We start from the raw sequence: 57,671 nt of genomic DNA, 5'->3' as shown, positions 1-57,671 counted from the left end.
CGAGCCTTTGTCGCTTTCGCTGCTTTCTTTCAGAAAGCCGCTCTTCAAGTCTTCACTTCGTTTCGAATCGTGATTTTAACATTTGCGTTCATCTGCGTCATCTGCGGATTTCCCAAGGCAGGTAAGGATGCCTGCGGTGCATTACACCTTTGTTTATTTTGCGGCTAAATTTTTCTGAATACGCTCTAAACGTTCAAGCAGCAGCCAATTTTGCGTGTATCCGGCAGCGTTCCGATGAAAGGAATGGCACACCCGCCACACGTTTTCCGCCGGCATGCTCTGAGTCGATGGGCAGTAACGCCAAGATTTTCTTTTCCCGAACCACTGGTAGCGACGGTTGTGCCGGGTGTTGGAGTCCGCATGCAGCCGATGAGTCTACTTCGCAGGCTGTACCGTTTCAGAAATGGCTTGTATCACACGCGTTCTGTTCCATGCCGGTGTTCCTTTCCTTTGTTTTCGGTGAATGAAGAAAGGTTCATTCTGGCATGGAATTTCTCCGCCTCCAACCGGACACTTGGGTTTACAATCTACCGGTTTTTTTTAATTAAAAAAAAGTTTATTTTCCTCTTGACGTACAGGATAAAAAGGACAATATCGTTGGCTTTTCAATAGAGAAATTACGAACGAACCCGTAGGGGTGAACCCTACAGTCCGGAGTGAAAAGGAATACGATAATGAAAACAACACATAGCAGGCATATTCAAAGATTACTGATCGCTGCCGTGCTGACGGCGGGCGGATTCTGTGCACATGCGGAACAGACCGACAACTATCTGTTTTACGCCAAAGAAGGGGTGACGATCGGGTATCACAACATTGAGGGAAATATTATTGTAAACCAGGGTCCGTTGCAGATGCCCCAATGGGCGGAGACGTTTAAATCAGGTACGCTCTATCTGAACGAGGGCGCTTATCTGGCGAATCCTCTGAACTATTATACTGTGGGAAATGGACGGGTGGTTACAAATGCCGGCCTTACGGTGCCTTACACCGAACTGCCGGTGATTCCATTTGCGAATAATTTTGCCACCGTGATTCCTTCGGTTACGCTCGGCTGGCAGTATCAGGCAAATCCGTATCTGATTGATTCAGATACTCATATTCAACAGTTGACCGCATCCTCCAGCACCAGAATGGAGGTACAGGCAGCTCCGGGAACAGTCGTAAAAGTCAGGATTGATACATTCAGTTTCCAAGAGTTTACAATTAACGTTACCGGCGGCGGCAGTGCCTGGTTTTTCATCACGGATATCACTTCCGGTTCAAGAGGCATCACGATTAACGGGGGTGGAAGCAGTGATCAGGCCGTTGTTTATTTCGGCGAAAGCACCGAGCCGGCGACGATCGTGAATGGCGCTGTTTCCGGAGTGATTTACTCTCCGTCAGCCAGAGCTGTAAAATTAACCGGTTCCCGGATTCTTGGAATCTATGATGGTGAAGAGCTGCAGTATACCGGAACGCTTTATGCCCGCGGCAATGTCACATTAGAAACACACGGGATTTTCCTCGGCGGAATTTGTGCTCCCGAGTCCCCGGTGTCTTTCGCCGGCGGCGGGCTGGATTTCAGAGGAAGAGTTTTTGCGCGTACAATCAATGTCACTGCCTTAGGATCCGGCAAATTCGCTGATGTGGCCGGGTTCGGTACCGGCGGTCTGTTCCCGGAAAATCCGGAACTTGACCTGCCGGCCGAGTATGAATGGTACACCAATGCGCTGGATCAGATTGTCATTACAAAATATCTCGGCACCAATACGTCTGTCTCCGTTCCGGATGAAATTAACGGACTGCCGGTGTGTGCGATAGACAGCGGGGCATTTGCCGGCGGAAATATTTCCGCGGCGGTGACGGATGTTCATCTGCCGAGCGGCCTGCTTTCGATTGGAACCGGTGTGTTCAGCAATCTGACAACACTGACGGCCGTAACATTTGCAGAGCCCGTTGAACTCGAATCAATCGGAGATTATGCGTTCTACGGCAGCACGGGGCTGCAGAATTTTGCAATTCCGGACGGCGTCCAGAGCATCGGACAGTCCGCATTTGAAAACAGCGGATTAAGCGGCCGCCTGACGCTCCCGGCAAGTGTTACCGAAATCGGCGCCGATGCATTTTTAAACAACAATGATATTACCTACGTGTTGTTCAGAGGCAATGCGCCTGCCGGCATCGGAGAGGTTATGGATAGCTGTAAAACCATCTATTACCTGCCGGGAGCATCCGGCTGGGATGATTTTGTGGATACTCAGCGTCATCCGGAAGCTATGACAGTTCTGCTGACGGCAAAAATTATCCCCGACAGTCTCGGAGGCGCCGGCGACGGCACGTTCTACTTTGATGTGACCGGATCAGACGTCACCACCTCTCCGTCTGGACGACCGGGACTGATGGCGTGCGATGATGAGTTCCCCGATTTCAGGGCGGTTGTCAGCTACAAGGAAACGCTAAACGACACGGAATGGACGTTGCTGCAGACTGTGGATGTTCTCTACTCCTTCGGCTACGGCGAGTTCGACGATCCGGATGCTGTCGCGAAACCGCACCGGTTCTATAAAGTCGAATATCTTGAGCTGCTGTAAGCAGGCACGGATATTTTGAATCGAAGGACAGCGGGCAGCCGCTGTCCTTTTTTTATGGTTTTTTCGATAGCAGCGCCCGGATTTTTTGCACCGGTTGACTTATAATTTATGCTGCCGGTGCAACAAAACTGAAATCGGAAATTTACCGGTGATACCGGTTGCATGAACTGGAATGTTTATCTTTATCGTTCTGATGGATCTTGCGCCTGAGCAGAAAATTCAGCGCGGCCAAACTGCCGGATTGCTAGAGCATTTTAAATTCATGTATAGCCGCAAAAACGCGCAAAAATCACCAAATAATTATGGACCGAACTGATTGATAAACCGCAGAGCGCACTGAGAATTTTTCAACTCTCAACTGTACACAGAAAACCCTGAACACGGAACGCGGCGAGGGCGCCGCGTCTACTACTCTGCCGCTCTGCTAATCCCTCTTCTGCAAAACTTCCGTGTGTTTTGTGTATCCCGTGGTTTAAACATCTGCGCTTATCTGCGTCATCTGCGGATCAATTTTTATTTTTTGTGTTTTTTGTGGCTATAATTTTTCTGAATACGCTCTAAAAGCGTAATCTGTTCCATTGCAAGTTATTTGAGCCGGCTAAAACAGCCCTTTATCCTGCTTCTGTTTTCAGAATTTTTCCCGTTTATTTCTTTGTCTATTTCTATAAATAACAGTTTCTTTTTTTAATACGGTGTGGCAGTGTCCCCGTTGCGTTCGCCGAAAAAGGCGTTGTATCGGTTCATAAACCCGGTGTCGTGGGTTGGAATTGGTTGTTTAGATTATGACACAGTAAGAAGGAAATGACGGATGGATATCTATGTAGGAAATCTGCCGTATGCCGCGACAGACCCTGATCTTCAGGAACTGTTTGAGCAGCATGGCAAGGTCGCTTCGGCGCGTGTGATTCTCGACCGTATGTCGGGACGCTCCAAAGGATTCGGTTTTGTTGAAATGCCGGAACAGAGCGAAGGCAAGGCCGCAATCGATGCATTGAACGGCGCTGATTTTATGGGCCGTTCGATTCGCGTAAATGAATCGCAACCAAAACCGCAGGGCGAACGCCGCAGCGGTGGCGGAGGGCGCGGCTTCGGCGGCGGCGGACGTGACCGCGGTGAACGCAGCGAACGCTGGTAAACACCGGCAGCTCTCGCACAAGCGGAAACGGCGCACTTCGGTGCGCCGTTTTTGTTTACCGCAAGTGGTGCGGATAAACAAAACTGAGCGCTTTTGAAAGCGGCGGAATGATAAACCGGAACGGCGAATAAAACAGTCGCAGCCGTCCAAGTGCAAGCAGCATCTCGATGGAGGAATGTACAACACGGATTTTTGACCCGGCAATATCATGCCATTCCGTCGGAATTTCACAGATTCGCGCACCGGCGCGTTTCGCCTGAAACAGCATGTCCACATCAAACGCCCAGCTTGTCACGCCGAGCTGATCGATCGTTAAAAAAATAATCTCGCGCCGGAAAAGTTTTGCACCGCACTGCGTATCGTGAAGTTTGAGTCCAAATAAAATGCGTACCGTAAAATTAAAACAGCGCGACGCAAACCGGCGCGACAGCGGTTGTTGCGGACTGACGACCGATCCTTTCATCCAGCGCGAAGCAATCACGCAGTCGCATGATTCAATGTGGTTTACCAGGTCGTCAAAAGCCGCCGGCGGCGTGGCGCCGTCGGCGTCAACAAATCCGATGAATTCCCCGACGGCGGCACGCGAGCCAAGCATCACCGCTCCGCCTTTGCCGATACGCTCTTTTTCGTCGATTACGCGGATGACTGGAAACCGCACTGCAAATTCACGCGCGATATCCGCCGTGCGGTCGGAAGAAAAATTAGACACTACGATCAGCTCTGCATCACCGGGATATTTTTCAGAAAAATATTGTCCATAGGCCTCCAGCATCGGCGGCAGCCGCTGTTCTTCATTGTGTGCCGGTATAACGATGGATAATTTCATTTTTTATTTAACCGCCCGCGAATATCACGAATTTTTACGAATAAGAAAGGGCTGGGTTCGTGATATTCGTGGGAAAAATTTTGATGATTTTCATTTTCTCTCATAAATTTTGAGCGTGGTATGCGCCTGTCCGAAATTTTCAATTTCTTCAACCGTGTCGTAATTCACTTCCAGTGCGACCTGCAGTGTGCGCCGGATTTCCGGCGGCAGTTCGGCAATTTCCGGCGATGCAATGGAGAGTCCGTAACCGCTGAACGCAGCAACCGGCGCGGCGGCTTCGAGCAGAATTTCTATCAGCATTTCAGTGTTGAGCAGGTTCAGCTTTTCGGCGCGCCGGCGCGGCAGCTCCGGATAGTAACAGAACGGTCCCATTTCCATGCCATGCGGAACCGTTGCACCGGTTTCAACCGCGAGATAGATGTCCTGCGTTAACAGCAGTTGAGTCCCGGCGAGCTTTTCACGGAGTTGATTTCCGGCGCGCCGCAGTGTTATTAAATCCGGCGTCTCTTTAAACTTCCACCAGATGCGATCGCGGCCGCTGACCAGCCACTCCTGATTTACCGGCGACGAACATGCCGCGGCGGCATTCACCAGCAGAAGCAGCGCCAGCGTACGCAGCAGATATTTTTCGGGGCAGAACGGCAGCAGAGTTGCGGCCAGCGCGGCAGCGAGCAGCGGAAAAATGATCACCTGATAATCGTCATACGGGAACGGCGCCGCGAAATGAACCAATGTAACCGCCGCGCCGGAAATCCAGAGCAGCGAAATAAAACTGTGCGTGAACGGAGTTTCTTTCTGATAGGCCTGCTTGATCATATCCGTTACACGCGGCATTTGATTTGCGCCGAGCTTTTCAAGCTCGCGCCGGCGCGGCGACTGGTTCTGAAAAAAGAAGGTCAGCATGACGCCGCCGGCAAAAACAAAATAGGCCTGCACGAAACGTGAAATGAATCCGGCCTTTAGTGCAAGCAGCGGCATCAGTCCGCCGGGCGACCGGCCGGCGTGATAACCGAACAGCGCAAAGTGCGTATTTTCCGGCGCGAGCAGAAAAAATATTCCCAGCCCGGCGAGCAGCATCAGTCCGCCGCCGCTGCCGAACGCAGCCCACGATCCTGCAGCGATTTTCCGGCGGTTTAAAATCAGCCAGATTCCGGCGACCGGCAGCAATATTCCGGCGGAGAGCCGTGTACACGCTGCCAGTGCCAGCAGGATGCCGGAGAAAAATGCCGCCACAATCCCGCGCCGCGCTGCCGCATAGCTCAGCACCGCAAAACCGGCGGTAATAAAAAACGCGCAGAGCGCATACGTTTTAACAATTGTCGAAAAATAACTCTGATATACATTCACACCGGTGAGTATAAACGCACACAGCGCCGCCGCGTGCCGGCGGGTTGAAACGGCACGCGCTGCCAGCCACGCGGCACAGCCGGCGGCGGCAAGCCCGAACAGCGCTGTGATCAAACGTCCGCCGGCAACGCCAAGCAGATGAATGACCGGTGTGAAAATTCCGTACACCGCCGGCAGTGCCGGACCCTGTGTGAACATAAAATCGCGGTACAGCACCCGGCCTTCACTCACCAATCGTGCGGCATACAGATACCAGCCCTCGTCCTGATTCAGATTGCCAAGAAAAAGATTTGCCGCGCTCAGCAGCAGACTCAGCACCACCGCCATAATCGTCAAAGAAATCCACCAGCCCCTCTTCATATCTGACGAATATAATTGGAAACCGGGAAGATTGAAATAATGGAATGATAGAAAATTAGGTGCGCTGTCCTCATCGCGTCTCATACAAATAAATCGTTTGCAGCAGAAAAGAAAAACACCGGCGCAGACGCTTTGCCCCGGAACGCACCGGAAAAATACAATGCGGCCGGCGGCGCATTTTGAACGTGCGCGGAGCGCCCGTTCCACCATTTGTTAGAGCATTTTCTGTTTAATTTGCCGCACCGGAACCGCGGTCAACGCCCGCGGCTACAATTTGTTTGCAGGCGCGGCCGACCTATCCGCCGAAATTTTAATGAAAATGGATGGGTGTGAAAAACCCTGCACGCAGAGACGCGAAGAAAAAAGAGGTTTTACCGTCAGGACGCCAAAGAAAATTTTTCGGCGGGAATGAACTCATGCAAGCTGTTCTCATTATCCTGTTCAGCAATTTTGATTTTCTTTCCCCGTGAAAAAGAGGATAACAGCGGTATGAAAATTATTGTCTGGCTAACCATTCTGGTTTCATTGCTGTGCGCCGGTTGCGCAACAACGACGTATGATGACGGCATGCCGCGCGAACACTCCGATATGCCGTGGAATACACCTGCCGGCTGGGAAGGCAGTATCGGTGTTCCGGGATTCAGCGATTACCGTTAAAACATACCGGCAGTTTCATCTGCCGGTATCACAGCTACATAACAGATATTCCAGCATCATTTTTTGCGGTTCAACGGAAAACGGGATCGCCGGTGATCCATCGTCGACCTATTTTTTCAACGAAATAAACAAAACATCACGCGCCGGCAATACGCCTCTGAAAGGCTGTTCGATGCTGCTGTTGCCGGCTCTTTTTGTAACGGCATTGCGATCCGGCCGCGCGCCCGCCGGAGTCCTTCCTCTTCATACGGGATCTCGTTCGGTGGGCGCCGGAATGTTCCTTGTTAACCTACCCGGGTTATGCCTTTTGCGCGCCGCCATAAAAACAGTCCGGCAATACCGGAAATCAGCAGAAATACACTCGCCGGTTCAGGAACAGCGAGGCCGGTGGTTGATGCAATCCAACCCCATTCGTTGTTAAGTGCCACACCGCCGCCGATGTCACCAAACCGGCCGCCGTAGCCTTCCGTGAAGGTATTCACCCCGACCAGCGCATTTCCGGCCAGCAGTGAGCCGCCTGAATCTCCGGGACCGATGATGGTTTCCAGATCATTACCCAGTCCATCACCTGTATCCGGATCATCAAAATCATAACGGAACAGGATGCCGGAGCCGGATATTTCAAAAGAATCAATCACATTGAATCCGAAACGCCGGTCGGTCAGCAAGGCGCCGGTAGTGTAACCGTAGCTGCCGTAGCCCGAACGTCCGTACCCAACCAGTGTCGCGGTCGTATTCAGTGTCAGTGAGTTGCCGAGGATTGGAAAAAGCAGTTCCGGCAGCGGATCGGCGAAATAAAGCAGACAAAGATCGTGCTGGATGGAGGGATTGGAAAAACCGGTGAAATCCGGATGAATAAAAAAACTGCTGACCGCATAACTGCCGAAACCCGGCAGATAAAAATTCACCGCCAGTCCGTCATCCACCTGTCCATCATCGTTAAAATCCGCATTGTGCGCGGCGGTCAGCACCCAGTTCGGAGACAAAGCTGTACCGGAACCGTGATAACTGTACCCGTCCGCAAAAATCTCCAATGCGCCGGTGAAGCTGTACAGCCCGTTAGCGTCCAGCCGGCTGGAAGGGCTGTCGGCGGGCAGATTGAACTCTCCGCCGGCAAGAATCGCATGCGCTGTGAACCGGCACCCGGAGACCAGTGCGAAAATTAAAAACTTTTGTAAAAAATTCAGATTCATGGCGCAACTAAATCTGTTTTTCAGCCAGTTCGCCAAACTTAGTTGCTGAAAAAATCCGGAGATCTCTCCTCTTTTTTCTCTTCGGAATACCGGTGGGTCCGGGTCACTCTGCGCGACGAATACACCGGAAGCCAATATTTGAATAACCATATCTCGCATAGGGCGTCCATTCGCGGCAGGAAACACGACAGTCATACGCAAAGTAGTAGCCTCCGCGGACTGCAGGTTCTGTGCCGCTGCTACGCGGATCAACCACAGGGACCACCGTGTACGGATACCTGCTGTTCCTACTGCACTTATCCGTGCACATTTCGCGAACATTGCCGGCCATGTCGTAAAGTCCGTAGCGGTTCGGCGCAAGAAGTCCAACCGGCAGGGTTGGCGGTTCTGAACCGACAGCGGAAGGGTGATTTCCCCCCGAAGGGCTCACATCGTACGGGTATGAATTGGCACCATTCCAGTGGTTTGTCACGACATAATAACACGCCTGACTGTGACTGATGGTATTCCCGTTGGGAAAGCGCCGGCCATTCAATCCCCCTCTGGCCGCCCGCTCCCACTCCGCCTCGGTGGGCAGGCGATATCCATTCCTGTCGAAATTACAAGTCACAGTCGCTGAACCGGTACGGAAGACCGTGGACGTCCCATAAGCAGTATAACAGGGGTTCAGCCCCTCTTTCTCGCTGCGGGCATTGCACCACTTCACCGCATCATACCAACTGATGAGAGTAACCGGATGGTTGTTTCCATTCCCGCTGCCGTCCGGAAGATCTGTATAATCGCCCCAGGTTGCTCCCCAGGCGCGTATCGAATCCCACAACCCTTTTGTCACTTCATACTTATCACAAAAATAAGCGCGGCTGATGGTCACATCATGCACCGGCAGTTCGTTAAGCTCGCCCTCATTGAAGAAATCTCCCATTTTGAAAGTTCCGGCAGGAATACGCACCATACCGGCCGGTGCCGGACCGGTGCTGCCATCGGCAATAATTCCAAGTGCCGCTGATGCCGAATTGGTGGAGTGTCCGGCTGAGGTGATGCGGACATGATACTCACCATCATGCTGGTCGCACACTTTATTCAGGATTAGCTGTTTTGCCGTTTGTCCGGGAATCGGTATCCCGTTAAAGCACCACTGGTAGGAGGGATTCACTCCGCCTACGGTATCAACTGAAAAAACAACCATGTCTCCAAGTTTGGCATTTTGCGACACAGGGTCCCGGATAATTGAAAGGGGTATGTCTGAAAGCGAATACTTTCCACCCCACTCCTGTGTAAAGAGCCGGAAGGGAGAGAGACTCGGCAGCGTGTCATCTTCAAGACCAATCACTGTAAGTCCGGCATTGATATCGGCGTAAGCTCCCAGCAGCCACTCCGCTTCGGTTAATTCATAATTCACTGCTGTTGCTGAGCCGGAGAGTGTGAGGCGAGGGTCGGTATTGAAATAAATTCCTGCAGCTCCGTATACCATTGCCTGAATCTGCGGTACCAGCGAAACGGTGGATGAGAACTCCCCGTCAACCGTAAAAGTTGGCGGTACTGCATCGAACGGTTCCAATTTAAACCACCTTTCCCAGACAGCGGCCGGTTCGGCAGTTCGCCCATAACGTCCGGCGATGCCCAAATCGGCTTTTTGCCGAAACCCTACTCTCCACTCAGCCGCCGCTTTTAAGTTCAGGTCTGCTTTTGCAGTAATAGTGGATTTGATTTCGACGCCAACCGGCACAACACCCACCGCTGTCCAAACCCACTGACTATGCTGCCACAATTCACGCTCAAAGCTGTTTTTATAGGTACTGGTTGTTTTTGGGACGGCACACAAGAACACTCGATATCTCCCGACAGCTGAGCCTCAAAACGCTGTACGGTCTTGCCTTCAGTATGCAGTGCAATTTTCAGCTTCGGGGTGAACAAAAATTTTCCTTCTGATAGAGTAAGCTTTATCGGACCATCAGAATATAGCGTTGTATTGCTAAAATCAGCGCCGGCTGTCGGGAGCTGCAACGTAGCATCCAGCGCCAAAGCCCTCACCAGATTCCCCTCTGTGTCCATATCAAGCAGCACGGCATCATCAGAAATAGAAAAAGAGCCGGAAACAATCAAATCCGGTAAACCGACATCGGCGGTGTGAAGGGTCAGGTTTTTTTCACCCGGGTCATTGCTTAAAGCGGTGATCCGGCGATAGAAAATCTCACTGACATGTTTGGGCGCAAGGTTGGCCAGCAACTGTCCGGCAGCAAAAGCCGGCGCGCTGTCACCTGTATAGGCTAATACGATGGTGTTAGTGGTAACCGTCGAGATTTCCCATTCCTGACCGGAATTCGACATACGAACCGGGCCGCCGAACCGTGCGGCAAGTACCGAGGCCATCCCGGAAAGCCGCTGACCTGATCGTTGTGCATCGGGGGAGCCGAAAACAAAGATATTCTCCGCCTCCTCGCTCTCCTGTTCCAGTTCAAACTGCCACATGTAGTTGGTGGAATTACCCAGCGTATCGCTGACCGCCAGTGCCACATCTACCGTTTCGCCATATCCGCCCAGCGCTGTATTGCCGCCCAGATCGACTACGAGAGAGTTGGTGCTCCAGTACATTTGAGAGGAATTAACAGAAAATGTTCCATGTGTCCCCAGTGTCAAATTGATGGAGCCGGCGTCAATGGCAGTTGCGTCCTGCAGGGTCACCTTAATAGAGGAAAACCGTCGTACGCCAAACGAGCCGTCGGCGGGAATCCGGGATACAATTTCCGGCGGCTGTTCATCCAAAACCAGAACGCGAAAGAACCCTTTTCTCGAATTCTGCAGTTCAAGCATATGCTGCTGTGCCAGCGAACCGGCGACGGCAGGGAAACCGTCCACTACCGACCAATCAGCCAGATTGGTGGAAAATTGCAGTTCATAGCGGATGCCCGGATCCGTCGACCAAAGCAGTTCCCGCTGAGTCGAACTGGCCTCGCCCGGAAGCAGCAGAAGTCTGGGACGCAACTGGCCTGTCGCCGTAAAACTGAACATTAAACACGGAAGAAACCACCGCAACACCTTTTTCATATATCCCCTTCTTTTTTATACAGCTTTCATAGACCCCATAAGCCCGGGGTAATTATTCCACCTCCTGCTGGAATCAGCCTGAGCTTCACATTCATGACAATCAGGACGGCTCATTCATCCGGCGAAAAATCCCGCAGCATTTTACTGCTACGTCCGGACGATGTTTAGCTAAAAAATATTTAACCGAAATTAGCGGCAGTGTCAATAATTTTTTACAATGCAGCTTAGATAGGAATATAGTTGAGTATGCGCCCTGAAAACAGACTGCCGCCCGCAGCCAATCATCACCGTACCCTGTGCCACGCAAGCGCGGTGGAGTAAAGCCTGAGCGGTGACAATCAGCGCGGTTGCGAAAACATGACCATACTATTCCGCTACACGACTCCGTATTCTCAGGTATATGTTCTTTTCGACCGCAAGGCGTCCGGCGCTTCACCCCGGCTTTCTCTTGACCTCTCACTTATTTTCAGCTAGTTATCTCCGCTGGTATGCAAATTGTGCAGACCACGAACACAATGCACAATATACTTTGTAACGACAAGGAAGGAAAAGAGAGATGAGATCCACGCTTCGCTTTGTTTTGGCAGTTTTATCCATCGCTGCACTCGGTGCGCCGGCAGCTCAGATAATTTCCCTTACAGAGACTGAAGCCGGTAACTACTGGTATATGCGGCAAGTCTGGTTGGGCGGGAGTTATACTGACGACGGGTTTTCCTATGGCGATGCGGGCACCGGGCTCATCCACGCGCAGCGTTATTATGAGTATTATGGAGGCTCTGACCGGATATGGGAAAGCAAATCCATCTACTTCCAGATCGATCTCTCCTCTCTCGCGGGCCAGGCGGTGGACTCAGCCATATTTAACTTCCATGTGGCTGCGTATAACACACCCGCCGAATCCTACCTGCGTCACCTCGAAACTCAGGTGATGCCGGCCGCCGGTGATGCTGGACAACAGTTGTCGGGTGATGTGGACGTGATCGGCACACACTCCTTCACCTTGGGCTGGAACGCTGTGGATCTCACCGCTCAAATCCAATCCGACCTCGCTAAAGGTTACGCCTATACTGTTTTAAGTATCCCTGAATTCTCACAAGTTGAAGGAGAAAACCGGATCCTCTCCATCTATGGCGCATCGACTACCGTAACTGAAGGCGGCGTCCTCCTGCGACCCTACCTCTCCGTTATACCGGAGCCTCATACTTTTGTTCTCCTGACCGCCGGCGCCGTGATGCTGCGCTTCTATCGCCGCAAAAAATAGGTCGTTTACCGGTTGTTGTGCAAACAACAGCCGGATCCCGTACAACAGGGGCAATCTCTTTGTTTCGGGTGCGGCAAACAGGCGCGCTTGGTTTAGGATGCAGCCGAAAAAGAGCAGGGGAGCAGTCGTGTATGATTCATATCTTTCCCAAGACAGCCAGAGCTACCGACGTGTACCGGAGATCAAAGTGGTTTTAATCGTTGCACTCCGGCGAGTCCTGGATGGTGGGCGTTACAGAACTCGAATCTGTGACCTCCTGCGTGTGAAGCAGGCGCTCTAACCAACTGAGCTAAACGCCCGGACTGTTTGGATGCGATTCTTTCTAACAAAAAAACGCGCAGGAGTTCAATCCTGCGCGTGACGTATTTTTCCGGTTCTGTTATTGCACATCAAAGCGCTTGCCAATAATGCATTCAGCCTCAAGCCAATACTCAACGGCTCCTTTTTTATTGCCGTCATTCTGGGCTGCAAAATAGGCCGCCTCGCAGATCATTGTATAGAACTGATCCTGCGATACTGTTCTTTTAGCGGCAGTCTTTTTCGCCGGGGCTTTTTTTGCAATATTTTTTTTAGTAACTGTTTTTTTCGCCGGCACTTTTTTAGCGTCGGCTTTTGATTTCGCTACTGTTTTAGACGCGGATTTTTTTGTTATTTTCTTTTGAACTGCCATGGGATTGCCTCCTTCGTTGTTGCAATCAGTTCAACTTTAATACACTTCGACTTGAACGCAAGTTTTATTCCGGTGCAAAAGGCACTTTAACAGGATTCCAAACTGTGCTTTCATTTCCGGCTCCAAACCTCATGAAAGTCTGGGCTATGAACAGTAAAAATTATTCAATCGAAACGCGACTTTCTGCGTGGTGCGCTGAAACATTCATCGCATGTTTTCCGGATGCTGTACCGCTTGCCGATGCCATCGGCGTCATCCCGGGCCGTAATGAACAGTTTGGCGACTGTCAATGCGAAGCCGCGATGAAGCTGGCGAAAGAACTGAAAGCCAGTCCGCGCGCGATTGCTCAAAAGTTTGTCGACACTGCCGTTCTGCCGGAAGAGGTTGAAAAAATTGAAATCGCCGGTCCGGGCTTTATTAATATTTATCTGAAAACGGATTCTATCGCCGCAGAACTTCAGCGCCTGCAAACCGGCGATGCGCCGGGACTGCCGGATCTTGGTGAAGGCAGAACGGTTATCATCGACTATTCCAGCCCGAACGTCGCAAAACCGATGCACATCGGGCACATCCGTTCCACTGTTATCGGTAACGCGCTCGACCGCCTGTACCGCGCGATCGGTTACAACGTGATTGCTGATAACCACCTCGGCGACTGGGGAACGCAATTCGGACTTATCATTCTTGGCTACCGTGAATTCGCCAATCAGGACGCACTGAAAACTGCGCCGGTGGAAGAACTCGAACGCATCTATGTGCAGAGCTACAACCGTTCAAAAGAGGACGAAACGTGGCGCGAGCGTGCGAAAGCGGAACTCGTCAAATTGCAGCAGGGCGATCCTGAAAATCGCGCACTGTGGGAAAAATTTGTCGAACTTACGCTTGGCGAATTTGATAAAATCTATAAACGGCTCGACATCAAATTTGATCTTTATCGCGGGGAAAGTTTTTATAACGATCAGCTCGCCGGCGTCATTGAAAAGCTCAATGCAAAAAATCTGATCAAAGAAAGCGACGGCGCACTGATTTGCGATCTTGAGGATGAGGGTCTGAATGTTGCTATCGTGCGCAAGAGCGACGGCGGTTATAATTACACCACCACCGACATTGCCACTGTACTTTCGCGCACTGCCGAATTTCAGCCGGCAGAGATCATTTACGTCACGGATGAACGCCAGCAGCTGCACTTTAAACAGTTCTTTGCGCTCTGTAAAAAACTCGGCGTTGAAACCAGACTTACGCACGTCTGGTTCGGACTCATGCGTCTGCCGGAAGCCACCTTTTCAACGCGCGAAGGCAACGTCATTAAACTCGAAGACCTGCTCAACGAAGCTGAAGCGCGCGCGCTGGATGTGGTTAAACGCTCCAGCCCGGAGATGGACGAAGCGCAGCAGCGCGACGTGGCGCGTGCGGTGGGAACCGGCGCCGTCAAATATACCGATCTCAGTCAGAACCCGCAGAGCCTTGTCACCTTCACCTGGGAAAAAGCGCTTGCGATGGACGGCAATTCGGCGCCGTATCTGCAATATGCGTATGCGCGCATTGCCAGCGTGCGCGATAAATATGCCGCCCGGTTCCCCGGGAGAAATCCTGATGATTTTCCGATTCTCATCACCGCAGCGTCCGAACGCCGGCTCGCTTTAAAACTCTGCCGTTTTGCCGCCGCCGTTGTCACCGCCGCCAAACTTAACCGGCCGAGCGTACTCGCCGATTATCTCTATGAACTTTCACAGCTCTACAGTTCGTTTTATCAAAACGTGCCGTTCCTTAAAGCTGAAGAGGGTATCCGCGAGAGCCGCATCCGCCTCTGCTCTCTCACTGCCGCCGTTCTTAAAAACGGACTCGCCCTGCTCGGCATTGAAACCCCGGATCGGATTTGACGTATTAATAAATGGTAACCGTAATGGACTCTAAATCGACAGAAACAACACCTGAGGATGTCGGTATCCCTTCAGAAAAAATCCTGCAGCTATTAGAACAGTTGGAGCGTCAGGGACTGCCGATGCATGCGCTGGCGATCATGCGTTACGGGAAACCGGCGGCTGAGGCGTACTGGGAGCCCTTTAATAAAGACTCTCTTCATCGCGCGTACTCGATATCAAAGAGTTTTGCCAGCGTGGCCATCGGCATACTGGCGGGCGATAGAAAACTGGCGCTGTCTGACTGCGTAATTGATTATTTCCCTGAATATAAAAACTGCGATGTTCATCCCTGCATTGCCCGCACAACAGTTGAAAATCTGCTGGAGATGCGCACGCCTTTTGCCCGGGGCAGCTACATGCATTATGCCGACTGGACAAAGGCATTTTTTACGATGGAAGCAGACCATCCGCCGGGCACATTTTTTCGTTATGACACGCTCGCCTCAGTCATGCTGGGGATGCTGGTTCAGCGTCTGACCGGCATGGAGACAACTGAATTCCTGCGCGAACGGCTGTTTATTCCGGCAGGCATGCGTGAAGACATCCAATGCATTCAAACGCCATGCGGACATGACTGGATGGGATCCGGCATACTGTGTTCCGCCCGCGATCTGCTTCGATTCGGGCAGGTATGCATGCAGTCCGGTATGTTTAACGGCAAACAGCTGATTCCTGGCGATTTTATGCGCCGGGCCGTGAGCGTACGAGTGGATAACCGCGTTGGCGGTGTTTGGCCTGAACACAGTCTGGGATATGGCTATCAATTCTGGCGCACGCCGCACGGATTTGCCTGCCGCGGCATGGGAAGCCAGCTGGTGCTGTGTGTGCCGGAAGCTGATCTCATCGTAGTCACACTGGCAGATACGCAATCCATTTTGCCGGGAGATACACTGATCATGAACGCAGTATGGGATATGCTGCTGCCGGCGCTGTCAGATGAACCGCTGCCGGAAAATCCCGAGGCGACACGCGCTCTGACAGCATATACTGCCGGACTTTCATTGACACCTGTCGCCGGAAACACGACGTCATCTGCGGCGGTACAGGTCGCCGGACGCGAATATGTAATGGCGCAAAACTCGATGGGTATCAAAAAAATGCACTTTGCATTCGAGGCAGAGTCAGGCGAATGGTTCTACGAGAATGCCACCGGCACGCACAGCCTGCGTTTCGGATTCGGTAAACAGATACGCCAGGAATTTCCTGAGACACACTATTTCGGCCGAACGATGATGAAATCCGCAGGCAAAGGATATGATTGTCATGCTTCTGCGGCCTGGGCGGATGATAACACGCTGGTGTTGTGCTGTTATACAACGGATGATTATCTGGGCACGTTAAAAATAAGTTTTTCTTTCCATGAGAATGAACTAACGGTTTACAGCACAAAGTATGCTGAAATGTTTTTCGATGAATACGAAGGAATCGCGACCGGATGCATGACGCCCGGAAAATAATTCCGACGAGATTATGTTTTCAAATCATGAGTTTAAAAATTCATGATTCCCGGCGCTGAACATCACTCACCAATCGCGGAGCGAACCACACCGGCGAGAGTTTCGGCGAGACGACCGGTGATTTCATCGGTTGGACCTTCCACCATGACGCGGCACATGTTCTGTGTGCCGGAATAGCGGATGAGCACGCGGCCTTTGCCGCCGAGTTCTTCTTCAGCTTTTTTGACGGCGGCGGGCAGCCCGGTGATTTCTTCGACGGGCGGTTTTTCTTTGACGTCGATGTTGATCAGCCGCTGCGGGAATACGCTCATTATTTTTGCGAGCCCGGAAAGCGGTTTACCGGTTGCACGCATGATGGCGAGCAGCTGCAGCGCGGCGATCATTCCGTCGCCGGTGGAATGATGCTTATGAAAAATAATGTGCCCGGACGATTCGCCGCCGATGACGGCGCCGCTGGCGAGCATTTTCTCGAGCACATAGCGGTCGCCGACCTGCGTGACGGCGACATCAATGTGCTGCTCCTTCATCGCTGTAAGGAATCCGACATTCGCCATAACGGTTCCGACGACGAGGTTGTTTGCAAGCTGTCCACTCTTTTTCATCTGTGCCGCGCAGATTGCAATAATCTGATCACCGGAAAGCTCGGCGCCGGTCTCGTCAACAGCAATTAACCGGTCGGCGTCGCCGTCAAAGGCCAGTCCGACATCGGCGCCGGTTGCGAGAACTTTGGCGCGCAAGTCCTGCGTATGCTGTGAGCCGCAGCCGGCATTAATATTCATTCCATCCGGTTCCACATGAATCGCCGCAACCTCCGCGCCGAGCTCAGAAAATATAGTCGGCGCAACTTTGTATGATGCGCCGTTGGCGCAATCGAGAACAATTTTCATTCCGTCAAGCGTCAGGTTTTCCGGGAATGTATTTTTGCAGAATACGATGTAACGGCCGGCAGCATCGTCGATGCGTTTGGCTTTGCCAATCTGATCTTCGGTGGAGCGGATGTCGCGCAGCGTTCGGCCTGAAATGAGTTTTTCGATCTCCTCTTCTTCGGCATCAGGAAGCTTATAGCCGGTGCGCGAAAAAATTTTAATGCCGTTATCGTGATAGGGGTTGTGTGATGCGGAAATGACAATGCCGGCATCGGCGCGCATATCCTGCGTAATGAATGCAACACCGGGCGTCGGCAGCGGACCGAGCAGTAAAACGTCGACGCCCATCGAACAGACACCGGCAGTGAGCGCATTTTCGAGCATGTAACCGCTGAGGCGTGTGTCTTTGCCGATGACAATGCGCGGGCGGATGCGGCAGTCGTTATGATATTTTTTGCACACATACGCAACGGCGCGGCCGATTTCGAGCGCCTGCTCCGCTGTCATGTTTCCCATGTTCGCCATACCGCGAACGCCGTCGGTTCCAAAAAGTTTTCCCATAGTTTTGTTGTTCATTGGTGGTTATTCGTTGTTAGAAAAGCTCCAGAGACCGGTGACCTGATCAACAATGGGCTGCAGCCAGCCGGCTGCATCAGCGCGAGCATCAGCAGTCAGATTTGTTATTGCGGCGATGTAGGTGTCTTTACCGGCGGCTTCGATTTCACGCAGCAGCACCGGCCCGGCGGCCGGTGTTTCAAGGGTTTCGATTTTTATGCGCAGCCTGCTCCATGCACCGGAGAACGCCTGCTGCTGTTCAACCAGTGCGGCGAATTCGGCACCGGAATCTTTCAGTTTTTCAATGGAATAGTTCATTTTCCCGGCGAGCTGTTCCAGCCGGTTGAGCCGTTCGCCAAGAATTAAATCCAGATTTTTCAGCGCGCCGGTAATGACGGCACGGTCAAAATCGTCGCGTACAAACAGCATACGGACTCCCTGATACCACGCCATCAGGGCATACATATTTCCGATATAAGTCAAATTGTTGTAAATGAGGCGCCGGATATCCTTGTAGACGCCGTGATTATAGGGTGCACGTTGCGGCGCAAGCGGCTCGGGTACGTACAGCGTATTTTCTTCGAGCACATCTTTCCGGCATACCGTTCCCGCCGGAATTACGGTGCCGTACGCAATCCGTGCCGGACCGGCGAGTCCACCCTGTCCGCCGAGAAAAACAGGCTGCTGGTCCAGCAGCACGCCGCGCGGCACATCGCCGACCAGCGATGCGGTGGCTTTATCCTGATGCGGCGTGAAATTAAAATGAATATAGGATGAACCGACTTCGCTGTGGTTTTTACTGCCCGTGCCGCCCGCCATCAGCACATCACAAAAATTAACCAGACTGCCGAGCTGCACAAAGGGGAAAAGAACCGTCTGTTTAAGTCCAACAGTATGCGCGCCGGCGGAATTTTCTTCCATAATAGTGCCTTCGCGCACATGCGCACCGCTGCCGAGGCTTGTGCCATTGAAAAACACGGATCCGGAACACCAGCCGCCTTTCAGTTTAACCGTGCGGCCAAGCTGACAGTTATTCAATGTGAGCGGTGCTTCTGCGCCAAGAATACAGTCGGGTCCGATGGATGTTTTCTCGCCGTAAATCCGGCAGCCGGGATAAAAGACGGCCGTCGGGGAAATCCGTTTCAGATCAACTTCCGGCGAAATAAAAACATCGTTATCCATTCGAATAAGGCTACAAAAAATCGGCCGGCGGACAAGACATTTCGAAATTCAAAAATTACTGCTGTTAAAGTTTTTTATATCATAAGACAGTGCGGCATTTGATCTGCAGGGTACGGGTTCGGCAGAACATTTGAAGCGTGCAGAAAAAATTTTTCGTTTCCGCTTGAACCGGCGGGGATGAAGTGGCTTACTTTTACGCTCTTTTTATTTAATTTTGTAGAAATGTAACAAAAAAACAGTGAGACAGACGTATGGCCAGATCAGTACCTTTATCTAAAGTGCGTAATATTGGAATTATGGCGCACATCGACGCGGGCAAAACCACCGTGAGCGAACGTATACTTTTTTTTACCGGCCGGTCCCATAAGCTCGGCGAAACGCATGACGGCGCCGCAACGATGGACTGGATGGCCCAGGAGCAGGAACGCGGCATTACAATCACTTCGGCAGCGACTACCTGCATGTGGCGCGATCACCAGATTTCCCTGATTGACACCCCCGGACACGTGGACTTTACGATGGAGGTGGAGCGTTCGCTGCGTATTCTCGACGGAGCGATTGCGCTGTTCTGCGCAGTCGGCGGTGTGCAGCCGCAGTCCGAAACGGTGTGGTACCAGTCTGAACGCTATGAGGTGCCGAAAATTGCATTCATTAATAAGATGGATCGTATCGGCGCGGACTTTTTCTATGTTGTAGAAAACATCCACAAACAGCTCGGTGCGAATGCCGTTCCGGTGGTTATTCCCATCGGTTCATCGGAAAACTTTACGGGAATTGTCGATCTGATTGAAATGGTTGCGGTATATTATGATGAGGTCGGACAGGGTACCAGCTTCCGCGAAGAGCCGATTCCGGAAGAACTGATGGAGACAGCCAAAAAATGGCGCGCGAATCTGGTTGAAAAATGTGCTGAACAGGACGAGGAGGTGCTCGAAAAATTCTTTGAGGAAGGTGATCTCTCAAGAGATGAAATTTTAAAAATCCTGCGCAAAGCCACCTGCGCCCGTCAGGTGGTGCCGGTCTACTGCGGCTCTGCATTTAAGAACAAAGGCATTCAGCGCCTGCTCGACGGCGTCATTAATATTCTGCCGGCGCCGAACGAAATCCGGGGGATTGTTTGCACGCGCCGTCCGGAAAATCAACGCAAAGTGGATGATAATGAAGTGCTGGCCGCATTGGCATTCAAAATTATGTCCGATAAACACATGGGCAAACTGACCTATATCCGCATGTATTCCGGCACACTCGAAAGCGGCTCCACCGTCTGGAACAGTTCTGAGCAGAAAAAGCAGCGTGTCGGCCGTATCCTGCGCATGCATGCCAACCGGCAGGAAACACTGGATCAAGCCGTTGCCGGCGATATCGTTGCAGTGATCGGTCTGACGGAGACTAAAACCGGCAATACGCTGTGCTCACAGGAAGAGGAAATTTTTCTCGAAGCGATGGAGTTCCCTATGCCGGTCATCAGCATTTCAATTAAACCGGTGTCGCAGAGTGACAGTGAAAAACTCAGCGAAGCGCTCCACCGCCTCGCCGAAGAAGATCCGACCTTCACTGTGTCGTTCGATCAGGAAACCAGTGAAACCATTATTTCCGGCATGGGCGAACTGCACCTCGAAATTATTGTCGACCGCCTGAAACGTGAATTCGGCGTTCAGGCGGAAGTCGGACGTCCTGAAGTGGCGTATCGTGAAACGGCAACCTCGCCGTCCAACGGTTCCTACAAACACGCCAAACAATCCGGCGGACGCGGCCAATACGGCCACGTTGTGCTGGAGCTTGAGCCGCTCACTGCGGGCAGCGGATTTGAATTCAATAACAAAATTGTCGGCGGACGCATTCCGCAGGAATACATTCCGTCTGTGGAAAAAGGAATTATTCAGGCGCTCGGAAGCGGCCCGTATGCCGGTTATCCGGTCGTTGATATGCGTGTCAATCTGATTGACGGTTCGTATCATGATGTCGACTCCAGCGATTTCGCATTTCAAATCGCCGGGCGCCAAGGCTTTAAACAGCTCTTTATGAAAGGTCATCCGCACCTGCTCGAACCCGTCATGTCCATCGAAGTCACGATGCCGGAAGAATATATGGGACCGGTCAACGGAACCATCTGTCAGCGCCGTGGACGCATTGAATCCATGGATGAGCGCGGCGGCATGAAACTGGTTAGAGGCCATGTGCCGCTGAGCGAAATGTTCGGTTACTCCAATACATTGCGTTCGCTCACACAGGGACGCGCCACCTTTACAATGACTTTTGAGCATTATGAAGCTGTACCGTTCTCCATTGCCGAAGAAGTTGTGAAGAAGCGCCGGGCGGAAGGCAAAGTCCGCGGCGGCGAAGAATAAAATTCACACCGCAAACAAAAAGCCGCGCTGGAAAGCGCGGTTTTTTATTCAGAGCAAAACCGGCAGGACGGGTTCGGCAGCCCCGTCACGATCAAATTAAAAATGCCTGTCCGGGTCAGTTTGTGCCGTTATCTTTTTCGATCACGCCCTGTATAAACTTCACATAATTTTCAGGGCCGCCGCGCTGGTATCCGGTGCGGACAATTGTCTTGCCGTCCGGTTTTTGGATCAGCACCGTCGGAAAACCCTGGATCTGATAACGCTCCAGCAGTGCGTTGTGCCGCGCCGCAAATTCAGCGGCAGTGGGCTGTCCGTCGCGCCCGAAATCCAGCAGAACACAAATGAGATTGTCTTTGGCGTACGTTATAAAATCCGGCGTTGAAAACACCTCTTCTTCCAGCAGCCGGCACCAGCGGCACCACTGCAGGCCGCTGATGTTGACCAGAATATATTTATTCTCTTCCGTCGCCTGTTTCACCGCCGCGTCATAATCCGTCTGCCAGACCGCCGCTTCCGTCGCGGTTTTCTCGTCGCAGCCGGCCATTGCGAGTGCTGCCAGCAGTACAATTCCAGTAAATCCAAATTTCTTCATAACAGCTCCTTCAGTTTTAAGCAGTGTGTGAGAGAGAAAAAAATTATGCAATTCAAAAGGGCAAAGGTTCGGCGCGGCGCGAGTTCCCCCGATATTCGGCTTTTGACTTTCAGATGGTTTATTCTGTATAAGAGACCCCATGGAATTTATAGCATTCGATCTGGAAACCACCGGAATTCAGCCGCGTACCGACGCCGTCCTCGAAATCGGCGCCGTCCGGTTCAGCGGAACTGATCCCGTCGAAACATTCTGTACGTTCATCAATCCCGGCCGCCCGATTCCGCCGGAAGCCTCCGCCGTCAACGGCATTACCGACGACATGGTTGCCGGCGCGCCGGATATTGCGGCCGCATTAACGCAGCTCGCCGGATTCTGCGGCAGCCTGCCGCTCGTGGCGCACAATGCGCCGTTCGATTTTAAATTCCTGCACAAAGCTGTTGAAGACCATAGAACACCGGCGCCGGCCGGCGTTATCCTCGACAGTTGTGCGCTCGCCCGCATCGTCTTCCCCGGCATGCTCAACTATAAACTCGGCACCCTCGCCGGATATTTCGGCTTCACCGGCGGCACTTTTCATCGCGCCGCAGAAGACAGCATCTACTGCGGACGCCTCTTCGCCCGCATCCTTGAAGCGCTCGAAAAAGCCGGTCAGTCCGCCGGCGTTCACGCACTGCTTGAACTCGCCGGTCAGCCGCTCATGAAATTTCCGCAATACACCGGGCAGCCCGAACAGCTTGGCCTTTTCTAGAGCAGTCTTGGTTTAACTTTCCGTACCGGAACCGCGGTCAACACCCGCACAGCTGCAATGCATGATTCAATATTTGCAGGCGCGTCCGGCAGGCGCGTAATAAATAATATGAAATTATCCTGATTCGTATTGATTTAACCGCGGATTTAAACGGATGGAAACGGATCTTCACAAAGAGGCAGCCAGGAGAACGGAGAATTTTTTGACATGATTAACAGGATTTACTGGATAAAATTCAAATCCCGTTGATCCTGTAAATCCCGGCAAGAATATCTCTTTCATCCGTTTATATCCGTGTCATCCGTGGTAAAAAATACCAGTTAAGTTCATTTGATATAAATGCGGCAAATCAACTCGGGGAAGCCCCTGTCTGTGTATCTTGCACAGTTAATTTCTCAATTTAGATAAAATCTATTCTTGGAATTTTAAAAAACGCATCTTTATATAAAAATTAGAATATGTAGGGTATCGTATTACTTGACTTATAGGCAGATTGGTTTGAGTTTTGAACGGAATGGGTGTTCATGCGCAGAAGAATGCAGCGGTCAATACCGGTGCAGTAGAAAAGAGCAGGAGAAAAAAGTATGAAAAAACGGATGATGATTGCACTGCTGTGCTGTATCGGAACAGCGCAGGCGGATGTATTGGTGAAGTGGGGCAGCGACAACCTGTATTCCAATTTTGTTTTTAAAATTAATGGAGAGACGTATTCTCACGAGAAGATCGGTATCGGAAACCTTCAGATGATCTGCTACTCGGCCCTCGGGCTGAACTGGTCGACGAATGCTATCAGTGTATTTGTGGGCGAAATGCTTGCCGGCAACATATCTCTGGATGAAGCGGTTAATGCGGGTTATTGGAAACGGTGGTATGAGAAAGGCGCTGACGGAGGGGAAATGTCCGCGGATGAAAAAAGCTCGTGTGACGGTCCTGATCCTTTGGCGATAACGTTCGATATCGGGCAGCAATTTGGATTTTGGCTCCAGTTGATCTATCACGGGGACGATCCTGATCTGCAGCAGGGGCTGAACTTAGGCGGCGAGGATGATCCCTATTGGACTTATTACTGCACCGGCGGTAATTTTGAACTGTCCACTGCACAGATTGATACGCTTGATACCGGAACCATTCTTAATTTTGGAAACGGGTTGACCGGGCAGTGGGTTACAGAAGGCAGCGATCAGGTTCTGCGGCTGAATCAGGAGTTTCCAACCACGCTGGAGATGACTCCATTTGTGCCGGCGGCCATTCCCGAACCTGCCGCGGCGCTGCTGCTGCTCTCCGCCGCTGGGATGTTCGGGCTCTACCGCCGTTTTTTCAGCCAAGGCGCATAAGAAAATAAAACCGGAGAAAAATATGAAGAAACGGATGATGATTGCATTGCTGTGCAGTATCGGAACAGCGCAGGCGGATGTATTACTGAAATGGGGCAGCGATACCCCGTATTCCAATTTTATTTTTAAAATTAACGGACAGACATATTCTCCCGCTGCGCTCGGCGGTCTTGAACAGCTGGAGCTGATCTGTTACTCGGAGTTAAGTTTGAACTGGTCAACGAATATTGTCAGTGTATTTTTGGGTGAGGTGCTGGCCGGCAATGTGTCCTGGGCTGCAGCAGACAACGCTGTATACATCAAACGTTGGGATGAGGATTATCCTTATGGAGTCTCTGCGGATGAGGAGGGGGTGTGCCCCGGTGACGATCCATTGGCGATAACATTTGATACTGGACAGCACTGTTGGAATATTTTTTCAGTGGATCTATTTCGGGGATGATCCTGATCTACAGCAGGGGATAACCGTAGGAGACGGGTGGGCCTATTACTGCACCGGCGGTAATTTTGAACTGTCCACTGCACAGATTGATTCGCTTGATACCGGAACCATTCTTAATTTTGGAAACGGGTTGACCGGGCAGTGGGTTACGGAAGGCAGTGATCAGGTTTTGCGGCTGAATCAGGAGTTCCCGACCACGCTGGAGCTGGCTCCTTTTATCCCCGTTCCCGAACCTGCCGCGGCGCTGCTGTTGCTTTCCACTGTTGGAGTGTTCGGACTCTACCGTCGCGTTTTCGGTAAAGGAGAATAAGAGAGTCGAAAGTCTAAAGGTCTCAAAGTCAAAAGTCGGGAACCGGAAACGGTTGCCGGCTTTTTTGTTTCTGAAACGTAGACGCGACGCCCTCGTCGCGTACACGTATGCAGTGAATTTTTAGAGCAGTTCACGAATGAAATGCCGCGCCGGTTTTTGTAGGGCTGGAACGGGCAGTGCCCTTCCAGCCGCGGCGCGAAGGTCTTTTTGACCGTTCGCGCCCTACAATTTGAAACGGTATTTCATTCATTAACTGCTATAATCCGTTTATATCCGTGTTATCCGCAGTCAAATTCTTCATTAAGTTTGTATTTTAAATAACTTTATAAGTCTTGTATAAAAACGGGTTGCCGCTAAACTGCGCGCATGAATCGCCGGAGCATCATGCTGCTTTTTTTCGCCGCGCAATGGTTCAGCGCGCCGGCGCTTGAAACAGAGCTGCAATTCATTGCAGGCTTAACCGAAGCCGGATTTCCGGCGCTGGCCCAAAAAGTATTCGACCGTACGCGCAAAAATTCTTCGGCGGCAGAACACTTTGCGCCGGAATTGCAAATCAGAATACTAATTGCCGGGAAAAAATTTGACGCCGCACAGAATCAAATCCCGGCGCTCGAAAATCCGGCACCGCTCTGGCTTTTTCTGGCCGATACCGCATTGCGCGCCAACCAGAGCGCAATCGCAGAGGGCGCGTACAAAAACTATTTTGCGGCAAAACCGGCGCTGGACGAAAAGTTTTTGCAGGCCGCCCTTCATTATCACCGGCGCGACATCTATGAAACCGCGCTCGACCGCTCAACCGACGATCGCGCGCTGCGTCCCGTCAAGGCCAATCTCGCTGCCCTTTTAATCGAAGACGAAACGCCGGAAAATTTAGAGCGCGCCAAAAAACTGTGCGAAGAGGTTCAGCTCGGCAGTCTCGACCTCTGGTTCGGGCAGTCTGTGGTTACCTGGAACCGTATTATGCAGCGGCGCGGCGAATGGCATGAATCCACCGCAATCCTCGAAACACAGCTCGAACTGCTGTATCAGCTCGAACAAAATCTCGCCCGCCAGAATCAGCCGGTCGAACAGATCAGTCCGCTCGCCGGCGCGCGTTATCTGCTGGGACTTGGTTATGAACACGCCGGAGAACACGTCGCGGCGCTCACGCAGTTTTATAATGTCTACGCCCGGTACGGCGGCAGTGAATGGGGGCCGCCGGCGCAGGAAAAATCGCAACGGCTGATCGCACACTTTGAACGCGCCGGAAAGAGGGTTGAGATCGATCACGGCGTCAGCGCCGGTAAAATTGAAGAGAACGCGTTTCGCATTGCGCGCCGGCTGTTCTGCGAAAAAAATTATGCTGCCGCGCTGACGGAATATTGTACGGCGCTCAATCAATATCCCGAATGCGCCGGCGCTGTTGCCGCGCTGCGCGAACTTCTGATTTGTCAGATTCATACCGCCGATTCCGCCGGCGCAAAAGCAGTTGCCGCCTACACCGCCGAACGGTTTGCAGAAACGTCTGCTGCGCCGGACGCACTGCTCGCCGCCGGTAAAACGGCGCTCGACGGCAATCAAAACGAACTCGCATTCTGGATTTATAAACACTATCTCCTCCGGTTCCCGGCGCACAATCGCGCCGCCGGTGTTCTGTTCAGTTTGGCATCGCTGTTGCGAACCGCCGGCGATTTGAGCGGCGCAGAAAACTGCCTGAAAAAAATTCTGCGCGATTACCGCGATTCGGCCTTTTATATTCCGGCGCTCGGCAGGCTTGCATGGAACGCATTTGAAAAAGAGGAGTGGAATACCGCCGGTAAATTTTTTGCCCCGTACATTTCCGGTGAAACCGATCTGCAGCAAAACACGCGTGCGCGCTTTGCCTTCGCTGAGTGCTGCCGGCAGTCAGGCGAATGGGAAAGAGCGCTTGAACAGTACCGGACGCTCGAAGCGGCGCTCGCCGCAACAGAAAAAAATTATGGCGTAACCGAAGAAACGGTGCGCTTTAATCTGCCGTTTCTAGAAAAATCTATATTTTATCAGGGAATCTGCTGTGCAAAACTCGAAAACTTTTCCGCCGCAGTGTCAGAACTCAACCGCTTCATTGCAAACTTTCCGGTGTCAGAATTTATTTTGCAGGCGCATTTTGCCAAAGGAACGGCGCAACTGAACTTAAAAGAGTATTCCGGCGCACTGACAGCCTTTGCGGTGTTTAATGCCGACAGCGAGCGGCGGTTTTTAGAGCCGGTGCTGTTTTATCGCGCGCAGGCGCATTTCGAAACCGGAGAATTTTTACCGGCGGTTCAGCGTATTGACGAGCTGTTTGCGCGCTGGCCGGAATCGGCTTTTTTCTTCGATGCCGGAATTCTGCAGGGACGCGCATTCACTGCCGTACAACAAACCGGCGATGCCATTCGTATTCTGAGTGAAGTGCTTGGTGTTGCAACGGACGATTTAATTATCCACCGCGCAACCCTTGAGCTTGCGCGGGCGCAAACCGGCGCGGCGGAAAAACTCGCCTCATTGCAGCGCGTCGCACTGCTCGCCGATCCGGCACAGCACGCTGACTTTATAATTCCGGCACTGACTGAAAGCCTGCCGCTGTACCTCGAACTCAACCGCCCGCACGACCTGCTTGCCGATGCCGACCGCCTGCTCACCGAGTTTTCAGACCGCATTAACACCGACGAAATTCAGCGCTGGAAAAACCGGACTGCAGAGATGTTAACCGCAGATATCGCGGATGGAGAGAGATAAAATGGGAGAAAACATATTGTATGAAGAAGTAAGCGGAAAAATCATCGGCGCTGCTATTGCGGTATTAAATGAATTAAAACCCGGCCTGGATGAAAAATTATATGAGCGCGCATTGACCATAGAGCTGCAGGAAACGGGATTAAAAACGGAACAGCAAAAACAATTTCCGGTGAAATATAAAGGACATGATATTGGGAAGCTGATCCCTGACTTAATTGTCGAAGATCTGATTATTGTTGACCCGAAAGTTGTTCAATCGTTCACAGAAACGCACGTTGTTCAAATGATCGGGTACCTCGCTAAAACCGGTTTACGGCTGGCACTTCTCATTAATTTTAAATACTCGAAACTGCAATGGAAACGAGTTGTCAGGAATCAGGAATTTAACCGCGGATTACACAGATGAAAACGAATTATAAACATAAACTCAGTCAGAATCCGTATCTGTTTATATCCGTGTTATCTGCGGTTGCTCTTTTTCCGCTGCCGTATGCGATTCATTCGCTATGAAAACGAGTTGTCAGGAGTCAGAAATTTAACCACGGATTACACAGATGAAAACGGATTATAAAAATAAGCTCAGTCAGAATCCGTATCTGTTTATATCCGTGTTATCCGCGGTTGCGATCTTTCCGCTGCCGTATGCGATTCATTCCGCTATGAAAACGAGTTGTCAGGAGTCAGAAATTTAACTGCGGATTACACCGATGAAAATGAATTATAAACATAAACTCAGTCAGAATCTGTATCCGTTTATATCCGTGTTATCCGCGGTTGCGATCTTTCCGCTGCCGTATGCGATTCATTCCGCTATGAAAACGAGTTGTCAGGAGTCAGAAATTTAACTGCAGAGTACACAGATGAAAACGAATTATAAACATAAACTCAGTCAGAATCTGCATCTGTTTATATCCGTGTTATCCGCGGTTGCTGTCTTCCCGCTTCCGGTCTTTCCGGCGCCGTATGTGATTAATTCCGCGGGAACGAAGATTGAAGGAACGGCAATCAAATCGTCAGCGGATGGCACGGTGCAGTTAACAACTAAAAACGGACAGGTGTTAACATTCCGCGCCGGCGGCTATCAGCAGGCTGCCGCCGATCCGCCGCCGGAGATAGCGCAGGTTGAAGCGTTCGCCAGGGGCGGTCGGCTTGCCGAAGCGGCGGCGCTGTTAAAAAGTGTGAAAAGGGATTATGTCTGGCTCGGCTGGGACCGGCGCGCAAGCCTGATGCTGGCCCGCATTGAACTGGCACGGGAAAATTTTGCCGGCGCGGCGGCAGAATATGAAGAGCTGTTTGCGGTGCAGCCGCAGTTAAAAAAATCGCCGGCGGAGCGCACGCATTATATGCAGGCGCTGCTCGGCGCCGGCAGAATTCCGGAAGTTGCGGCGATGGTCGATGAAGATATCGCGAGCGGTTCGCGCGCAGCGGCGGCACGGGCGCAGATTATCCGCGGCGATATGAAATTTGCCGCCGGTCAGGCGGAAGAGGCCCTGCTCGACTATCTGCGCACCGTCATTCTGTTTCGCGAGCAGACAGCCGTTCAGCCTGAAGCGATTTATAAAACCGGCGTCGCGTTGAAAAAGCTGAACGATCCGCGCGCGCCGGAATTTTTTAACCGGGTGATTAGCGAATTTCCCGCTTCAGAATTTGCAGTCTTAGCCAAAGGAGATGTGAAATGAAAAAAATATCAGTAGAACAAATCATCAATCAATCAACTGGAGGGTCGCCGGCCCCGGCGACCGGACAGCGAGGCCGCTGTCCCTCCGGCCTGTTGTTTGCGGTGTTAATGTCTATTTGCACCGTGACAGCGCGCGCGCAGGAAATTGTCGCGAACGAAAGCGTTCAGGCGGCGGAAGAGCCGGTCGCCGGCACGGGATTTATGGATGTAGTGTTAGACGGCGGATTTCTCGGTGTCGTTCTGTGGCTGTCGCTCGCGGCGCTGTCGGTCGCCGGAACCTATCTGATTGTGGACTCATTTATTAAAATCCGTGTCAGGCGGATTATTCCGGCGGCGCTGGTTCATAATATTCGCGCCGCACTGAATTCCGGCGACCTGCAAACTGCCGGATCGCTTTGCGGCGGAGAACCGGGCGCGCTGTCGAATATTCTGTCGGCCGGTTTTTCAGACGCCGGCGAAGGAATGGAAGCAGTACAGGATGCGGTTTCTGTTGCTGCCGACCTTGAAAGCGAAAAAATAATGCAGCGGATTAATTATCTGAATGTCGTCGGCAATCTCGCGCCGATGCTCGGGCTGCTCGGAACGGTACAGGGAATGATTCTGGCATTCGCCACACTTGGCACCGAAGCCGGCGCCGCCAAAAATGCGATGCTGGCAACCAACATCTCTCAGGCGCTGTATACCACCGCGGCCGGTCTGGTCATCGCAGTGCCGACGCTCGGATTCTTTTCGTTTTTCCGCAATCGCGCCGCAAAAATTATTCTCACCATGGAAGCGCTGACGCTGGAGTTGATGAAAAAGGTGAAAGGAGAGTCGCAGGTCTGAAGGTCAAAGGTCGCAAGTCATTTGATGTGGGCTTTCGACGTTTAGACTTTGGACTTTCGACAATGAATCATGGCACGTTTAAAACAGGCTGATGGCAATATTAACATGACGGCGATGATCGACGTGGTGTTTCAAATGATCATCTTTTTTGTCTGCACCGTTCAGCTCGAAAAAGAAGCGGTCAGCGAATTTCTGCTGCTGCCGGATTCACCGCACGGACCCCTGGTCGCTGAAGAAAAAGATCCGCGCACGATCACCGTCGAGGTGGATGACAAAGGGAGGATTTTTATCGCGCGCACGCCGCTTTCCGGTGAACGGCTGAAACAGATTCTTGCGAAAACGGTGGCAGAGTACGGCGCCGCCGGTCCGTCAATTCCAATCCGTATCCGCGCCGATGCCGCCGCGAAACATTCAGATGTCAAACGTGTTCTCGATGCCTGCACCGGCGCCGGACTTTATAAAATCAGTTTTATCGCGACGAAGGATTCAGCCAAAGGCAGTCAAAGGTCTGAAGGTCGAACGTCTTAAAGGCGCAAGAGGAGAAGAAATATTATGAATAAAGTGGAACGGTTTGAAGATTTACGGATCTGGCAGGATGCGCGCATCCTGGTGCAGCAGATATACGGTGATTTCAGAAAAATCCGGGATTACAGCTTCCGCGATCAGATTCAACGTGCCGGAGTTTCAATGCGGAATTGGAACGTTAGAGAATTATTTGCGCAAATGACTTTCGACTTTTGACCTTCAGACGTTCGACCAAATTATGAAACGAAAAAAACGAGTGCGCGAGGATGTTCCGATCGAAGTGTCGATGACGCCGATGATTGACGTGGTATTTCAACTGCTGATTTATTTTCTGGTAACGTTTTCTACACCGGACGTGCTGGCGCATCTGGATGTTTCACGTCCGGCGCCGGATCCGTCGCAAACGGAACAACGTACGCCGCCGAAAATGATCCGCATTGCTGTATTTACTGAGGGCGGTTTTGAAAACGGCTACAGCCTGAACGGACGTGCGGTTTCGCGCGCGGAGTTAACATCGATTGTAATGCGCCTGGCCGGGTTCAGTAAAAATCAGACGGTACTGATCACCTGCGCCGGCGGCTCGGAACATGCGAAGCTGGTGGGCGTTTTAGATCTGTGTGCGCAAAACGGACTTTCAAAAATTTCGGTGGTAAGCGCGGAGTAAGAGAATGGCCACAAAAAAGCACGAAAATTCACAAAAAGAGGAGGGATATGCATATTCACGAACTTTGTGATGTTGTGCGCGAGACCAGTTTCGCAATACATAAGTATCATCGGAACGGACATTTGGAAAAAATTTATGAGCATGCTTTGTTTCACCGGCTCCAAAAAGCCGGGTTAAAAGTAAAACAACAATACCCGTTAACTGTATATGATGAGGACGGGACAAATTTGGGAGAGTATTTTGCTGATTTGTTTATTGAAGATCGTCTGATTGTTGAGTTGAAGGCGTGCAGAGCGACTACCGAAGAACACATCGCGCAACTTTTAGGTTATTTAAAATCATCACGGATTCGCGATGGATTGTTGATTAATTTCGGTTCCCCAAAACTCTACATTAAAAAATTTATCATGGATTAAAATAAATAATGAAAAGTCATGGTCACAAAAACATCAAAAACACACAATGGTAACACAGCTCCGGTCTTGTGGCTTCTTGTGTTTTTGGTGGCTATAGAAAAATAATATGCTTCAGAAATATATTAGCAAAATTCTAGATCGTTTCGGCGGGCTGGCGGCGGCAATCGCAGTTAATGCGATCGTGCTGATTGTGCTGATTAATCTGGTGATTTTTGAAGCGCTGGACACAGGCCGCGAGGTGCAGGTTCAGGTAATGGAGCACGAAGAGATTCCGGAAATCGAGCAAGCGCTGCAAAAACTGGATGAACTGCCGCCGGACAGTAATTTAATGACTGCGCCGGGCGATGTTCCGGCGCTGCCGGACGTGCCGGTGGAAATGTCGGCACCGGATATGCCGGACCTTGCCGGGCTGGCAATGCATGAAATTCAGAGTCCGCTGGTGATGCAGGGACTGTTTGCAGGGCGCTCCGCCGGCGCGCGCAGTAACCGGCTGCAACAGTTCGCCGGCGGTTACGGCGAGCAGGTTGAAGCGGCGGTGATGCGGAGCCTGGAATGGCTGGCGGCGCAGCAGACGCCGGAAGGATATTGGGGCGCGGTATCGGCGTATAATCAAAGCTGGCATCAGCGCGAGTGGATTGCATCGATGATGAATGAGCAGCGCGCGACGCGGTTGACGGCGCTGGCGCTGCTGGCATTTCTGGCGCACGGCGAAACACCGGCGTCGGAACAATTTGGCGGCACGGTTCAGCGCGCGATCGAATATCTGCTTTCGCAGCAGCAGCCGGACAGCGGATTGTTTGTTCCGCTGGCAGCGGTGCGGCCGGAAAAATCCGGCGAGGATCTCGGTGTGTATGCACACGCGCAGGCGACATATGCGCTGGCGGAGGCGTATGCATTAACGCGTGCGCCGGCGCTGAAAGCATCGGTGGAAAAAGGCATTCGCGTGATCAGCGCCGGTCAGTTGCATTGCGGTGCGTGGGGCAACTGGTATGAACAGGATATCGCCGACGCGTCGGCGACAAGCTGGCAGGTGCAGGCGTTGAGGGCGGCCGAGGCCGCCGGAATTTTACTGCCGGAAATTCCGGCGGCGCTGGAGCGCGCGGCGCAGGGAGTCGCATTTTTGTATAAAGGAAACGGAATCTGGTTTTACCGGAAGGGCGATCTGCTGATCGCGCCGCGCGAGGGCGGGCCGGTCATGAGCGGCGCGATGGTATTGAGTTTGCAACTGCTCGGTTTGCATACCGACCCGATGGTCTCCGCCGGTTTGCGTTACATGCATGAGTTCGGCGTGAGCGACTGGGAAACGGCGTGGCTGAATCCGATTAATAAAAGCCTGCCGGCGACGTATGAGTGGTATTACAACACGCAGGCGGTGTTCCAGCGCGGCGGTTCACGGTGGAAAACCTGGAATGCAAAGTTTGCGCCGATGCTGCTGTCAAATCAGCACGCAGAGGGCTGGTGGCTCGGGCCGAATCAGAAAACCGGCGAAGAAAAAATTTATTCCACCGCGCTGTGCTCACTGTCGCTGCAGGTCTATTACCGCATTCTGCCGTCGTTCTCGCCGCCGGAACACCGCGCCCCGCGCGTGACGTTTGATGATGATGTGATCATTACGATCAGATAATAAAAAACGCGCCGGAATGCCGGCGCGTTTTTGTTTCAACGGCTGAATGATTAAGCCAAACGCTTTTTCATTTCCTTGAGCTGTTCTGTCATGCGTTTCGGCAGTTTATCGCCGAACTCCGCGAGATACTCTTCGGCATCCGCAACCGTTTTACGGAAGAGATCTTTATCGACTTTCATCAGTTCATTCCAATCGGCTTCCGGGATGTCGAGTCCGTCGAGCGTAATTCCGCCCTCTTCCGGCATCAGACCGATCGGCGTTTCTCTGGCACCGACTTTGCCTTCAACGCGTTCGCACATCCATTTTAGCACGCGGCTGTTTTCGCCGAATCCCGGCCACAGCCATTTGCCGTCTTCGTCTTTACGGAACCAGTTGACGTAGAAACAGCGCGGCGCTTTGTCGCCGAGTTTGTCACCCATATCAAACCAGTGCTGCATGTAATCGCCGCCGTTGTAGCCGATGAACGGCGTCATGGCAAACGGATCAAAACGCAGAGACTGTTTGACGTCGAGCGCGGCGGCAGTTGGTTCAGAAGCAGCGGTTGCCCCCATATACACGCCGTGATCAAAGCTGTAGGCTTCATGAACGAGCGGCATAGTGTTTGTGCGGCGTCCGCCGAAAATGAAGATGTCAATCGGAACGCCGGACGGTTTTTCCCAGTCGGCGCAAATCACCGGACACTGCGCCGCCGGTGCAGTAAAGCGGCTGTTCGGGTGCGCTCCGGGGATTTTTTTGCCGTCGGCATCAACCGTACCCGGTTTCCACGGCTGGTTTTTCCAGTCAGTTCCGCCTTCGCAATCAACGCCCATGCCTTCCCACCAGATATCGCCGTCGTTAGTGACCACCACGTTGGTGAAAATGCTGTTGGAACGGCAGGTTGCCAGTGCCATCGGATTGGATTCCTGGCTGGTTCCCGGCGCAACCCCGAAGAAGCCGGCTTCCGGATTGATGGCGTAAAGACGTCCATCCGGGCCCTGCTTCATCCAGGCGATATCGTCGCCGACGGTTTCCACTTTCCAGCCCGGAACCGTGGACTGCAGCATGGCGAGATTGGTTTTTCCGCAGGCGCTCGGGAATGCCGCCGCGATATGGAACTGACGTCCTTCCGGGTTCGTGAAGCGGAGAATGAGCATGTGTTCAGCCATCCAGCCTTCATGGCGTGCCATATTGGATGCGATACGCAGCGCCAGGCATTTTTTGCCGAGCAGCGCGTTGCCGCCGTACCCGGAGCCGTAGGACCAGATCAGATTTTCTTCCGGGAAGTGCGCAATATATTTCTGTTCAATCGGCGCGCACGGCCAGCGGCTGTCTTTCTGTCCCGGCTCCAGCGGAGCACCGACAGAGTGCAGACACGGGATAAATTCACCGTCCTCACCCAGCAGTTCAAGAACCTTTGAAGAGACGCGCGTCATAATGTGCATATTTGCCACAACGTACGGGCTGTCCGTGATTTCGATGGCGTTTTTCGCGATTGGAGAATCGATTGGACCCATACAGAACGGAATGATGTACATTGTACGGCCCTTCATACAGCCGGTGTACAGTTTCGTCATCGTTTTTTTCAATTCAACCGGATCAATCCAGTTATTCGTCGGGCCGGCATCCTCCTGTTTGCGCGAGGCGATATAGGTGCGGTTTTCAACGCGCGCCACGTCGGACAGATCGGAATTAAACGCATAGCAGTTCGGACGTTTTTCTTCATTCAGCTTAATTGCCATTCCGCTGGCAACCATTTCGCCCATTAAGCGGTCATATTCCTCTTTGGAACCGTCACACCAGACAACGCGGTCGGGCGTACACATGGTTTCAATTTCCGCCACCCATTCAAGCAGCTTTTTATGTTTAGTCGGGGCGCTCATTTTTCCTCCTGTTCTATAGTTTAATAAGTTGGCCGTTTCTAAATCGGGTAAAATTCCGGTGAGTCTGCCAAAACCCGATGCAGCAAGTCAAACGCTGAGCGAATAAAATACTGCGGGGCAATGTTATCGTTTCAATATCACCGGGTTTTGCATCAGGGCAGCGATGCAGGCTTAAGTTTGAATTTGGAACAGGATTAAACGCGCCCGGAGGTCGCGTTCCACCGGGGATATCGCCGCCGCGCTGCCTGCCATTCGGCGAGTGCTTTTTTGAATCGCGTAAGTTTACGTTAATTGCCGCCGGCGCTGCCCGGCATCTGCCGTGCCCTTCTTCGAATTGCAGTCAGGAATTACGGCATTTCCACTTTCACGCGGAAGTATTGACTGGCGTTATTGGTTTTTGTCCATGTCCCGCCGGATAAGGTTTCGCGCCCCTCGACAAAATAATGCCGCAACGGCGTCAAATCCGGATTCCAGGTAATTTCCGGTTCGCCGTTCATCATATCCATAACTGCACGGAATACGGAATTTTCATCGGTCGGGTCGGTTCCGGCAATATATTCCTGCCAGGCGGTGTATCCGTCATGATCAACATCGTCCATTGCGGCATTTTCATACTCTTCTGCAGAGCTGCCGGGCGCGACCAGTCCATACAGCTCCAGCCACGCATACGGCACCGGTTCCGGCGACTGCTGGGTAAATGCGGATGCGAACGGAACGGCATAAACATTCTGTTCGATTGCGATTGCACCGAATTCCGGCGATAAAAAATGCAATGATGCCGCAATCGTTTCCGCCACGGCTTCCGACTTTGCGGAGATCAGCAGATTGGTTTCCGCCGGAGAATATCCAGTTAATACAACGGTGGCATTACCGGAGAATTCATCGACAATTTGAATTCTGGACGGGTAATTAAATGTGACCACAGCGCCGGCCTGCCCGGAAAAATTACTTACATTGAGCACTGCACTTGAATATAATTCTAATGTTCCGGCATTCAATGAAACCGTTGCAGAGGAAAGATGATTCGTCCCGCCAAGTTTCCAGCGCCCGCCGCCGGTTTTTGTAACCGATACCGCCGAATTCGCAGCTCGCATTGGGTCACGCATATCTAATATTCCACCATGTGCTGTATCAACCGTTATTGATCCGCTATTCAGAAAAACAGAATTTGCACCGTTTTTATCACGGTTGCCGGAAAATACTGCTGTCTTATTTTCGCTTACAACAAAGGTAAAAACACCATTCCCTGTTCCAAAAATTGCGCCGCCAGAATTTGTTGCTATATTATCATAGAAAGAAACATCTTGTAGATTTATAATACAGGCTTCACTTGATGATGATTGCGGGAGACCGTAAATTGCTCCGCCCGAATAAGCTGAGTTAGAAACGAACGTACATTCGGAAATATTTAACACACCAGAATTATAAATTGCACCACCATTGGTTGTTGCTGAATTTGCGAGAAATAACATTTTTGAAAAATTTGCCGTCCCTTCATGAACAAATAAGCCGCATGCATTCATGACAGCTCCGCCAAAATCTGCATGATTATTTACAAACTCACCGCCTGACGCCGTAAGATTTCCTTTATCACTATATATAGCTCCTCCGACATATGCTCCCGTATTATTATAAAAAGAGACATTTGTTAAATTTATTGTAGCGTTTGTGCCGACATTATAAATCGCCCCACCGTAATTTCTGCCTATCGTCAAATTATTAGTAAAACAACCATTGGTCATGGCAAATAATCCATAGTTACGAATCGCCCCGCCGGAGCCTTTTGAAGAATTTCCGGAAAAAATAGTATTTGTTGCGGTAATAATCCCGTTATTTGTATTAAAAATGGCGCCACCCCATAAGGCTGAATTAGCGGTAAAATCACTGTTCGCTATTTCAATCACTGCATTTGTTCCGGTGTTATAAACCGCACCGCCATAATTTGATACAGTGTTATTCATCAGCGAAGAATCCGTGATATAAAATTTTCCAATGTTATAAATCGCACCGCCGTCCCCGCGACTGACTTCATTCCCGTTAAATATAGTGTTTGTTGCAATTGCAGTTGCGTCCTGATTATTAAAAACAGCTCCGCCGGAATTGGTTGCCGTGTTCCCTAGAAACTGAACATCTGCAAGCGTTAAAACACCGTTTGAGTTGGAATTAAAAACTGCCCCGCCACGGAATCGAGCACTGTTTTTTGAAAATAAGGCTTCCGTTATGTCAAGTGCGCGCGCATTCCAAATGGCGCCGCCCGCATTCGCAGTATTTTCGACAAAAAAGCTGTTTTCCAATGTATTCGTGGAATCTGTCATATTGTTCAAGATTGCACCGCCGGAATTAACGGCGTGATTATTCGTAAATCCGCTCGACTTTATGACAAACGTTCCGTGATTGAAAATTGCACCGCCATTCGTTTGAGCAGAATTTCCGGAAAAAGTACCGGATTCTATCACCAAATTGCCGATATTGTAGATTGCGCCGCCGCGATTTGAAGTTACATTATCAGCAAAAAATACATCTGTCAGAAAAGCGTAAGAATCTGCATTATAATTATTAACGGCACCGCCAAAATTTTCGGCGGAGTTATTAATAAAGCCTTCGCCGGATATGTTTAAAATACTGCGATTTTCAATGGCTCCGCCATTATTCGCTGTATTATTCTCAAACCGGACATTTTCAAAACTCGCATCACCGCTATTTACCAGCCCATTTACAGCATTACTCCAGCTGTCATTCACAAATGCACCGCCATTACCTCCGGCAACATTATTTGAGAAAGCCCCGCCGGTCATCTTGGCAATATACCAGTTTGCTACCGCTCCGCCGGCACCGGAAGCTGAATTGCCGGAGAAAAATACATTTGTTAACGCAATTTCTCCTTCCGTTAATATCATCTCATTGGTGTAGAGCACCCGCACATTAAAAATCGCACCGCCATTTGTCTGCGCTGTATTGTTCTCAAACCGGCTGTCAATTAACCCGAAGATTCCGTTATTAAAAATCGCACCGCCATGCACTGCAGATTTGTTTTCAAGGAAAAACGTATTTGTCACATTTATATGTGCGTTTCCATGGAGAGAGTTATTATGAATTGCACCGCCGCTATTGGCCGAGTTGTTCTCAAAATGATTACTTATAATATTCACTCTTCTTAGATTCCCGATAGCTCCACCACTTATTGCGGCGGAATTTCCTCTAAAAATTGTGTCTAACAACGTAAGCGTTCCTGTCGCCGTCTGCAGGATGGCACCCGCATTATTTTCCGCGGAATTACTATCAAATGTGCTGGATAATATTGTTACTTCACCACGGTTTCCGATGGCTCCACCCAAACGTGCAGTATTGCCGAAAAAAATGCTGTCTGACAGATTCAACGAACTTGATGTAGCATTAAAAATTGCTCCTCCTCGATATGTAGCGGTATTGTTTGAAAAGAAAACATTCGTCAGATCAACCAAAGCGTTTGTGCCGGTGCTGTAAACCGCACCGCCGAGATTTTTGGCTGAATTGTTGATAAATCCGCCGCCGGTCATATAAAACACACCGCTCTCATTTGAAACCGCACCGCCGTAATCCGCCGATTTTGATAAAAAGGTAACATTGGTGATGCTGACTGTTTCCCCGTCACTTAGCGTAATGCGCTCCTGAGCCAATCCGCTGACCGCCAACATCACACTGCCCCACGCGATTTTGATTATGCTATCGTTTTTCATGTGCTTCCCTTTTTTATGTTCAGGAATTCGCACTCCTTTAGCGCCATGAAAAACAAAAGAGGCGCGAACTCCATGTTCGTGCCTCATCTGAGGGTTAGCACGCCCTGTTGGGAAACACAAGACAGGGAGCCGCGCCGCAGGCGCGTCTCGCAAGCTCGCTTCCCAACTTGAAAGTGCTAATTTCAGATGAAGCAATTCTACGCGTTAACGCAAAACTATATTTATTTGAATGCGGTTTTAGTCTTTAAAATTCTACGTGTCAAACGCAGAGATGCTGAAGATCCGGAAATTCAAGGCCTGAAAATGGAGAGCATTAACCGCAAGAAACACGAAACAGCATGAAAGGAACCCTGTTAACTATTAATCCGCGCTCATTTGCAGCAGGAAATCCTGTTAATCCTGTAAATTCCGTCAAAATAAAATTTTGCGACCTTTGCGATCTTCCGGTTAAATTTTTCAAACAGAAGTTCGCAAGGCGCGCGAAGTTTTTAACCACGGATATCGCAGATATAAACGGATATAGGCAAAGAAAAAGAATTTTTTTAACGGGATGAACAGAATTTACACGGATAAAAGCTCACCAATAAAAATCCTGCTGATCTTGTTCATCCTGTCAAAAAACTCTCCGCTGTCTTTCTTGTCTCCGTGTAAAGATTCGTTTCCATCCGTGATATCTGCGGTTAAAAAACTCCGGCGCGCATTACACAACTTTCATCTTTCATAGTTGACCGTTCATTTTTATAGTGCGCCTCGAAACTTGAGAGGGATTGAAATGAAGTACAAACGCATTTTATTGAAGCTCAGCGGCGAAGCGCTGCAGAACCGGGAAACAGGTCTCAGTATTGACCCGGCAGTCCTTGAAGCGATCGGACGGCAGTTTAAAGAATTAATTAAAGCCGGCGCGGAAATCGCGGTCGTGGTCGGCGGCGGAAATATTTTTCGCGGTCTGGCGGGTGAAAAAGGCGGAACCGACCGTACGACCGGCGACCACATGGGTATGCTGGCGACTGTGATCAATTCACTGGCGCTGCAGTCGGCGCTCGAAAACGAAGGCATTCAAACGCGCGTGATGACGGCAATTAATATGCAGGAAGTTGCGGAGCCGTTTATCCGCCGTAAAGCGATGCGCCACCTTGAAAAAGGCCGCGTGGTGATTTTCGGCGGCGGCACCGGCAATCCCTATTTTACCACCGACAGCGCCGCCGCATTGCGCGCATCCGAAATCGGCGCCGATGTGCTGATGAAAGCAACGAAGGTTGACGGCATTTACACCGCCGATCCGGTCGAAGATAAAACCGCCACGCGGTTCGATAAAATTACGTATGCCGACGCGCTGAACAAACAGTTGAAAATTATGGACGCCGCCGCATTTTCACTCTGCATGGAAAACGATATTCCAATCGTTGTATTCAACTTTTTTAAAGAAGGCGAGATGCTGCGCGTATTCCGCGGCGACAACACCGGTACACTGGTGACGCATTAGTTGAACCGCAGATAACGCGGATGAAAACGGATTTTTATACAGAGCTAATGAGGAACACGAGAAGGAATTGGCAGGGCGCGCAGTCCCTTGCGCGCCGCACCGGTACGCTGGTGACGCATTAGCTTGAACCGCGGATAACGCGGATGAAAACGGATTTTTATACAGAAGTAACGAGGAGCACGAAAAGGAATCGGCAGGGCGCGCAGTCCCTTGCGCGCCGCACCGGTACGCTGGTGACGCATTAGTTTGAACCGCGGATAACGCGGGTGAAAACGGATTTTTACACAGAGGTAACGAGGAACGCGAAAAGGAATCGGCAGGGCGCGCAGTCCCTTGCGCGCCGCACCGGTACGCTGGTGACGCATTAGTTTGAACCGCGGATAACGCGGATGAAAGCGGATTTTTATACAAAGGTAATGAGGAACACGAAAAGGAATCGGCAGGGCGCGCGGTCCCTTGCGCACCGCACCGGTACGCTGGTGACGCATTAGTTTGAACCGCAGATGACGCGGATGAAAGCGGATTTTTACACAGAGGTAACGAGGAACACGAAAAGGAATCGGCAGGGCGCGCAGTTCCTTGCGCGCCGCACCGGTACGCTGTGATGCATTAGTTTGAACCGCGGATAACGCGGATGAAAACGGATTTTTACACAGAGGTAACGAGGAGCACGAAAAGGAATCGGCAGGGCGCGCAGTCCCTTGCGCGCCGCACCGGTACGCTGATGACGCATTAGTTGAACCGCGGATAACGCGGATGAAAACGGATTTTACACAGAGGTAACGAGGAACACGAAAAGGAATCGGCAGGGCGCGCAGTCCCTTGCGCGCCGCACGTTTGAACGGAAACAGTTTCGCGCAACTTTGCGTTCATTGAGGTTACAAAAAAAATTAATATGCGTTACTCTATAGTGAACGAAGGAGTAAAAAATGGAAACGACAACAGAAGTTTTACTGGCCGCTGAAGAAAAGATGGGGAAAGCGGTGGAATTTTTGCAGCAGGACCTGGCCGGACTGCGTACCGGCAAAGCGAGCCCGAGCCTGGTGGAAAATATTACAGTGGATTATTACGGTTCGGCGAGCCGTCTGCGCGACATCAGCAACATTGCTACGCCGGAACCGCGCCTGATTACGATCAGTCCGTTCGATCCGTCGTCGCTTGGAGCGATTGAAAAAGCAATCATCGCCGCCAACATCGGCATTACGCCGCTGAATGACGGCCGGCTGATTCGCGTGCCGATTCCGGAGCTCAGTGAGGAGCGCCGGAAAGATCTGACCAAAGTTGCTTCGCGTACCACAGAAGAGCAGCGCGTCGCCGTGCGCAACATCCGGCGCGAAGCGAACGATCAGCTCAAGGCGCTGGAGAAAAGCGGTAAAATTACCGAAGACGATCTGGCAGGAAGCCTTGATGAAACTCAAAAACTGACGGATGCGCATATCAGCAGGATGGACGCGCTGTTCACCGCCAAAGAAAAAGAACTGATGGAAGTCTGATGAAAAAAATTCTGATCGGAGTCAGCGGCGGAATTGCGGCATACAAAGCCGCGTCCGTTGTCAGTGCCTTAAAACAGGCGGGACATGATGTACAGGTTGCCATGACTCCGGCGGCCTGTAAATTTGTTGCGCCGCTCACCTTCGCAGCGCTGTCGCAAAAAGAAGTCCGCACCGAACTGTTTACGGAAAATCCGGCGGACAAAGGCCGGCTGTTTCCGCACCTCTATCCGTCAACCACGGCGGATCTGTTTGCGCTGATGCCGGCAACAGCCAACACGATTGCAAAAATAGCGCATGGCTGCGGCGATAATATTGTCGCTGCCGCCGCGCTGTCGCTCAGCAAGGCATGCGTGAAAATGTTCTGTCCGGCGATGAATGCGCACATGTGGGAGAATCCGGCGGTGCAAAAAAATGTTACAACGCTCGAAGCGTTCGGCTGGCAGCGCATCGGTCCGGGTGCAGGCCGCGCGGCGTGCGGCAGTTCCGGTGCCGGACGAATGAGCGAACCGGAAGAAATTCTCGCCGCGATTCACCGGGCGCTCGCATGAAAACTGTCCTGATTCTTTCCGGTCCGACGCATGAATATTTTGATCCGGTGCGCTTTATCGGCAACGCCAGTTCCGGCAAAATGGGTAAAGCACTCGCAGAAGAAGCACTGAAGCGCGGGCTGCATGTAGACTTTATTTCCGGTCCGGTACCGGAAAATAATCTGCCCAAAGTAGACGCGACGCCCTCGTCGCGTTTCTCCATTTCTAATGTTACATCCGCCGGAGAGATGCTTGCTGCCGCGCAGGAAAAATTTTCGAGTGCAAATCTCATTCTATTTGCCGCCGCCGTTGCCGATTTTCAACCGGCGCAAAAATTCGCCGAAAAACTGCCGAAAACCGGCACCGGCTTTGCGATTGAACTGACACCAACGCCCGACATCGCCGCGATATTGTGTGCCGGAAAAACGCCGGCGCAAACAGCAATCGGATTTGCACTGCAAACACACGACGGTGAAAAACTCGCGCGCGAAAAACTGATTTCTAAACACCTCGACGGCATCGTGCTGAATACGCCGGCAACACTCGGCGCTGAAAACGGAATGTTTACGTGGATTGATTCTTCCGGCACCGAACCGTGGGGACTCATAAATAAAGCGGCCTGCGCCGGGAAAATTTTCAAGAAGGTGATTGCGCAGATGTGATCGGCTCGAATCTGCCGAAGCGGCGCAGATATGGGCTTTGAAAAATTCTGTAACGCAGATGAAACTTCCGGCTTCATTCCGCCGGAACTTAAAATGAGACTGGAAGCTTTGTTTGCATTATTTCATTATTCCAACGTTATGAAACCCGGTGTGACAGTTTTGAAAGGCGGCACAGAATTTATTGTGCACAGCACCGCCAACCGCATCTGGCTGCTGCTGTTCGATTCACCGGACGCTGAAGCGCCGGCGCAGACGATTGAGATCACAGAGCGGGCCGGGAATTTGCGCCGGATTTTTATTGCCGGCGCCGGTGCCGGTACGCTTTATCTTTATAAAACCGACGCCGTACCGGAACAGTGGCTGCTTGATCCGTATGCGCGTGCTGTGCACTTCTCACGCGGCTGGGGCGAGCGCGCCGGCATTGCGCCAATCCACGGCGGCAGGATCCGCACAGGCAAACATTTTCCGAAAAGCGTGGTCGTTGACAGTTCATTCAACTGGCGCGGCGAACGGCGGCCGGACACACCGCTCGCAAAAACCATCATTTACGAAGCGCACCTGCGCGGCTTCACCAAAAATTCCGCTGATCCGGTGCGCGGCGGAACCTATCTCGATTTTATTGTAAAAATTCCGTACCTTAAAGAGCTCGGCATCACAGCGGTGGAATTTCTGCCGGTATTTGAATTTAACGAACTGGAATATATGTTCGAAAAAGGACCGCGTGCGCCGCTGCTCAATTTCTGGGGCTACAGCACACTCGGATTTTTTGCGCCGAACAGCCGTTATGCGTCGTCGCGCGAACCCGGTGCGGCAGTGACTGAATTTAAAACGCTGGTGAAAGCGCTGCATCGCGCCGGCATCGAAGTGTTTCTTGACGTGGTATATAATCACACAGCTGAAAACGGTTTTAACGGACCGGTGTACAGTTTCCGTAATCTTGACGAACAGGCCTATTATATTATCGATTCCGCCGGGAACTACAGCAACTGGACCGGCACCGGCAATACGTTCAACTGCAATCATCCGGTCGCAACGCAGCTGATTGTTGATTCACTGAAATACTGGGTAACCGAGATGCACGTCGACGGATTCCGTTTCGACCTCGCCAGCATTTTTTGTCGCGATGAAACCGGCGGGATGCTGGATTCGCCGCCGGTGATTCAGGCGATCGAAAATGAACCGGCGTTAAAAAACGTAAAACTGATTGCGGAAGCGTGGGACGCTGCCGGCGCCTATCAGGTCGGCAGTTTCCCCGGCCGGCGCTTTTCAGAGTGGAACGGGCGTTATCGCGACGACGTGCGCCGGTTCTGGAACGGTAACGATGCCGTCGGTGTGCTCGCCACACGGCTGGCCGGCAGTTCCGATCTGTATCAGCCTGCCGGGAATTCGCCGCTGAAAAGTATTAATTTTATCACAGCACATGACGGCTTTACGCTCGCCGATCTCGTCTCCTATTCCGGCAAGCACAACGAAGCCAACGGTGAAGGAAACCGCGACGGTGAGAATAATAACGACAGCTATAATTTCGGAGTTGAAGGTCCGGCGAATAACGCCGGAATAAACGCACGCCGCTTAAAGCAGCAGAAAAATATGCTCGCGTCTCTTTTTCTGGCGCGCGGCGTACCGATGCTCGTTGCCGGCGATGAATTCGGGCGTACACAACGGGGTAATAACAACGCCTATTGTCAGGATAACGAAATTTCGTGGATCGACTGGTCGCTCGCGAAGAAAAACCGGGAGCTGCTGGATTTCACTAAACAACTGATTGCACTGCGCAAGAAATATGCGGTACTGCGCGCCGGCAAATTCTACACCGATCGCAGCCTGAAATGGATCGCGCCGGATGGACACAGCATTTACTGGGACACTGACCGGATTGTCGGCATGATTGCCGGCGGGAAAAACAAACTGTGCATCATTGTGAATAATACCGATCTTGAGCCGCGCTTTAAACTGCCGGCAGGCCGCTGGAAACTGCTGCTCTCCACCGAGCCGTCCGCCGCCGCGCCGGCGGAACAAAACTTTACCGCGCCGCTGTATTCCGTTACGGTATTGGAAAGAAAGTAGACGCATCCACGAACGCAGAGAACGCGACGTCTGCGGCGGGTCTACTTTGATTAGGAAAAATGTATGTCAAGCTCACGAATGATACGGGTGAATGAACTGCTGAAGCGCGAAATCGCAACGGATATTCCGCGCCTTTTTGCCAACAGTAATTTTGACACCGGCGCAATTACAATCACCCGCGTTGAAACCGGCTCCGATCTGCGCGATGCCACCGTGTACGTTTCCATTTTCGGACACGAAGATGAACGCCAGCGAATGATCCGTTTTCTCAACGCGCGCCGCAAAGATGTTCAGAGCCGCATGAGCAAAAACGTTATTTTAAAATACACCCCGCGCCTCTACTTTAAACTCGATGACTCGCTCGAATCCGGCGACCGCGTGCTCGATATTCTTTCGCATCTCGATATTCCCGAAGATGAAGACGAATAAATTATAATTCTTATTTTTTATTATTCCCGCCATGAGAAAACGCAATATTCTTCCTGACCCGGACGGCATCCTTCTAATCGATAAACCGCAGGAATGGACGTCGCACGATCTGGTCGCAAAAATCCGCAACCGGTTTCAACTGAATAAAGCCGGCCACGGCGGAACACTCGATCCGAATGCCACCGGACTCGTCGTTCTGCTCGTCGGGCGCGGCACAAAACTTTCCGCTAAAATCATGGGCGGCGATAAAGCCTATGAAGGCGAAATTCTGTTCGGCGTTGAAACCAATTCGCAGGACACCGATGGAGAAATCGTTGCTGAAAAAGATCCGTCCGGCATTACTGAAGAGGCACTGCGCGCCGAAATGAAAAAAGCCACCGGCGACCAAATGCAGCTGCCGCCGATGGTTTCCGCTATTAAAATTAACGGTGTTCCACTGTACAAACACGCGCTCAAGGGCCATGAGGTCGAACGCGAACCGCGCTTTATCCACATTTATAAATTTGCCTTAAAAGAATTTACGCCGCCGCGCGCAACATTTGAAACCGTCTGCACCAAAGGCACCTATGTCCGCACGCTCGCGCACGATCTCGGACAGCGCCTCGGCTGCGGGGCCTGTCTCTCACAGCTCCGGCGCACAAAATCCGGCGAGTTTAAGCTGGCCGATGCCAGGACGCTTGACGAAATTTTAAAATGGGATCGCGCCGAATTTGAAAAAAACATCATTACAGTTCACGATATTTGAAAAAAGCAGACGCGATGCCCCCGTCGCGTCCACGAACGCCGAAAACGCAAAAAACCACAGATAACACGGATATAAACGGATTTTTACAGAAAGAGACAGAGGGAATCGAAGGAGGTTTAAATTTTTAATTTGTTTGCCGCTTCGCTGCTTTGCGTGCGCAAAAGTCCTTTTTCGAATCATGCTTAGGATTTTACAATGTTGGTTGTAGATAACATTTCAAAATTACCAAAAAACGGACGCCCTGTCGTTCTCGCAGCGGGCTGTTTCGACGGCGTGCATACCGGCCATGCCAAAGTCATTCAAACCGCGGTTCAATTTGCCCGGGACAATTCCGGTGATGCGTGGATTTACACTTTCAATCCGCATCCGGTAAAAATTTTAAGCCCGGCGGTTGCACCGGAGTTGATTACGCCGCTGGAACTCCGCCGCCGGCAGTTTGAAAAAACCGGCGCCGCCGGCGTCATCGAAATTCCATTCGATACGTCCTGCGCCGGAATCCCGCCGGAAAAATTTTTGAGTGATTTAAAAACCGGTATTCCGGCACTGGCTGGCATTGTCTGTGGCACCGACTGGTCGTTCGGCGCCTGCGCTGGCGGAACGTTTACTATGCTCGAAAAATTCTGCGCACAGCACGGAATCGCAGCCATTGCCGTTCCGGCAGTACTTTCCGGCGGTGAACGCATTTCAAGCAAACGCATTCGCGAGCTGATCCGCGCCGGTCAATTGCCGGCAGCGGAAAAACTGCTCGGACATCCGTTCTGTATTTCCGGCACTGTGATCGAAGGCAATCACATCGGGCGCGAACTTGGATTCCCCACGATTAATCTTCAGTCAGACAATGAGTTGATTCCGGCGGCGGGCGTTTATGCCGCTCGCGCCCGGGTTCAGAGTGCGGCATCCGGCGTTCAGAGTTTTTCCGCCGCAGTGTTTATCGGTATGCGAAAAACATTTCATGACGACACACCGGTCATTGAAGCACACCTGCTCAATTTTTCCGGCGATCTCTACGGACAGCACGTTGAACTTTACCTCATTGAAAAAATCCGCGACATCATTTTCTTTTCATCGCGCGAAGCACTGATAGAACAAATCGGGAAAGACATCGGCCGGATCGGCCAGGCGGTGTAAGCAACTCATATTTGACTTTCGTCCCGGTAACCTCAAAACTTTAAAAAATGAACCTGCTTGGTATTGAAACTTCATGCGACGAAACGGCTGCGGCGGTGCTGGTTGACGGCGCGGTACGGTCGAACGTGATTTATTCGCAGATTGCCAAACATGCGCCGTACGGCGGCGTGGTGCCGGAAATTGCATCGCGCGATCATGTAAAAAAACTGCCGGGCATTATTGACGAAGCACTGCGCACTGCGAATGTTGATTATGCCCGGCTCGATGGAATCGCGGTTACCTGCGGTCCCGGTTTGGCGAGTTCGCTGCTGATCGGTTATTCCGCCGCACGCGGACTGGGCCTGCGGCTGAATATTCCGGTGACCGGTGTGCATCATCATGAAGGGCACATCTATTCCGTTTTTCTTGGGGAAAATCCACCGGAACCTGCCGGCGCGTTTCCAATGCTTGTGCTGCTTGTTTCCGGCGGCGATACAAAACTCGTTTATATGGAAACCCCGGGGAATTATAAAATTATCGGTCAAACGATTGATGACGCCGCCGGCGAAGCGCTGGATAAAGGCGCAACGCTGCTCGGACTCGGTTATCCCGGCGGCCCGGCAATTCAGCGTGCCGCCGAAGGCGGCAATCCCGGTGCGGTGCGGTTTCCGCGCGGACTCGATAACGCCGGCGGCGAGTGGAAATATAAGTTCGACCGCAAACTCTGTTTCAGTTTCAGCGGACTGAAAACCGCACTGCTGTATCATGTTCAGCATCATCCTGAAGCGCTGACTGATGAATCGGCAAAACGCGATCTGGCTGCGAGTTATCAGGAAGCTGTGGCCGATGCACTTGCACTGCGCACTGAACGGGCGCTCGAGAAAATTCCGGTAGCGTCATTCGCCGCCGCCGGCGGTGTTTCGCTGAATACAATCCTGCGCGAAAAATTAACAGCACTGGCGGCAAAGAAAAAAATTCCGCTGCGGCTTTCGGCGCCGAAGCTTTGCACGGATAATGCCGCGATGATTGCCGGCGCTGCGTTTCTTAAATATTCCGCCGGACATCCGTTCTGTCTGCCGGACGATGTGAACCCGAATCTGCAATTAACGAATTGGTGAAATGGTTATTTTGTCAAAGGTCGAAAGTCTAAAAGTCGCAAGTCAATTTTTTAAAATGTTCGGCTGTTTGACTTTTGACCTTCGACTTTTAGACCTTCAGACTCCCCATAAATGAAAAAGCGCGCGGCAGTTGGAATGAGCGGCGGCATGGACAGTTCCGTGGCGGCGGCGCTGCTTGCGGAGCAGGGATATGAAGTTATCGGTTTAACGGCGCACATGTGGAAAGACGGATCGCGCTGCTGTTCACTTGAAGATGTGGCGCGCGCGCAGAAAGTCTGTGCGGCACTCGGCATCCGGCATTATGTAGTCAATGCGCAGGGCCGGTTTGCGGAACATGTGGTCGCGCGGTTTGTAAACGAATATGCCGCCGGGCGAACGCCGTCGCCGTGCATCGCGTGCAATCAGTTTATTAAATTCGGATTTCTGCTCGAACGCGCGCTGCAGCTGGATTGCGAAATTCTTGCCACCGGACATTATGCGCAAATTGAAAAGCACACCGGAAAATTTCATCTGCTGCGCGGCGTCGACCGCACGAAAGATCAATCCTATTTTTTGCACCGGCTCTCCCAAAAACAGCTCGCGCATGTGGCGTTTCCGCTCGGCGGCTGGAAAAAAGAGGATGTGAAAAAATGGTCGGCGGATCACAGCCTGCCGGTTGTGCCGCGCGGCGAAAGTCAGGATTTATGTTTTGTTGAAGCCGGGAAATATCCGGAATTTATCGAAGCACACGCGCCGGAAATTAAACGGCGCGGCCGTCTTCTGGATGCCGCCGGAAAACAGATCGGTGAACACGGGGGTATTCATCGTTTCACCGTCGGACAGCGCGGCGGCACCGGCGTTGCCGCCGGTGAGCGCGTCTATGTCAGCCGCATTGATGCAGATTCCGGCGATATTGTTTTAACGCCGCGCGCCGGTGTAATGAGTTCTGACTGCCGCGTTAACGATCTGCACTGGATTGCCGGCGAATTTCCGCCGGACGAAAATACATTTACGGTTCAACCGCGTTACGGACATCCCGGCGCACCGGCGCGTCTTGAAAAAACCGGCGCGGGAATGATCGTTCATTTTGCAGAACCGCAGTTCGCGCTTACACCCGGTCAGGCCGCTGTCGTTTATTCCGGCGACGAGGTTCTCGGCGGCGGGTGGATTGCCGGTTAAATTTGAAATGTGGAATTTCGCTGAGCCCGCTAATTTAACTCGTATTCCATTGGGTCGTTTTGTAGATTTACGCTCAATTTTTGGAGATTTTTATGGCAAAAACCGCGATCAGTCCAACGAGAGAGGAAAATTATCCGGAGTGGTATCAGCAGGTGGTGCGCGCGGCGGAACTGGCAGAGAACAGTGACGTGCGCGGCTGTATGGTGATTAAACCGTGGGGGTATGCGCTGTGGGAAAATATTCAGCGCGGTCTGGATAAGCTGTTTAAGGAGACCGGCCATGTGAATGCCTATTTCCCGCTGTTTATTCCGAAGAGTTATCTGGAAAAGGAAGCAGAGCATGTTGAGGGCTTTGCGAAGGAGTGCGCGGTGGTTACGCATCACCGGCTGGAAGCGGGTCCGGACGGCAGGTTAATTCCGGCGGGTGAGCTGGAGGAGCCGCTGGTGGTGCGTCCGACGTCGGAAACGATTATCGGTGCAACGTATGCGAAATGGGTGCAGAGCTGGCGCGATCTGCCGATTCTGATCAATCAGTGGGCGAATGTGGTGCGCTGGGAGATGCGTACGCGGCTGTTTCTGCGCACCGCCGAGTTTTTGTGGCAGGAGGGGCACACCGCGCACGAAACGGAAATTGAGGCGATGGAAGAGACGCGCAAGATGCTGGAGGTGTATAAGCATTTTGCACAGGAATATATGGCGATGCCGGTGCTGACAGGTGAAAAGACGGACGGTGAGCGTTTCCCCGGCGCGGTGAATACGTTTTGTATTGAAGCGCTGATGCAGGACGGCAAAGCGCTGCAGGCGGGGACGAGTCATTTTCTGGGACAGAATTTTGCGCGGGCCTCTGAAATTAAATTTCAGTCGCGCGCAGGCCGTGAAGAGTTTGCGTGGACGACGTCGTGGGGCGTTTCTACGCGGCTGATCGGCGGGCTGATTATGACGCACGGCGACGACGACGGCATGATCATGCCGCCGCGTCTCGCGCCGGCGCATGTGGTGATTCTGCCGATTATCCGCAAGGAAGCGGATTATGATGCAATCATGAAGTATTGCAACGATACGGCGGGTATGCTGCGCGCGCAGCTGTACGACGGTCGTCCGGTTGAAGTGGTGGTGGATGCACGCGACATCAATGCCGGCGAGAAAGGCTGGCAGTGGGTGAAGAAAGGAATTCCGGTGCGGGTGGAGATCGGTCCGCGCGATATGGAAAACGGCTCAGTGTTTGTGGCGCGGCGCGATAAAGGTCCGAAAGAAAAATACGGACAGAGCCGCGAAGAATTTGCGGCGTCAATTTCCGGCGTGCTGGAAGAGATGCAGAGAAATCTGTTCGAGCGCGCGCTGAAATACCGCGAGGAGCATACACGCGAAATTGATTCATGGGATGAGTTCGTTGCGTTCTTTAAGGACGGGTGCGGCGGGTTTGCCTTAGCGCACTGGGACGGCACGCCGGAAACCGAAGCGAAAATCAATGAAGAATTATCTGTGACAATCCGGTGCATTCCGTTTGACTATGAACAGAGCGGCGCCGGCAGCTGTATTGTCAGCGGCCGGCCGAGCAAAGGACGTGTGGTTTTTGCGAAAAGCTATTAATCGCAAGGAAGGAGAACGCATGGCGAAAAAAAGATTTAATATTAAAGGAACGAAGGACTTTCTGATCCTCGCCGTTTTTCTTGGATTTCTTTGTGTGTGGGCAATTCGCGATGCATGGTTTCCGACCGAAAAGATTTTGAAAAAACATCCGCTGGAAATACCGGTGGCTTTTTCTGTTCCCGGCGTGGTCAGCCAGATACCGGTGCAGCCCGGCGATAAGATTGAACCCCGGACACTGTTGGCATCACTGCGCGATGAGCCGTACAAACTAAAAGTTGCTGATGCTGAAAAGGCCTACAGCGAAGCAAAAAATTCCGGCGCGGATGATGTGGAAGAAAAAATGGAAGCGTTAAAAACAGCGCGTGCCGATTTGCAGGCCTGTTCACTTTATAATACAGATATTATGCTGGCGGATCTGTACGGCGAGGGCGATAAACCGCTGCGCGGCAAAATCCTGGAAATTCTTGTTTCGCCGGCGACGGCAATCGAAGCCGGGCAGCCGGTACTCACCATCCGTCCGCAAGATACATTTTACCTGTTTAATAAGTCGCTCTCGATTTTCTCGTTTTTCGGTGCGGCTGCCGCATTAATTTTTCACTGGCTGGCATCAAAATAAAATTTTCCGGCCGGTGGTGTTGCAATGAGTCATGGGATCATTCCGGCGTGTTTAAACATATGGATATCGGCATCGACAGAATCTCGTTTTATACAGCGCAGTATTTTCTGGATTTAAAGCTGCTGGCGGAAGAGCGCAAGGTTGATCCCGGGAAATTTCTGATCGGTATCGGTCAGGAAAAAATGGGTATTCCGCCGCCGGATGAAGATATCGTAACCATGGCGGCAAGCGCCGCATTCCCGCTGAAAAATTCCGGCGAACTTGAACAGGTCGAAACAATTTTATTTGCTACCGAGAGCGGAATTGACCAGTCGAAATCCGCCGGTCTTTTCGTGCACGGTTTACTGGATCTTCCGGAACGCTGTCGCGTGGTAGAATTAAAACAGGCGTGCTACAGCGCAACGGCGGCACTGCGCATGGCGATGGGTCTGGTGGCGATGAATCCGCATACCAAAGTTCTGGTGATTGCGTCCGATGTTGCGCGCTACGCACTCGGCAGCCCCGGCGAATCAACGCAGGGCTGTGGCGCGGTGGCGTTCACCGTCGCCGCCAATCCGCGGCTGGTTGCGATTGATCCGGAAGCCGGTTTTTATTCATCTGATGTGATGGATTTCTGGCGGCCGAATTATCTGTCCGAAGCGCTGGTGGATGGCAGATATTCAACGCTGATTTATATCAAAGCGCTGTTGAAATCGTGGCAGCAGTACGCCGCGCAAAGCGGGCGCACGCCGGAAAATTTCGCGCGCTTTTGCTATCATATTCCATTCACGCGTATGGCGGAAAAAGCGCATCAAAAACTCGTGAAAGGGATCTCCGGTGAAGAACTCCACCGCGTCACCGGCGAATCATTAATTTACAGTCGCGTCGCCGGAAACTGTTATTCCGCTTCACTCTACATTGGACTCTGCTCGCTGCTGGATCATTCCGGAGAGGATCTCGCCGGGAAACGGATCGGCTTTTACAGCTACGGCTCCGGCTGCACCGCCGAATTTTTCAGCGGCGTAGTTCAGCCGGGCTGGCGCGGCGTTTTGTTTTCTGACGCGCATAAAACTCTGCTCGCAAACCGCGCGGCGCTTACATTCCGGCAGTACGAAGACATTTATCTTTACGGCATTCCAACCGATGGCGGCGAATATTCATTCCCGCAATACCGCACCGGCCCTTTCCGCTTCGCCGGACTTCGCGCGCATAAGCGCATTTACGAACCTGCCGGGATCTGATTCACTGACCGCAATGAAAGCAATCGCGCCAGGCAAACTGATTTTGAGCGGCGAGCATGCAGCGGTTTACGGAAAACCGGCCGTTGCTATGGCGATTGATCGCAGCGTAACCGCCACCATTGAAGAAACACCGGAAGACGTAGCGTTCGATCTGCCCGGCAAAGAGCGTCAATCATTTACACTGCGGGCGCTGCGCGATTTTAGACGCCGTGCCGTCAATAACTATCAGCTTTTTCTCGAAGGCAAACTCGGTATTCGCGACGTCCTGAACAAGCCGGTGGATCTCTTTAAATACGGTTTTATCACCGTGCTCGACGGACTGCATCATTCGCTCGACAGCGGCATCGTTATTAAACTTAAATCCAATCTACCGATGGGCAGCGGTCTCGGTTCATCGGCGGCATCCGTGCTCAGCGAACTGCGCGCTCTCGGCCATTATCTGCGCGTCGACTTCAAGCCGGACTGGTATTACAACTTCAGTATGGAGGCCGAAAAACTGCAGCACGGCCATCCCAGCGGCGTCGACTCCTATATTTCACTTTACGGCGGCGCCGCTGTATTTCAAAACGGCCGGGCGCGTTCAATTCCGCTGCCGCGCATGAAAATGTTTCTGGTCGAAACCGGACTGCCGGAATCAACCACCGGCGAATGCGTTGTACAGGTAAAAACAAACTTTGAAACCGATAAAATCTGGGATGACTTTGAAGCCGTGACCGGCGCAGTCGAACAGGCGGTGTGTTCCGCTAACTGCGGAATGATGCGCGCATTGATTCGCGAGAACCATCAATTGCTTTGCCGGATCGGTGTTGTACCGGAGCCGGTCCGGAAGTTTATCGCCGAAATTGAAAATTCCGGCGGCGCCGCAAAAATTTGCGGTGCCGGAGCAGTCCGCGGCACTGCCGGCGGCGCTGTCATCGTATTCGCCGATTCCATGCCGGTCGCGCTCGCCGCAAAATACGGCTATAAAATTTCACCGCTGCGCGGCGATCCGCTCGGCACAAGAATTGTTTAATAAACCCCGGATCGCGCGGATAGAAATGAATTTTATTTACCGCAAAAAACACGGGAATTAGTGATTAGAATTTTGACAGGATAACAGGATTGAAATCGTCAATTACAGCCTCGGCGCCGGGATCGCTGATGTTATTAGGCGAGCACGCTGTATTACACGGACGTCGCGCGCTGGTCTGTGCAATCAATCAGCGCATCCATGTAACAATCAATCCGGCACCGGGAAAAATTCTGCGCATTACATCGGCGCTCGGAGAATATGAGGCGCCGCTGGCAGCGCTGACTGACCATCCCGATTTTCGTTTTGTGCTGGATGCTGTAAAACAATATTCGCCGGCGCAGGGTATCGAGCTTAAAATCGAATCCGATTTCCCCGGCGACATCGGCTTCGGTTCTTCCGCTGCCGTTACTGTTGCTACGCATGCGGCATTTTTAGAAAGTAGACGCGACGCCCCCGTCGCGTCCCCCGTACGTAAAGAACGCGACGGGGGCGTCGCGTCTACGTTAATGGAAATCTTCAAGCGCAGTTTGGCAACGATTCGCCGTGTGCAGGGATGCGGTTCCGGTGCAGATGCAGCGGCCAGTGTTTTTGGCGGTGCAGTGGCGTACCGCGCAGAACCATTAGAAATTCAACCGCTCAAAGAAGCATTTCCGTTCACAGCCGTTTATTCCGGCGCAAAAATGAAAACGGCGGATGTTATCCGGCATCTCGATGAGCGCCGCGCGCTGAATCCGGGCTGTTTTGAGAAAATTTTTGATCGCATGGATCAGAGCGTTGGAGCCGTGATGGATGATTTTTCAACGCTCGGGGAAAACCTGATTCTCAATCAAAAACTGATGGAAGAGGCGGGGCTTTGTAATGCTGCGCTCGCCGCAATCATCACTGAATTTGCCGCACAAAACATCCCGGCGAAAATTTCCGGTTCCGGGCTGGGCGATTGTGCGATCGGGCTCGGCGAGTTTCCGGCGCCGGAAAGATTCAGAGCGTTTCCACTCCAGGTATCTGATTCCGGCGTAAAAACCGATAAGGGTACTGTTGGTTGCGAAAGCTGCTCTGCGAGTCCGGCTCCAAAATTAAAGTAATCCGGGGAAAAACTGCCATTGTACTTTTTTATCCATCATCTATGCCGGTCTCTAAGCTTATTAGATGTTTAGTCCCACAGTGTACTGGAGTGATGTATAACCAGCTCCGGAGGGATAAATTATGGGACAGATAGTACACGGATGCACCCGTACGACTGAGGCGGTGCGTCGAACGATACAACATCGTCAAGAGAGCCTGAATGGTCTGGTGCGGAGGCACGGTATTAACCCGAAAACCGTAGCGAAACGGCGACAGCGCACAACGGTACAAAGTGCCCTGATGGAGCCCAGGCATCCTCGGTTAACGGTGCTGAGCAAGGAGGAAGAAGCCGCTTGCGTCGCTTTTCGGCAACACACGCTGCTTCTTCTCGATGATTGTCTTTACAGCCTGCAGACCGCCATACCTCATTTAACATGCTCCTCTCTGCATCGTTGCTGCCAACGTCATGGTATTCGCCGGCTGCCGGATACCAAAGATCCCCGGAGCAAACGGAAATTCAAAACCTGTCCGATCGGGTTTTTCCATATCGACATCGCTGAGGTCCGCACGGAAGAAGGCAGGTTATATATGTTTGCTGCCATTGGCCGTACGTCAAAATTTACTGTTGTTCAGCTTCACGAAAAGGCAGCCCGGCGAATTGCCGCCAACTTTCTTCCAGAGCTCATCCGGGCCGTTCCTGATACTATCCACACCGTATTAACGGATAACGGAACCCGGTTTACCTCGCCGGGTAACCGACAATCCGCGATAGCGGATATCAAGCAGGCGATAAATTCCGGAAGTCTTTTTCGCGCACATGCCTTTGAGCCGGCTTGCGCCCGAAACAATGTAGATCACCGGTTGACCCAACTCAAACCATCCCTGGACAAGCGGACAGGTTGAGCGGATGAACCGGACGTTGAAAGAGGCCACGGTGAAGCGTTATCACTATGGAACCCAAGATCAGCTGAAAGAACACATACAGACCTTTTTGATGGCCTATCACTTTGCCAAACGGCTCAAACCATTACACGGTCTTACGCCATACGAATATCTCTGCAAACTCTGGACTTCTGATCCGGATCGCTTTAAGTTTGATCCGTTCCAGCACACTGGTGGGACTAAACATCTAATTCCATGACGTTGGTAGCAACGATGCAGAGAGGAGCGTGTTAAATGAGGTATGGCGGTCTGCAGGCTGTAAAGACAATCATCGAGAGGAAGCAGCGTGTGTTGCCGAAAAGCGACATAGGCGGCTTCTTCCTCCTTGCTCAGCACCGTTAACCGAGGATGCCTGGGCCCCATCAGGGCACTTTGTACCGTTGTGCGCTGTCGCCACTTCGCTACGGTTTTCGGGTTAATACCGTGCCTCCGCGCCAGACCATTCAGGCTCTCTTGACGATGTTGTATCGTTCGACGCATCGCCTCAGTCGTACGGGCGCACCCTTGTACTATCTGTCCCATAATTTATCCCTCCGGAGCTGGTTATACATCACTCCAGTACACTGTGGGACTAAACATCTAACATTTGCCGGATAAAAATCCTGTTCATCCAGTCCAAAATATTTTTGTCTCCACCCCTACCGATAGACTGCTTTTTCCAATGCGGTGCGCATGGCGTTGATGTCCGGCTCAATGCCGGTCCAGATACGGAACGACTGCGCCCCCTGGTGCAGCAGCATACCGAGTCCGTTGGCAATCAGCGCGCCGGATTTTTTAGCGGCGGAAAGGAGTGCGGTTTCGGGATACATATAAATCAGATCAAAAACGCGCTGTCCGGCACAAAAAGCATCCGGCGGAAGCAGCGCCGGATCATCCTTGTGCATACCGACCGGCGAGGCCTGAATGATCAGGTCAGAGTTTTTTGCGGCGGCAATCTGCTCCTCTTTGCCGGCCGGGTGAGACACGTCAACCAGCGGCGCGTGCTTTTTAATTTCCAGGGCCAGCGCCGTGACGCGCGCGGCATCGAGATCGGCCAGTGTCAATGATTCCGCCCCGTGAAGCGCGGCGGTGAGTGCGACCGCGCGACCGGCGCCGCCGCAGCCGAGAATGAATACGCGGTCGTGCTCTACCGTTTTGCCGAAGGCTTCATTGAGCGCTTCGAGAAATCCGCAGCCATCGGTGTTGTGTCCGACCATCCCGCCGCCGGCAGTAAATTCCACAGTGTTCACCGCGCCGAGAATGCGCGCGCCGGCGGCGAGGTTTTTTAGCCCGCGATACGCCACCTCTTTCAGCGGGATGGTGAGGTTTACACCGGCGTATCCTTCTGACGGAAGGAGTGCGAGGCGTGTTAACAATTGTTGCGGCGGCACGTCGAGGCTGCCGTATTCATACTCTTGATCCAGTCCCAGCGCCGCCAGCGATGCGCTGTGCATCACCGGAGAGAGGGTGTGACCAATCGGATGCCCGAGCACGGCGAGTTTTTTCATTTGGTTTTTCCTGCGATCCGGTTTAATCCGGCCACGATGGCGCGCACGGCTGCCTGACCGATATTGGAGTCGGAACCGGCGCCGAAAA

General features: G+C 52.0%; 49 protein-coding genes, 1 tRNA gene and 2 pseudogenes (1 of these 52 only partly in view). 36 read left to right on the top strand and 16 right to left on the bottom strand.

Going from position 1 to position 57,671, the window contains the following annotated elements:
- Positions 1–674: 674 nt before the first annotated feature.
- Both WC959_04765 and WC959_04760 read left to right on the top strand, forming a co-directional pair.
- Positions 675–2,573: a leucine-rich repeat domain-containing protein gene (locus tag WC959_04765; protein MFA5688442.1), complete on the top strand. Its 1,899-nt coding sequence runs from the start codon at positions 675–677 to the stop codon at positions 2,571–2,573.
- 808 nt (positions 2,574–3,381) lie between these two features.
- Positions 3,382–3,708: an RNA-binding protein gene (locus tag WC959_04760; GenBank protein MFA5688441.1), complete on the top strand. Its 327-nt coding sequence runs from the start codon at positions 3,382–3,384 to the stop codon at positions 3,706–3,708.
- Between the two features lie 55 nt (positions 3,709–3,763).
- Here the strand turns inward: WC959_04760 and WC959_04755 are convergent, their stop codons facing one another.
- Positions 3,764–4,534 (bottom strand): dolichyl-phosphate beta-glucosyltransferase, encoded by a 771-nt coding sequence (locus WC959_04755; GenBank protein ID MFA5688440.1) that lies wholly within the window; start codon positions 4,532–4,534, stop codon positions 3,764–3,766.
- A gap of 90 nt (positions 4,535–4,624) precedes the next feature.
- The gene (locus WC959_04750) at positions 4,625–6,325 is read right to left on the bottom strand and encodes a hypothetical protein (GenBank protein MFA5688439.1); all 1,701 of its coding nucleotides are present in this window, start codon (positions 6,323–6,325) and stop codon (positions 4,625–4,627) included.
- 405 nt (positions 6,326–6,730) lie between these two features.
- Between WC959_04750 and WC959_04745 the strand changes: the two genes are divergently transcribed.
- Positions 6,731–6,898, top strand: coding sequence for a hypothetical protein (locus WC959_04745; GenBank protein ID MFA5688438.1), 168 nt, complete (start codon positions 6,731–6,733; stop codon positions 6,896–6,898).
- 284 nt (positions 6,899–7,182) lie between these two features.
- On the opposite strand, the gene WC959_04740 is transcribed toward WC959_04745, so the two are convergent.
- The 3 genes from WC959_04740 to WC959_04730 all read right to left on the bottom strand — a co-directional run bounded on the left by WC959_04740 (position 7,183) and on the right by WC959_04730 (position 11,136).
- Positions 7,183–8,091 carry a PEP-CTERM sorting domain-containing protein gene (locus WC959_04740; GenBank protein MFA5688437.1) on the bottom strand — a complete coding sequence of 303 codons (909 nt, stop codon included), beginning with the start codon at positions 8,089–8,091 and terminating at the stop codon, positions 7,183–7,185.
- A gap of 103 nt (positions 8,092–8,194) precedes the next feature.
- Positions 8,195–9,817 (bottom strand): SUMF1/EgtB/PvdO family nonheme iron enzyme, encoded by a 1,623-nt coding sequence (locus tag WC959_04735; GenBank protein MFA5688436.1) that lies wholly within the window; start codon positions 9,815–9,817, stop codon positions 8,195–8,197.
- On the bottom strand, positions 9,766–11,136 hold the full coding sequence (locus WC959_04730) for an Ig-like domain-containing protein (protein ID MFA5688435.1): 1,371 nt from the start codon (positions 11,134–11,136) through the stop codon (positions 9,766–9,768). The genes WC959_04735 and WC959_04730 overlap by 52 nt, the downstream gene beginning before the upstream one ends.
- 556 nt (positions 11,137–11,692) lie before the next feature.
- Here WC959_04730 and WC959_04725 point away from each other — a divergent pair.
- The gene (locus WC959_04725; protein MFA5688434.1) at positions 11,693–12,397 is read left to right on the top strand and encodes a hypothetical protein; all 705 of its coding nucleotides are present in this window, start codon (positions 11,693–11,695) and stop codon (positions 12,395–12,397) included.
- A gap of 222 nt (positions 12,398–12,619) precedes the next feature.
- Here WC959_04725 and WC959_04720 read toward each other — a convergent pair.
- Positions 12,620–12,696, bottom strand: a tRNA-Val gene (locus tag WC959_04720).
- Between the two features lie 80 nt (positions 12,697–12,776).
- Complete coding sequence (locus WC959_04715) at positions 12,777–12,992, bottom strand: DUF2934 domain-containing protein (protein ID MFA5688433.1); 216 nt, start codon at positions 12,990–12,992, stop codon at positions 12,777–12,779.
- Between the two features lie 221 nt (positions 12,993–13,213).
- Here WC959_04715 and argS point away from each other — a divergent pair, with 221 nt between their 5' ends.
- Entirely contained in the window at positions 13,214–14,947 is a 1,734-nt protein-coding gene (gene argS, locus WC959_04710) for an arginine--tRNA ligase (protein MFA5688432.1), read from the top strand.
- A 23-nt stretch (positions 14,948–14,970) separates the two neighbouring features.
- A complete protein-coding gene (locus WC959_04705; GenBank protein ID MFA5688431.1) occupies positions 14,971–16,446 on the top strand; it encodes a serine hydrolase in 1,476 nt (491 codons plus the stop codon).
- A gap of 62 nt (positions 16,447–16,508) precedes the next feature.
- On the opposite strand, the gene glmM is transcribed toward WC959_04705, so the two are convergent.
- The gene (gene glmM, locus WC959_04700; protein MFA5688430.1) at positions 16,509–17,888 is read right to left on the bottom strand and encodes a phosphoglucosamine mutase; all 1,380 of its coding nucleotides are present in this window, start codon (positions 17,886–17,888) and stop codon (positions 16,509–16,511) included.
- 6 nt (positions 17,889–17,894) lie between these two features.
- Positions 17,895–19,049 carry a hypothetical protein gene (locus WC959_04695; GenBank protein MFA5688429.1) on the bottom strand — a complete coding sequence of 385 codons (1,155 nt, stop codon included), beginning with the start codon at positions 19,047–19,049 and terminating at the stop codon, positions 17,895–17,897.
- 251 nt (positions 19,050–19,300) lie between these two features.
- Between WC959_04695 and fusA the strand changes: the two genes are divergently transcribed.
- Positions 19,301–21,397, top strand: a complete 2,097-nt coding sequence (fusA, locus tag WC959_04690; GenBank protein MFA5688428.1) for an elongation factor G — start codon at positions 19,301–19,303, stop codon at positions 21,395–21,397.
- Between the two features lie 115 nt (positions 21,398–21,512).
- Here the strand turns inward: fusA and WC959_04685 are convergent, their stop codons facing one another.
- The gene (locus tag WC959_04685) at positions 21,513–21,989 is read right to left on the bottom strand and encodes a DUF255 domain-containing protein (GenBank protein ID MFA5688427.1); all 477 of its coding nucleotides are present in this window, start codon (positions 21,987–21,989) and stop codon (positions 21,513–21,515) included.
- 139 nt (positions 21,990–22,128) lie between these two features.
- Between WC959_04685 and WC959_04680 the strand changes: the two genes are divergently transcribed.
- From WC959_04680 to WC959_04620, 13 genes are all read left to right on the top strand, one after another.
- Complete coding sequence (locus WC959_04680) at positions 22,129–22,737, top strand: 3'-5' exonuclease (protein ID MFA5688426.1); 609 nt, start codon at positions 22,129–22,131, stop codon at positions 22,735–22,737.
- Between the two features lie 584 nt (positions 22,738–23,321).
- Positions 23,322–24,071 carry a hypothetical protein gene (locus tag WC959_04675; protein ID MFA5688425.1) on the top strand — a complete coding sequence of 250 codons (750 nt, stop codon included), beginning with the start codon at positions 23,322–23,324 and terminating at the stop codon, positions 24,069–24,071.
- 22 nt (positions 24,072–24,093) lie between these two features.
- Positions 24,094–24,513 (top strand): hypothetical protein, encoded by a 420-nt coding sequence (locus WC959_04670; protein MFA5688424.1) that lies wholly within the window; start codon positions 24,094–24,096, stop codon positions 24,511–24,513.
- Positions 24,458–24,823 carry a VPLPA-CTERM sorting domain-containing protein gene (locus WC959_04665; GenBank protein MFA5688423.1) on the top strand — a complete coding sequence of 122 codons (366 nt, stop codon included), beginning with the start codon at positions 24,458–24,460 and terminating at the stop codon, positions 24,821–24,823. The genes WC959_04670 and WC959_04665 overlap by 56 nt, the downstream gene beginning before the upstream one ends.
- 384 nt (positions 24,824–25,207) lie before the next feature.
- Complete coding sequence (locus WC959_04660) at positions 25,208–27,559, top strand: tetratricopeptide repeat protein (protein ID MFA5688422.1); 2,352 nt, start codon at positions 25,208–25,210, stop codon at positions 27,557–27,559.
- 1 nt (position 27,560) lies between these two features.
- Positions 27,561–27,965: a GxxExxY protein gene (locus WC959_04655; GenBank protein MFA5688421.1), complete on the top strand. Its 405-nt coding sequence runs from the start codon at positions 27,561–27,563 to the stop codon at positions 27,963–27,965.
- Positions 27,966–28,419: 454 nt separating this feature from the next.
- Positions 28,420–29,238 carry a hypothetical protein gene (locus tag WC959_04650; GenBank protein ID MFA5688420.1) on the top strand — a complete coding sequence of 273 codons (819 nt, stop codon included), beginning with the start codon at positions 28,420–28,422 and terminating at the stop codon, positions 29,236–29,238.
- Positions 29,235–30,062, top strand: a complete 828-nt coding sequence (locus tag WC959_04645; GenBank protein ID MFA5688419.1) for a MotA/TolQ/ExbB proton channel family protein — start codon at positions 29,235–29,237, stop codon at positions 30,060–30,062. The genes WC959_04650 and WC959_04645 overlap by 4 nt, the downstream gene beginning before the upstream one ends.
- 69 nt (positions 30,063–30,131) lie before the next feature.
- On the top strand, positions 30,132–30,590 hold the full coding sequence (locus WC959_04640; GenBank protein ID MFA5688418.1) for a biopolymer transporter ExbD: 459 nt from the start codon (positions 30,132–30,134) through the stop codon (positions 30,588–30,590).
- A gap of 24 nt (positions 30,591–30,614) precedes the next feature.
- Positions 30,615–30,803, top strand: coding sequence for a four helix bundle protein (locus WC959_04635; protein ID MFA5688417.1), 189 nt, complete (start codon positions 30,615–30,617; stop codon positions 30,801–30,803).
- A 22-nt stretch (positions 30,804–30,825) separates the two neighbouring features.
- Positions 30,826–31,251, top strand: a complete 426-nt coding sequence (locus WC959_04630) for a biopolymer transporter ExbD (protein MFA5688416.1) — start codon at positions 30,826–30,828, stop codon at positions 31,249–31,251.
- Positions 31,252–31,298: 47 nt separating this feature from the next.
- Positions 31,299–31,667, top strand: coding sequence for a GxxExxY protein (locus WC959_04625; protein ID MFA5688415.1), 369 nt, complete (start codon positions 31,299–31,301; stop codon positions 31,665–31,667).
- A gap of 106 nt (positions 31,668–31,773) precedes the next feature.
- Positions 31,774–33,291 carry a hypothetical protein gene (locus WC959_04620; GenBank protein ID MFA5688414.1) on the top strand — a complete coding sequence of 506 codons (1,518 nt, stop codon included), beginning with the start codon at positions 31,774–31,776 and terminating at the stop codon, positions 33,289–33,291.
- 50 nt (positions 33,292–33,341) lie between these two features.
- On the opposite strand, the gene WC959_04615 is transcribed toward WC959_04620, so the two are convergent.
- Positions 33,342–35,150: a phosphoenolpyruvate carboxykinase (GTP) gene (locus tag WC959_04615; protein MFA5688413.1), complete on the bottom strand. Its 1,809-nt coding sequence runs from the start codon at positions 35,148–35,150 to the stop codon at positions 33,342–33,344.
- A 347-nt stretch (positions 35,151–35,497) separates the two neighbouring features.
- Entirely contained in the window at positions 35,498–38,866 is a 3,369-nt protein-coding gene (locus WC959_04610) for a hypothetical protein (protein MFA5688412.1), read from the bottom strand.
- Positions 38,867–39,638: 772 nt separating this feature from the next.
- Between WC959_04610 and pyrH the strand changes: the two genes are divergently transcribed.
- On the top strand, positions 39,639–40,349 hold the full coding sequence (pyrH, locus tag WC959_04605; protein ID MFA5688411.1) for a UMP kinase: 711 nt from the start codon (positions 39,639–39,641) through the stop codon (positions 40,347–40,349).
- Between the two features lie 44 nt (positions 40,350–40,393).
- Here pyrH and WC959_04600 read toward each other — a convergent pair whose 3' ends face one another.
- Positions 40,394–40,837, bottom strand: a complete 444-nt coding sequence (locus tag WC959_04600) for a hypothetical protein (protein ID MFA5688410.1) — start codon at positions 40,835–40,837, stop codon at positions 40,394–40,396.
- 441 nt (positions 40,838–41,278) lie between these two features.
- On the opposite strand from WC959_04600, the gene frr reads away from it, so the two are divergent.
- From frr to WC959_04525, 15 genes and pseudogenes are all read left to right on the top strand, one after another.
- The gene (gene frr, locus WC959_04595) at positions 41,279–41,842 is read left to right on the top strand and encodes a ribosome recycling factor (GenBank protein ID MFA5688409.1); all 564 of its coding nucleotides are present in this window, start codon (positions 41,279–41,281) and stop codon (positions 41,840–41,842) included.
- Positions 41,842–42,390 carry a flavoprotein gene (locus tag WC959_04590; GenBank protein MFA5688408.1) on the top strand — a complete coding sequence of 183 codons (549 nt, stop codon included), beginning with the start codon at positions 41,842–41,844 and terminating at the stop codon, positions 42,388–42,390. The genes frr and WC959_04590 overlap by 1 nt, the downstream gene beginning before the upstream one ends.
- The gene (locus WC959_04585; protein ID MFA5688407.1) at positions 42,387–43,031 is read left to right on the top strand and encodes a phosphopantothenoylcysteine decarboxylase; all 645 of its coding nucleotides are present in this window, start codon (positions 42,387–42,389) and stop codon (positions 43,029–43,031) included. Before WC959_04590 ends, WC959_04585 begins: the two co-directional genes overlap by 4 nt.
- Before the next feature lie 93 nt (positions 43,032–43,124).
- Complete coding sequence (glgX, locus tag WC959_04580; protein ID MFA5688406.1) at positions 43,125–45,098, top strand: glycogen debranching protein GlgX; 1,974 nt, start codon at positions 43,125–43,127, stop codon at positions 45,096–45,098.
- A gap of 63 nt (positions 45,099–45,161) precedes the next feature.
- Complete coding sequence (rbfA, locus tag WC959_04575) at positions 45,162–45,527, top strand: 30S ribosome-binding factor RbfA (GenBank protein ID MFA5688405.1); 366 nt, start codon at positions 45,162–45,164, stop codon at positions 45,525–45,527.
- Between the two features lie 31 nt (positions 45,528–45,558).
- Positions 45,559–46,272 (top strand): tRNA pseudouridine(55) synthase TruB, encoded by a 714-nt coding sequence (gene truB, locus WC959_04570; protein ID MFA5688404.1) that lies wholly within the window; start codon positions 45,559–45,561, stop codon positions 46,270–46,272.
- A gap of 195 nt (positions 46,273–46,467) precedes the next feature.
- Positions 46,468–47,400, top strand: a complete 933-nt coding sequence (gene ribF / locus WC959_04565; GenBank protein MFA5688403.1) for a riboflavin biosynthesis protein RibF — start codon at positions 46,468–46,470, stop codon at positions 47,398–47,400.
- Between the two features lie 47 nt (positions 47,401–47,447).
- On the top strand, positions 47,448–48,497 hold the full coding sequence (gene tsaD, locus WC959_04560; protein MFA5688402.1) for a tRNA (adenosine(37)-N6)-threonylcarbamoyltransferase complex transferase subunit TsaD: 1,050 nt from the start codon (positions 47,448–47,450) through the stop codon (positions 48,495–48,497).
- Positions 48,498–48,608: 111 nt separating this feature from the next.
- Positions 48,609–49,655, top strand: coding sequence for a tRNA 2-thiouridine(34) synthase MnmA (mnmA, locus tag WC959_04555; protein MFA5688401.1), 1,047 nt, complete (start codon positions 48,609–48,611; stop codon positions 49,653–49,655).
- A gap of 92 nt (positions 49,656–49,747) precedes the next feature.
- The gene (gene proS / locus WC959_04550; GenBank protein ID MFA5688400.1) at positions 49,748–51,244 is read left to right on the top strand and encodes a proline--tRNA ligase; all 1,497 of its coding nucleotides are present in this window, start codon (positions 49,748–49,750) and stop codon (positions 51,242–51,244) included.
- Positions 51,245–51,263: 19 nt separating this feature from the next.
- The gene (locus WC959_04545) at positions 51,264–51,860 is read left to right on the top strand and encodes a hypothetical protein (GenBank protein ID MFA5688399.1); all 597 of its coding nucleotides are present in this window, start codon (positions 51,264–51,266) and stop codon (positions 51,858–51,860) included.
- A gap of 59 nt (positions 51,861–51,919) precedes the next feature.
- Positions 51,920–53,080 (top strand): hydroxymethylglutaryl-CoA synthase, encoded by a 1,161-nt coding sequence (locus WC959_04540; GenBank protein MFA5688398.1) that lies wholly within the window; start codon positions 51,920–51,922, stop codon positions 53,078–53,080.
- On the top strand, positions 52,983–54,092 hold the full coding sequence (locus WC959_04535; protein MFA5688397.1) for a hypothetical protein: 1,110 nt from the start codon (positions 52,983–52,985) through the stop codon (positions 54,090–54,092). The genes WC959_04540 and WC959_04535 overlap by 98 nt, the downstream gene beginning before the upstream one ends.
- An 80-nt stretch (positions 54,093–54,172) precedes the next feature.
- Complete coding sequence (locus WC959_04530) at positions 54,173–55,174, top strand: galactokinase family protein (protein MFA5688396.1); 1,002 nt, start codon at positions 54,173–54,175, stop codon at positions 55,172–55,174.
- A gap of 121 nt (positions 55,175–55,295) precedes the next feature.
- Positions 55,296–56,295, top strand: a pseudogene (locus tag WC959_04525) (integrase core domain-containing protein).
- On the opposite strand, the pseudogene WC959_04520 reads toward WC959_04525, so the two are convergent.
- The 3 genes and pseudogenes from WC959_04520 to WC959_04510 form a co-directional block, all read right to left on the bottom strand.
- Positions 56,286–56,618, bottom strand: a pseudogene (locus WC959_04520) (IS481 family transposase). The pseudogenes WC959_04525 and WC959_04520 sit on opposite strands and share 10 nt — an antisense overlap.
- A 116-nt stretch (positions 56,619–56,734) precedes the next feature.
- Entirely contained in the window at positions 56,735–57,583 is an 849-nt protein-coding gene (locus tag WC959_04515) for a shikimate dehydrogenase (GenBank protein ID MFA5688395.1), read from the bottom strand.
- On the bottom strand, positions 57,580–57,671 hold the final stretch of the coding sequence (locus WC959_04510) for a 2-isopropylmalate synthase (protein ID MFA5688394.1). 1,591 nt of this gene lie beyond the right edge of the window; 92 of the gene's 1,683 nt are visible here — the last part of the coding sequence; its start codon lies off the right edge, out of view; the stop codon is at positions 57,580–57,582. Before WC959_04510 ends, WC959_04515 begins: the two co-directional genes overlap by 4 nt.

It is taken from the genome of Kiritimatiellales bacterium (assembly GCA_041656295.1).
GTDB lineage: Bacteria > Verrucomicrobiota > Kiritimatiellia > Kiritimatiellales > Tichowtungiaceae > Tichowtungia.
The sequence above is the reverse complement of the archived record's forward strand: the minus strand, read 5'-3'. Positions and strand labels throughout refer to the sequence as shown.

Coding starts and splice junctions, on each gene's coding strand:
- WC959_04765 (MFA5688442.1), top strand. CDS start 675: ATGAAAACAACACATAGCAGGCATATTCAAAGATTACTGATCGCTGCC.
- WC959_04760 (MFA5688441.1), top strand. CDS start 3,382: ATGGATATCTATGTAGGAAATCTGCCGTATGCCGCGACAGACCCTGAT.
- WC959_04755 (MFA5688440.1), bottom strand. CDS start 4,534: ATGAAATTATCCATCGTTATACCGGCACACAATGAAGAACAGCGGCTG.
- WC959_04750 (MFA5688439.1), bottom strand. CDS start 6,325: ATGAGACGCGATGAGGACAGCGCACCTAATTTTCTATCATTCCATTAT.
- WC959_04745 (MFA5688438.1), top strand. CDS start 6,731: ATGAAAATTATTGTCTGGCTAACCATTCTGGTTTCATTGCTGTGCGCC.
- WC959_04740 (MFA5688437.1), bottom strand. CDS start 8,091: ATGAATCTGAATTTTTTACAAAAGTTTTTAATTTTCGCACTGGTCTCC.
- WC959_04730 (MFA5688435.1), bottom strand. CDS start 11,136: ATGAAAAAGGTGTTGCGGTGGTTTCTTCCGTGTTTAATGTTCAGTTTT.
- WC959_04725 (MFA5688434.1), top strand. CDS start 11,693: ATGAGATCCACGCTTCGCTTTGTTTTGGCAGTTTTATCCATCGCTGCA.
- argS (MFA5688432.1), top strand. CDS start 13,214: ATGAACAGTAAAAATTATTCAATCGAAACGCGACTTTCTGCGTGGTGC.
- WC959_04705 (MFA5688431.1), top strand. CDS start 14,971: ATGGACTCTAAATCGACAGAAACAACACCTGAGGATGTCGGTATCCCT.
- glmM (MFA5688430.1), bottom strand. CDS start 17,888: ATGAACAACAAAACTATGGGAAAACTTTTTGGAACCGACGGCGTTCGC.
- WC959_04695 (MFA5688429.1), bottom strand. CDS start 19,049: ATGGATAACGATGTTTTTATTTCGCCGGAAGTTGATCTGAAACGGATT.
- fusA (MFA5688428.1), top strand. CDS start 19,301: ATGGCCAGATCAGTACCTTTATCTAAAGTGCGTAATATTGGAATTATG.
- WC959_04685 (MFA5688427.1), bottom strand. CDS start 21,989: ATGAAGAAATTTGGATTTACTGGAATTGTACTGCTGGCAGCACTCGCA.
- WC959_04680 (MFA5688426.1), top strand. CDS start 22,129: ATGGAATTTATAGCATTCGATCTGGAAACCACCGGAATTCAGCCGCGT.
- WC959_04675 (MFA5688425.1), top strand. CDS start 23,322: ATGAAAAAACGGATGATGATTGCACTGCTGTGCTGTATCGGAACAGCG.
- WC959_04670 (MFA5688424.1), top strand. CDS start 24,094: ATGAAGAAACGGATGATGATTGCATTGCTGTGCAGTATCGGAACAGCG.
- WC959_04660 (MFA5688422.1), top strand. CDS start 25,208: ATGCTGCTTTTTTTCGCCGCGCAATGGTTCAGCGCGCCGGCGCTTGAA.
- WC959_04655 (MFA5688421.1), top strand. CDS start 27,561: ATGGGAGAAAACATATTGTATGAAGAAGTAAGCGGAAAAATCATCGGC.
- WC959_04650 (MFA5688420.1), top strand. CDS start 28,420: ATGAAAACGAATTATAAACATAAACTCAGTCAGAATCTGCATCTGTTT.
- WC959_04645 (MFA5688419.1), top strand. CDS start 29,235: ATGAAAAAAATATCAGTAGAACAAATCATCAATCAATCAACTGGAGGG.
- WC959_04640 (MFA5688418.1), top strand. CDS start 30,132: ATGGCACGTTTAAAACAGGCTGATGGCAATATTAACATGACGGCGATG.
- WC959_04635 (MFA5688417.1), top strand. CDS start 30,615: ATGAATAAAGTGGAACGGTTTGAAGATTTACGGATCTGGCAGGATGCG.
- WC959_04630 (MFA5688416.1), top strand. CDS start 30,826: ATGAAACGAAAAAAACGAGTGCGCGAGGATGTTCCGATCGAAGTGTCG.
- WC959_04625 (MFA5688415.1), top strand. CDS start 31,299: ATGCATATTCACGAACTTTGTGATGTTGTGCGCGAGACCAGTTTCGCA.
- WC959_04620 (MFA5688414.1), top strand. CDS start 31,774: ATGCTTCAGAAATATATTAGCAAAATTCTAGATCGTTTCGGCGGGCTG.
- WC959_04615 (MFA5688413.1), bottom strand. CDS start 35,150: ATGAGCGCCCCGACTAAACATAAAAAGCTGCTTGAATGGGTGGCGGAA.
- WC959_04610 (MFA5688412.1), bottom strand. CDS start 38,866: ATGAAAAACGATAGCATAATCAAAATCGCGTGGGGCAGTGTGATGTTG.
- pyrH (MFA5688411.1), top strand. CDS start 39,639: ATGAAGTACAAACGCATTTTATTGAAGCTCAGCGGCGAAGCGCTGCAG.
- WC959_04600 (MFA5688410.1), bottom strand. CDS start 40,837: ATGCGTCACCAGCGTACCGGTGCGGTGCGCAAGGGACCGCGCGCCCTG.
- frr (MFA5688409.1), top strand. CDS start 41,279: ATGGAAACGACAACAGAAGTTTTACTGGCCGCTGAAGAAAAGATGGGG.
- WC959_04590 (MFA5688408.1), top strand. CDS start 41,842: ATGAAAAAAATTCTGATCGGAGTCAGCGGCGGAATTGCGGCATACAAA.
- WC959_04585 (MFA5688407.1), top strand. CDS start 42,387: ATGAAAACTGTCCTGATTCTTTCCGGTCCGACGCATGAATATTTTGAT.
- glgX (MFA5688406.1), top strand. CDS start 43,125: ATGAGACTGGAAGCTTTGTTTGCATTATTTCATTATTCCAACGTTATG.
- rbfA (MFA5688405.1), top strand. CDS start 45,162: ATGTCAAGCTCACGAATGATACGGGTGAATGAACTGCTGAAGCGCGAA.
- truB (MFA5688404.1), top strand. CDS start 45,559: ATGAGAAAACGCAATATTCTTCCTGACCCGGACGGCATCCTTCTAATC.
- ribF (MFA5688403.1), top strand. CDS start 46,468: ATGTTGGTTGTAGATAACATTTCAAAATTACCAAAAAACGGACGCCCT.
- tsaD (MFA5688402.1), top strand. CDS start 47,448: ATGAACCTGCTTGGTATTGAAACTTCATGCGACGAAACGGCTGCGGCG.
- mnmA (MFA5688401.1), top strand. CDS start 48,609: ATGAAAAAGCGCGCGGCAGTTGGAATGAGCGGCGGCATGGACAGTTCC.
- proS (MFA5688400.1), top strand. CDS start 49,748: ATGGCAAAAACCGCGATCAGTCCAACGAGAGAGGAAAATTATCCGGAG.
- WC959_04545 (MFA5688399.1), top strand. CDS start 51,264: ATGGCGAAAAAAAGATTTAATATTAAAGGAACGAAGGACTTTCTGATC.
- WC959_04540 (MFA5688398.1), top strand. CDS start 51,920: ATGGATATCGGCATCGACAGAATCTCGTTTTATACAGCGCAGTATTTT.
- WC959_04535 (MFA5688397.1), top strand. CDS start 52,983: ATGGCGGCGAATATTCATTCCCGCAATACCGCACCGGCCCTTTCCGCT.
- WC959_04515 (MFA5688395.1), bottom strand. CDS start 57,583: ATGAAAAAACTCGCCGTGCTCGGGCATCCGATTGGTCACACCCTCTCT.